Annotated in this window: 50 protein-coding genes and 1 other RNA gene (1 of these 51 running past the window's edge); 17 read left to right on the top strand and 34 right to left on the bottom strand. The window is 42.2% G+C overall.

Annotation, left to right across the window (positions count from 1 at the left end; genetic code table 11):
• Window positions 1-103 precede the first annotated feature (103 nt).
• The 3 genes from prpB (at window position 104) to H0913_RS13035 (ending at window position 3,692) form a co-directional block, all read left to right on the top strand.
• Window positions 104-994 carry a methylisocitrate lyase gene (gene prpB, locus H0913_RS13025; protein WP_154602576.1) on the top strand — a complete coding sequence of 297 codons (891 nt, stop codon included), beginning with the start codon at window positions 104-106 and terminating at the stop codon, window positions 992-994.
• A 74-nt stretch (window positions 995-1,068) separates the two neighbouring features.
• On the top strand, window positions 1,069-2,223 hold the full coding sequence (gene prpC, locus H0913_RS13030; protein ID WP_181478789.1) for a bifunctional 2-methylcitrate synthase/citrate synthase: 1,155 nt from the start codon (window positions 1,069-1,071) through the stop codon (window positions 2,221-2,223).
• A gap of 14 nt (window positions 2,224-2,237) precedes the next feature.
• Window positions 2,238-3,692: a bifunctional 2-methylcitrate dehydratase/aconitate hydratase gene (locus H0913_RS13035; protein ID WP_181477396.1), complete on the top strand. Its 1,455-nt coding sequence runs from the start codon at window positions 2,238-2,240 to the stop codon at window positions 3,690-3,692.
• A gap of 86 nt (window positions 3,693-3,778) precedes the next feature.
• Here the strand turns inward: H0913_RS13035 and H0913_RS13040 are convergent, their stop codons facing one another.
• From H0913_RS13040 to H0913_RS13060, 5 genes are all read right to left on the bottom strand, one after another.
• Window positions 3,779-3,946, bottom strand: coding sequence for a hypothetical protein (locus H0913_RS13040; protein WP_154602573.1), 168 nt, complete (start codon window positions 3,944-3,946; stop codon window positions 3,779-3,781).
• Window positions 3,934-4,215: a type II toxin-antitoxin system RelE/ParE family toxin gene (locus H0913_RS13045; protein ID WP_318626511.1), complete on the bottom strand. Its 282-nt coding sequence runs from the start codon at window positions 4,213-4,215 to the stop codon at window positions 3,934-3,936. Before H0913_RS13045 ends, H0913_RS13040 begins: the two co-directional genes overlap by 13 nt.
• 403 nt (window positions 4,216-4,618) lie before the next feature.
• Window positions 4,619-5,992 (bottom strand): ATP-dependent RNA helicase DbpA, encoded by a 1,374-nt coding sequence (gene dbpA, locus H0913_RS13050; protein ID WP_181478791.1) that lies wholly within the window; start codon window positions 5,990-5,992, stop codon window positions 4,619-4,621.
• A gap of 64 nt (window positions 5,993-6,056) precedes the next feature.
• Window positions 6,057-7,097 carry a galactose-1-epimerase gene (locus tag H0913_RS13055; protein ID WP_181477397.1) on the bottom strand — a complete coding sequence of 347 codons (1,041 nt, stop codon included), beginning with the start codon at window positions 7,095-7,097 and terminating at the stop codon, window positions 6,057-6,059.
• 147 nt (window positions 7,098-7,244) lie between these two features.
• Window positions 7,245-8,174 carry a cation diffusion facilitator family transporter gene (locus tag H0913_RS13060; protein WP_154602571.1) on the bottom strand — a complete coding sequence of 310 codons (930 nt, stop codon included), beginning with the start codon at window positions 8,172-8,174 and terminating at the stop codon, window positions 7,245-7,247.
• Between the two features lie 359 nt (window positions 8,175-8,533).
• On the opposite strand from H0913_RS13060, the gene H0913_RS13065 reads away from it, so the two are divergent.
• On the top strand, window positions 8,534-8,971 hold the full coding sequence (locus H0913_RS13065) for a universal stress protein (RefSeq protein ID WP_154602570.1): 438 nt from the start codon (window positions 8,534-8,536) through the stop codon (window positions 8,969-8,971).
• A 61-nt stretch (window positions 8,972-9,032) separates the two neighbouring features.
• Here H0913_RS13065 and eco read toward each other — a convergent pair whose 3' ends face one another.
• Window positions 9,033-9,509 (bottom strand): serine protease inhibitor ecotin, encoded by a 477-nt coding sequence (gene eco, locus H0913_RS13070; protein WP_154602704.1) that lies wholly within the window; start codon window positions 9,507-9,509, stop codon window positions 9,033-9,035.
• A gap of 265 nt (window positions 9,510-9,774) precedes the next feature.
• On the opposite strand from eco, the gene H0913_RS13075 reads away from it, so the two are divergent.
• The 3 genes from H0913_RS13075 to H0913_RS13085 all read left to right on the top strand — a co-directional run bounded on the left by H0913_RS13075 (window position 9,775) and on the right by H0913_RS13085 (window position 12,297).
• Complete coding sequence (locus H0913_RS13075) at window positions 9,775-9,987, top strand: DUF465 domain-containing protein (protein WP_036951125.1); 213 nt, start codon at window positions 9,775-9,777, stop codon at window positions 9,985-9,987.
• A gap of 249 nt (window positions 9,988-10,236) precedes the next feature.
• A complete protein-coding gene (locus H0913_RS13080; protein WP_154602703.1) occupies window positions 10,237-10,593 on the top strand; it encodes a nitrous oxide-stimulated promoter family protein in 357 nt (118 codons plus the stop codon).
• Between the two features lie 888 nt (window positions 10,594-11,481).
• Window positions 11,482-12,297, top strand: a complete 816-nt coding sequence (locus H0913_RS13085) for a helix-turn-helix transcriptional regulator (RefSeq protein ID WP_154602569.1) — start codon at window positions 11,482-11,484, stop codon at window positions 12,295-12,297.
• A gap of 144 nt (window positions 12,298-12,441) precedes the next feature.
• Here the strand turns inward: H0913_RS13085 and H0913_RS18680 are convergent, their stop codons facing one another.
• From H0913_RS18680 to xerD, 7 genes are all read right to left on the bottom strand, one after another.
• On the bottom strand, window positions 12,442-15,588 hold the full coding sequence (locus tag H0913_RS18680; RefSeq protein ID WP_232368790.1) for a hypothetical protein: 3,147 nt from the start codon (window positions 15,586-15,588) through the stop codon (window positions 12,442-12,444).
• A gap of 26 nt (window positions 15,589-15,614) precedes the next feature.
• Complete coding sequence (locus tag H0913_RS13095; RefSeq protein ID WP_154638136.1) at window positions 15,615-16,115, bottom strand: hypothetical protein; 501 nt, start codon at window positions 16,113-16,115, stop codon at window positions 15,615-15,617.
• Window positions 16,116-16,806: 691 nt separating this feature from the next.
• Entirely contained in the window at window positions 16,807-18,324 is a 1,518-nt protein-coding gene (gene lysS, locus H0913_RS13100) for a lysine--tRNA ligase (RefSeq protein WP_036951129.1), read from the bottom strand.
• 7 nt (window positions 18,325-18,331) lie between these two features.
• A protein-coding gene (gene prfB / locus H0913_RS13105; protein ID WP_132495760.1) for a peptide chain release factor 2 occupies window positions 18,332-19,433 on the bottom strand; the annotation gives its coding sequence in 2 pieces (ribosomal slippage) (window positions 18,332-19,354 and window positions 19,356-19,433; 1,101 coding nt in all).
• 127 nt (window positions 19,434-19,560) lie between these two features.
• Window positions 19,561-21,294, bottom strand: coding sequence for a single-stranded-DNA-specific exonuclease RecJ (gene recJ, locus H0913_RS13110; RefSeq protein WP_181477398.1), 1,734 nt, complete (start codon window positions 21,292-21,294; stop codon window positions 19,561-19,563).
• An 8-nt stretch (window positions 21,295-21,302) separates the two neighbouring features.
• The gene (gene dsbC / locus H0913_RS13115) at window positions 21,303-22,004 is read right to left on the bottom strand and encodes a bifunctional protein-disulfide isomerase/oxidoreductase DsbC (RefSeq protein ID WP_154602567.1); all 702 of its coding nucleotides are present in this window, start codon (window positions 22,002-22,004) and stop codon (window positions 21,303-21,305) included.
• Window positions 22,005-22,022: 18 nt separating this feature from the next.
• Window positions 22,023-22,925 (bottom strand): site-specific tyrosine recombinase XerD, encoded by a 903-nt coding sequence (gene xerD, locus H0913_RS13120; protein ID WP_181477399.1) that lies wholly within the window; start codon window positions 22,923-22,925, stop codon window positions 22,023-22,025.
• A 117-nt stretch (window positions 22,926-23,042) separates the two neighbouring features.
• On the opposite strand from xerD, the gene fldB reads away from it, so the two are divergent.
• Window positions 23,043-23,561 (top strand): flavodoxin FldB, encoded by a 519-nt coding sequence (gene fldB / locus H0913_RS13125; RefSeq protein ID WP_154638134.1) that lies wholly within the window; start codon window positions 23,043-23,045, stop codon window positions 23,559-23,561.
• A gap of 25 nt (window positions 23,562-23,586) precedes the next feature.
• Here the strand turns inward: fldB and H0913_RS13130 are convergent, their stop codons facing one another.
• Both H0913_RS13130 and sdhE read right to left on the bottom strand, forming a co-directional pair.
• Window positions 23,587-23,997, bottom strand: a complete 411-nt coding sequence (locus H0913_RS13130; RefSeq protein WP_181477400.1) for a protein YgfX — start codon at window positions 23,995-23,997, stop codon at window positions 23,587-23,589.
• Window positions 23,978-24,244 carry an FAD assembly factor SdhE gene (gene sdhE, locus H0913_RS13135; RefSeq protein WP_181478795.1) on the bottom strand — a complete coding sequence of 89 codons (267 nt, stop codon included), beginning with the start codon at window positions 24,242-24,244 and terminating at the stop codon, window positions 23,978-23,980. The genes H0913_RS13130 and sdhE overlap by 20 nt, the downstream gene beginning before the upstream one ends.
• A gap of 291 nt (window positions 24,245-24,535) precedes the next feature.
• Here sdhE and ygfZ point away from each other — a divergent pair, with 291 nt between their 5' ends.
• Both ygfZ and H0913_RS13145 read left to right on the top strand, forming a co-directional pair.
• Window positions 24,536-25,522, top strand: a complete 987-nt coding sequence (gene ygfZ / locus H0913_RS13140; protein ID WP_154638133.1) for a tRNA-modifying protein YgfZ — start codon at window positions 24,536-24,538, stop codon at window positions 25,520-25,522.
• Between the two features lie 11 nt (window positions 25,523-25,533).
• Entirely contained in the window at window positions 25,534-26,154 is a 621-nt protein-coding gene (locus tag H0913_RS13145; protein WP_154602562.1) for an HD domain-containing protein, read from the top strand.
• Between the two features lie 70 nt (window positions 26,155-26,224).
• On the opposite strand, the gene gcvP is transcribed toward H0913_RS13145, so the two are convergent.
• From gcvP to H0913_RS13180, 7 genes are all read right to left on the bottom strand, one after another.
• Entirely contained in the window at window positions 26,225-29,101 is a 2,877-nt protein-coding gene (gene gcvP / locus H0913_RS13150) for an aminomethyl-transferring glycine dehydrogenase (protein WP_181477401.1), read from the bottom strand.
• 191 nt (window positions 29,102-29,292) lie between these two features.
• Window positions 29,293-29,685, bottom strand: a complete 393-nt coding sequence (gcvH, locus tag H0913_RS13155; RefSeq protein WP_154602560.1) for a glycine cleavage system protein GcvH — start codon at window positions 29,683-29,685, stop codon at window positions 29,293-29,295.
• 92 nt (window positions 29,686-29,777) lie between these two features.
• Complete coding sequence (gene gcvT / locus H0913_RS13160; RefSeq protein WP_154602559.1) at window positions 29,778-30,872, bottom strand: glycine cleavage system aminomethyltransferase GcvT; 1,095 nt, start codon at window positions 30,870-30,872, stop codon at window positions 29,778-29,780.
• A 475-nt stretch (window positions 30,873-31,347) separates the two neighbouring features.
• Window positions 31,348-32,574, bottom strand: coding sequence for an FAD-dependent 2-octaprenylphenol hydroxylase (gene ubiI / locus H0913_RS13165; RefSeq protein ID WP_154602558.1), 1,227 nt, complete (start codon window positions 32,572-32,574; stop codon window positions 31,348-31,350).
• A 25-nt stretch (window positions 32,575-32,599) separates the two neighbouring features.
• Window positions 32,600-33,778: a 2-octaprenyl-6-methoxyphenyl hydroxylase gene (gene ubiH / locus H0913_RS13170; RefSeq protein ID WP_181477402.1), complete on the bottom strand. Its 1,179-nt coding sequence runs from the start codon at window positions 33,776-33,778 to the stop codon at window positions 32,600-32,602.
• A 37-nt stretch (window positions 33,779-33,815) separates the two neighbouring features.
• Window positions 33,816-35,138, bottom strand: coding sequence for a Xaa-Pro aminopeptidase (gene pepP / locus H0913_RS13175; protein WP_154602556.1), 1,323 nt, complete (start codon window positions 35,136-35,138; stop codon window positions 33,816-33,818).
• Between the two features lie 164 nt (window positions 35,139-35,302).
• On the bottom strand, window positions 35,303-35,881 hold the full coding sequence (locus tag H0913_RS13180) for a YecA family protein (protein WP_154602554.1): 579 nt from the start codon (window positions 35,879-35,881) through the stop codon (window positions 35,303-35,305).
• Window positions 35,882-36,102: 221 nt separating this feature from the next.
• Here H0913_RS13180 and zapA point away from each other — a divergent pair, with 221 nt between their 5' ends.
• The 3 genes from zapA (at window position 36,103) to H0913_RS13195 (ending at window position 37,463) form a co-directional block, all read left to right on the top strand.
• Window positions 36,103-36,432: a cell division protein ZapA gene (gene zapA, locus H0913_RS13185; protein ID WP_036951152.1), complete on the top strand. Its 330-nt coding sequence runs from the start codon at window positions 36,103-36,105 to the stop codon at window positions 36,430-36,432.
• Between the two features lie 110 nt (window positions 36,433-36,542).
• A non-coding RNA gene (gene ssrS, locus H0913_RS13190) (6S RNA) lies at window positions 36,543-36,725 on the top strand.
• Window positions 36,726-36,860: 135 nt separating this feature from the next.
• Window positions 36,861-37,463, top strand: coding sequence for a 5-formyltetrahydrofolate cyclo-ligase (locus tag H0913_RS13195; protein ID WP_230086611.1), 603 nt, complete (start codon window positions 36,861-36,863; stop codon window positions 37,461-37,463).
• A 36-nt stretch (window positions 37,464-37,499) separates the two neighbouring features.
• On the opposite strand, the gene serA is transcribed toward H0913_RS13195, so the two are convergent.
• On the bottom strand, window positions 37,500-38,750 hold the full coding sequence (gene serA, locus H0913_RS13200; protein ID WP_132495784.1) for a phosphoglycerate dehydrogenase: 1,251 nt from the start codon (window positions 38,748-38,750) through the stop codon (window positions 37,500-37,502).
• A 451-nt stretch (window positions 38,751-39,201) separates the two neighbouring features.
• Window positions 39,202-39,861, bottom strand: coding sequence for a ribose-5-phosphate isomerase RpiA (gene rpiA, locus H0913_RS13205; protein ID WP_154602553.1), 660 nt, complete (start codon window positions 39,859-39,861; stop codon window positions 39,202-39,204).
• 197 nt (window positions 39,862-40,058) lie between these two features.
• On the opposite strand from rpiA, the gene H0913_RS13210 reads away from it, so the two are divergent.
• Window positions 40,059-40,979: a LysR family transcriptional regulator ArgP gene (locus H0913_RS13210; RefSeq protein WP_036951157.1), complete on the top strand. Its 921-nt coding sequence runs from the start codon at window positions 40,059-40,061 to the stop codon at window positions 40,977-40,979.
• On the opposite strand, the gene H0913_RS13215 is transcribed toward H0913_RS13210, so the two are convergent.
• The 4 genes from H0913_RS13215 to H0913_RS13230 form a co-directional block, all read right to left on the bottom strand.
• A complete protein-coding gene (locus H0913_RS13215; RefSeq protein WP_181477403.1) occupies window positions 40,969-41,697 on the bottom strand; it encodes an oxidative stress defense protein in 729 nt (242 codons plus the stop codon). The two genes, H0913_RS13210 and H0913_RS13215, sit on opposite strands and share 11 nt — an antisense overlap.
• Before the next feature lie 115 nt (window positions 41,698-41,812).
• The gene (argO, locus tag H0913_RS13220; RefSeq protein ID WP_154638129.1) at window positions 41,813-42,430 is read right to left on the bottom strand and encodes an arginine exporter ArgO; all 618 of its coding nucleotides are present in this window, start codon (window positions 42,428-42,430) and stop codon (window positions 41,813-41,815) included.
• Window positions 42,431-42,647: 217 nt separating this feature from the next.
• The gene (gene mscS, locus H0913_RS13225) at window positions 42,648-43,520 is read right to left on the bottom strand and encodes a small-conductance mechanosensitive channel MscS (protein WP_154602550.1); all 873 of its coding nucleotides are present in this window, start codon (window positions 43,518-43,520) and stop codon (window positions 42,648-42,650) included.
• Window positions 43,521-43,672: 152 nt separating this feature from the next.
• On the bottom strand, window positions 43,673-44,038 hold the full coding sequence (locus H0913_RS13230; RefSeq protein ID WP_036951163.1) for a YacL family protein: 366 nt from the start codon (window positions 44,036-44,038) through the stop codon (window positions 43,673-43,675).
• 176 nt (window positions 44,039-44,214) lie between these two features.
• Here H0913_RS13230 and H0913_RS13235 point away from each other — a divergent pair, with 176 nt between their 5' ends.
• Window positions 44,215-44,592, top strand: coding sequence for a VOC family protein (locus tag H0913_RS13235; RefSeq protein WP_154638127.1), 378 nt, complete (start codon window positions 44,215-44,217; stop codon window positions 44,590-44,592).
• A gap of 110 nt (window positions 44,593-44,702) precedes the next feature.
• Here H0913_RS13235 and acnB read toward each other — a convergent pair whose 3' ends face one another.
• The 6 genes from acnB to nadC form a co-directional block, all read right to left on the bottom strand.
• The gene (gene acnB / locus H0913_RS13240) at window positions 44,703-47,300 is read right to left on the bottom strand and encodes a bifunctional aconitate hydratase 2/2-methylisocitrate dehydratase (protein WP_036951167.1); all 2,598 of its coding nucleotides are present in this window, start codon (window positions 47,298-47,300) and stop codon (window positions 44,703-44,705) included.
• Window positions 47,301-47,884: 584 nt separating this feature from the next.
• A complete protein-coding gene (gene lpdA / locus H0913_RS13245; RefSeq protein ID WP_036951171.1) occupies window positions 47,885-49,312 on the bottom strand; it encodes a dihydrolipoyl dehydrogenase in 1,428 nt (475 codons plus the stop codon).
• Window positions 49,313-49,517: 205 nt separating this feature from the next.
• Entirely contained in the window at window positions 49,518-51,425 is a 1,908-nt protein-coding gene (gene aceF / locus H0913_RS13250; protein WP_181477404.1) for a pyruvate dehydrogenase complex dihydrolipoyllysine-residue acetyltransferase, read from the bottom strand.
• Window positions 51,426-51,438: 13 nt separating this feature from the next.
• Complete coding sequence (gene aceE, locus H0913_RS13255) at window positions 51,439-54,105, bottom strand: pyruvate dehydrogenase (acetyl-transferring), homodimeric type (protein WP_154602547.1); 2,667 nt, start codon at window positions 54,103-54,105, stop codon at window positions 51,439-51,441.
• Window positions 54,106-54,283: 178 nt separating this feature from the next.
• A complete protein-coding gene (pdhR, locus tag H0913_RS13260; RefSeq protein WP_154602546.1) occupies window positions 54,284-55,060 on the bottom strand; it encodes a pyruvate dehydrogenase complex transcriptional repressor PdhR in 777 nt (258 codons plus the stop codon).
• A gap of 600 nt (window positions 55,061-55,660) precedes the next feature.
• On the bottom strand, window positions 55,661-56,563 hold the full coding sequence (gene nadC / locus H0913_RS13265) for a carboxylating nicotinate-nucleotide diphosphorylase (RefSeq protein WP_154638125.1): 903 nt from the start codon (window positions 56,561-56,563) through the stop codon (window positions 55,661-55,663).
• Between the two features lie 101 nt (window positions 56,564-56,664).
• Here nadC and ampD point away from each other — a divergent pair, with 101 nt between their 5' ends.
• Window positions 56,665-57,201 carry a 1,6-anhydro-N-acetylmuramyl-L-alanine amidase AmpD gene (gene ampD, locus H0913_RS13270; RefSeq protein ID WP_154602544.1) on the top strand — a complete coding sequence of 179 codons (537 nt, stop codon included), beginning with the start codon at window positions 56,665-56,667 and terminating at the stop codon, window positions 57,199-57,201.
• Between the two features lie 296 nt (window positions 57,202-57,497).
• A protein-coding gene (gene ppdD / locus H0913_RS13275; protein ID WP_181477405.1) for a prepilin peptidase-dependent pilin crosses the window boundary here: on the top strand, window positions 57,498-57,671 show its start. It continues 252 nt past the right edge of the window; the window shows 174 of its 426 coding nt (coding positions 1-174); its start codon is at window positions 57,498-57,500; the stop codon falls past the right edge of the window.

Below are 57,671 nucleotides of genomic sequence, written 5' to 3' on the forward strand. Positions count from 1 at the left end.
TTTCCTTCCGTACTGGCACGTCAATTGCTATCTAACTATAGTTAATAAAGTCACATAGTTAGTGAAAGTCATTTACAACTGATTAACCAACTCTGAGGTGTTTATGTCTAGCCGTTCCGCAGGTCAAAAGTTTCGAGATGCCGTTAACAGTGAATCCCCTCTTCAATTGGTCGGCACTATCAATGCAAACCATGCACTTCTAGCTCAACAAGCTGGCTATAAAGCCATTTACTTGTCTGGTGGCGGCGTTGCTGCTGGCTCATTAGGGATCCCCGATTTAGGCATTTCTACGCTGGATGATGTGTTGATTGATATTCGTCGAATTACTGATGTCTGTGATTTGCCGTTAATGGTGGATGCGGATATTGGCTTTGGCCCCTCCGCATTTAACGTAGCCCGTACCGTCAAATCGATGGCGAAAGCAGGTGCTGCTGGGCTGCACTTGGAAGATCAAGTTGGCGCAAAACGTTGTGGTCATCGTCCTAATAAAGAAATTGTGTCGACTCAAGAGATGGTTGACCGAATCAAAGCCGCTGTCGATGCCAGAACAGATGAAAATTTTGTCATTATGGCACGCACTGATGCGCTAGCCGTTGAAGGGCTTGAGGCCGCTTTAGAGCGAGCAAGTGCTTACATCGAGGCGGGTGCCGATATGCTGTTTCCCGAAGCGATTACTGAGTTAGGCATGTATCAGCAATTTACTCAACATACGCAAGTGCCTGTATTAGCTAACTTAACTGAATTTGGTCAAACGCCGCTATTTACTTTGGATGAGCTACGAAGTGTTGGCATCGCCATCGCCCTGTACCCACTTTCTGCTTTTCGCGCTATGAACAAAGCCGCTGAACAGGTGTACACCACCTTACGCCAGCAAGGCACTCAGAAAAATGTCGTGCCACTTATGCAGACTCGTGAAGAGCTCTATAAATCCATTAATTACTATCAATATGAAGAAAAACTGGATGCGTTATTTTCACAAAATAAAAAACGCTAATTTCTTTCCAATCACTCCATAAACCGTGAATAGAGCAAGTTGTAATCTCCTCTGTCCCCTACAAGGAATCAATGATGAATGAGCAACTTAAGAGTACAGGATTCAAACCTAAAAAATCAGTCGCCTTATCAGGTGTTACCGCAGGCAATACGGCACTTTGTACCGTAGGTCGAAACGGTAATGACCTCCACTATCGGGGCTATGATATCCACGATTTAGCCACTCAATGTGAGTATGAAGAAGTGGCCTATTTACTGATCCACGATAAGCTTCCTAACCGCACAGAGCTGGCGGCGTACAAAGAAAAACTTAAGCCTTTAAGAGGCTTGCCGACGAATGTGAAACAAACCTTAGAATCCATCCCTGCGAATACTCACCCGATGGATGTCATTCGTACTGGAGTTTCAATGATGGGTTGCGTGTTGCCAGAAAAAGATCTGCATACCGTCGCTGGCGCTAAAGATATTGCCGACCGATTACTCGCCTCTCTGGGTTCCATTTTGCTGTATTGGTACCACTTTAGTCACCATGGTCGCCGCATTGAAACCATGACTGACGATAACTCCATTGGCGCCCATTTTTTGCATCTGTTACACGGTAAAAAACCGCCAGCTCAGTGGGAAAAATTCATGCATATCGCCTCTATTTTATATGCAGAACATGAGTTTAACGCCTCAACATTTGCCGCTCGCGTGATTGCCGGAACAGGCACTGACTTCTACTCCGCAATTACCGGTGCCATTGCGGCATTAAGGGGACCAAAACATGGCGGTGCCAATGAAGTTTCATTAGAAATTCAGCAGCGTTATGCCTCTATCGAGGAAGCTGAACAAGATATCGTGGCTCGAGTTAAAAACTCAGAAGTCATTATCGGCTTTGGCCACCCTGTTTACACCTTGGCGGATCCTCGCCATCCCATCATTAAATCCGTTGCTCTACAGCTTTCAGAGCAAAGTATGAATCGGCATTTGTACACCATTGCCGATCATATTGAATCGGTCATGAAGCGTGAGAAAGGCATGTTTCCTAACCTCGATTGGTTCTCTGCTGTGGTTTATCACTTAATGGGCATTCCGACTGCAATGTACACCCCATTATTTGCTATCGCGCGGATTGCCGGCTGGTCAGCTCATGTGATTGAACAACGCCAAGATAATAAAATTATTCGCCCTTCAGCAAACTACACGGGCCCAGAAAATAAGCTTTTTGTTCCCATAGAACAGCGCTAATTAAGGTAAAAATAATGACCACGCAAACTCAAACGGCTCCACATGTTCAATTTGATAAAGTGATGACGGATATTGTCGATTATGTTATTGATTTTCCCATCACTTCAACGTTGACATACGATACTGCCTATTATTGTTTACTGGATACCCTAGGCTGTGGCATGGAATCCCTTGAATATCCAGCTTGCAAAAAGCTATTAGGCCCTATAGTCCCAGGTACACACGTCCCAAATGGTACCAAAGTTCCCGGAACACAGTTTCAATTAGACCCAGTCCAAGCGGCATTTAATATTGGAACCTTATGCCGCTGGTTAGATTTCAACGACACTTGGCTAGCCGCGGAATGGGGACATCCCTCTGATAACCTCGGTGGTATTTTAGCCACTGCCGATTGGCTTTCCCGTGAAAATCTCGCTAAGGGCAAAAAACCATTAGTGATCCGTGATGTCCTCACCGCCATGATCAAAGCTCATGAAATTCAAGGTTGTATCGCCCTCGAAAACGCATTTAATAAAGTTGGTCTTGACCATGTCATTCTGGTCAAAGTGGCCTCAACCGCCGTCGTTGCTCAAATGCTAGGACTCTCCCGTGAGCAAATTCTCAATGCGGTTTCTCTTGCATGGGTTGATGGTCATAGCTTGCGTACCTATCGACACACGCCAAACACTGGCTCCCGTAAATCATGGGCAGCAGGTGATGCCACCTCTCGTGCAGTTCGCTTGGCGCTTATGGCACAAAAAGGTGAAATGGGCTATCCAACCGCATTAACCGCAAAAACATGGGGTTTTTACGACTCCCTGTTCCGTGGTCAGCCATTTAAATTCCAGCGACCTTACGGCTCTTATGTGATGGAAAATGTGTTGTTCAAAATTTCTTTCCCAGCAGAGTTTCACGCTCAAACCGCGGTTGAAGCTGCTTTACAATTGCATGAACAACTTAGTTCAATGGGAAAAACCTCTGACGATATCGAGTCTATTTCAATTCGTACCCACGAAGCTTGCGTGCGCATTATTGATAAACAAGGCCCATTACAGAACCCGGCAGACCGCGATCATTGCATTCAATATATGGTAGCAATCCCGCTTATTTTTGGTCGCCTCACCGCCTCTGACTATGAGGACAGTGTCGCTCAAGATAGCCGAATTGATGCGCTGCGAGCCAAGATGCAGTGTCACGAAGACTCTACATTTACACAGGACTACCATGACCCTGAAAAACGCTCTATCACCAATGGGCTCACTATCACATTAAAAGATGGGCAAATTTTGGACGAAGTGGTTATTGAATATCCCGTTGGTCATAAACGTCGTCGCCAAGAAGGTATGCCGCTGTTGCTTAAGAAATTCAGAACCAACTTAGCGCGTCAGTTCCCTGAAACTCAGCAGTTGCGAATTTTAGCCGCTGCACTGGATAAACCATTATTTGAAAATATGCCTGTTAATGAGTTTCTCGATTTATGGGTGATTTAGTTTTGTTATTTTTTTGATTTACAGACAGTCAAAGGCTCCACGCTATCGAATACCGTTGACTGTCTGTTCATCACAAATAGCACGGTTTATGGCATTTGTGGCACAAGTGAAGAAATATCATCTTGTCCCGTGGCAATATTTTCCGCTGGTACTAATGACGCCATCACTTCTTCCCTTAACTTCGCCACCTCTTCATCAATTTCTTGACGCATTTCTGGTGAACATTTTTCTAATAACTCGCTTAACGTACCCATAATCCCTCCGGTTTCACTAAGTGGGATGCATATTCTGCATCTGCTGATTTAATCAACTTGATATAAAACTGATTTTCATCACAACCTTTTTTATTACCTGCACATAACACAATTCCACAACTTCTTGGATCAAACGCAAAACAGACTCGAATGGGTACCCCCGAAACTTGGATCCTGAGTTCTTTCATATGAATAAATTTAGAAAGTTTTAATCTATCTGCATAAGGGCGCCCTAAATGAGGCCCATATTCAGAAAGAATCAAAAGCATCGAAAGTACCTTCTTTTTTACTTGATAGTTTTGAATTTCTAACCAATCGTCAAACAAAATCCTCGTTCTTATCGTCCATGTCAACAAAACAAATCTCCTTACTTTAAGAAAAAAACTCAACCCTCTGGTTATTAAGAAAAACTCATTTTCTAAAAAAATAAAAATCAAATAACCGATTAAATGCGGTACATGGCTGTTATAACCAAAAAATTAAGTAGATTAAATAAAAAAAGAAACTCGATAAAATGAATGGAAGGCGCTTCGCAGAAATCGTAGCAAGAATAAAACAGACGAAATAATATCAAAGTAAATTATTAAGTTTTATTTTCTTATTTTGATTGTAATAGGGATAAAAAAGCCCCAGTTTGCTCAACTAGGGCTTCAAAAATGTCAGTCTAGGAATTTACTTTAGCAATCTCGCTCTCACTGATTTGCCTTTGATTTTACCTTGCTGTAATTGCTTCCACGCTTTGTTCGCCACTGATTTTTTAATAGCGACATAGGCATGCATGGGGTGAATCGCGATTTTACCAATATCATCCCCTTCTAGACCAACCTCTCCGGTTAATGCACCCAAAATATCCCCAGGACGAATTTTCGCTTTTTTACCACCATCTAGGCATAAGGTCGCCCATTGGGCTTCTAATGGTGTAATGCGCAATCCTGTTGGCTCTGGCAGCCAATTTAACTTCATGTTAAGCATCTCTTCGAGCACATTTGCGCGTTGAGCTTCTTCTGGTGAACATAGGCTTATCGCTAAACCGCTTTGTCCTGCACGAGCTGTACGACCAATTCGGTGCACATGCACTTCAGGATCCCAAGACAACTCAAAGTTAATCACCATTTCCAGTGCTTTAATATCTAAACCTCGAGACGCCACATCCGTCGCTACTAAGACTCGGCTACTACCATTCGCAAATTGAACTAAGGTTTGATCACGATCGCGCTGTTCCATATCACCATGCAATACTAGGACACTTTGATGGCTGTCCATTAAAGCATCATAGACAGCCTGACAATCCTTTTTCGTATTACAGAACACGACACAAGAAGCCGGTTGTTCACGGCTTAGCAGCTTTTGCAGTAAGTCAATTTTGTCATGTCGAGACACTTCATAAAACTGCTGTTCCACATCAGGTAATTCATTAACAGAATTGATTTCAATGGTTTGTGGATTATTTTGGATGCGTCGGCTAATTGCTGCAATGCTATCCGGCCATGTTGCTGAGAATAAAAGTGTTTGTCTATCTTCTGGCGCGAAAGAGATTACTGAGTCAATATCATCCGCAAAACCCATATCTAACATACGGTCGGCTTCATCAAGTACCAGTGTCTGTAAATGATCTAACCGCACCGTTTCTTTATGTAAATGGTCAAGCAAACGCCCTGGTGTTGCCACCAAAATATGCGCTGCATGCACTAACGAATCGCGCTGAACACTAAAAGGTACACCGCCACATAAAGTTAAAATTTTGAGATTAGGAATATAACGCGCTAAACGGCGTAATTCATTTGCGACTTGATCCGCTAATTCTCTTGTTGGACATAAAACGAGGGATTGGGTATTAAAGTTTTTTGCATCAATACGTTGTAATAGCCCTAGGCCAAAAGCAGCCGTTTTCCCACTCCCCGTCTTAGCTTGGGCTCGCACATCTTTGCCTGCAAGGATAGCGGGTAATGCCGCTTCTTGAATTGGGGTCATGGTTAAAAAGCCCAATTCATTGAGATTGGAGAGTTGCTCCGCAGGAAGCGCATTTAGTTCAGCAAATGAAGTCACAGTTAACATTCCGAATAAAATAAAAGAGATCATTACGAGGGATCATAGCCCCTCGTACATGATACTAAAAAATAAATTGATAGCGAGTTTGGCTGGTATAAATATGATTAGCTTTGGCAATAATAGGGTTTTTACCATCTGATTCTGTATGCCCTAAACCATCAAATGGGTATTGTGGAGCCAACACTATCCCAGAAAATGGCGTATAGGTTTTGCTTTTACCTAAAACAGAGATTAAATGGTTCCCCGTATACAAGTGGATAGCAGGTGACGTACTCACCATATTCATTTGCACATCACCATTGGGAGAGCCCAGTGTCGCCACAATTTGTCGCCCATCGACCACTGACTCATCAAACACAAAAGTATGGTCGTATCCACCTACCGCTTGCTGCTCTTCATCTTGTAAAAAATCATAGCCAACACGTTTCTTTTGCCTAAAGTCGAAATAACTGTCAGTGACTTCTCGCCATTCTCCCGTTGGGAGCCCTTCACTATCCTGTGGCAAGAAATATGCTGCCTGCATTTGGAGGTCATGCTCAAATGCAGTGCGATCCGACTGTTCACCCGCAAGATTAAAATAGGTGTAATTAGTCAAGTTAACAGGGCAATCTTGGTTACATTGATATCGGTAGTTAATGACCACTTGGTTATCGTCAGTGAGCTCATAATGCACTTCAACTTTTAACTCCCCCGGAAAACCTTGGTCACCATCAGAAGAGACAAGGGTAAAAATCGCTTGCTGCTGATCAGGCTGAGCGATTGACCACACTCGATAACTGAAGTTATCACGCCCACCATGCAAGCAATGTGCGCCTTGATTATGCGCAAGTTGATATTTACGACCTTCAAGGTCAAAAGTGGAGTTTGCAATGCGATTTGCGACTCGCCCTACCGTTGCACCAAAATAAACTCGCTGTTCCATTTGAGCGGCCATATTAGGTGAACCTAAAATGATATCGCGTTTACCACTCGCCAACGGCAATATACAGCTCACCCAGCTGGCGCCTAAACTACTCAAAATAATTTTCATTCCCTGTTTATTTGTGAGTGCAACGACCTTCGGTGTGCGTAGAGTATGACGTTGTTGCTTGGTAAACTGCATTTTTCCCTAATATTCCTTATATTTCCGCTTATCGTGGAACCAACATAATTTAACAATAATAAAACGAATTCTCGATTACGTAAAAAGAAAAAAGCTGAGCGCATAATACGTCAGCTTTTTCAAAAATGCTTAATACTTAAATAGGAATCAATGCAAACAATCTTTATCGTAAGGGTCTAAGTGGGTCATAACATCCAGTATTTGTGGATTTTTCATTAACTGTTTCCGTACGTTCACTGCAATATCATGCCCTTCTAGAATTGTCATTTGGCCATCTAATTCTAAGTGGACATCTACAAGGAAAAAGTCACCAGATTTGCGTGTTTTCAAATCATGGAATCCTTTAACTCCAGAAATACCTCGAAGAACATCGCTCATTTGTTCGAGCGTTTCTTCATCTGCTCCTTTATCCATTAAATCTTGCATAGACTGATAAGTGAATTTGAATCCCATACGGAAAACGAATGTCCCCACAATTAAAGCGGCAATGGGGTCAAGAATACGGATACCACATAAACTCCCAATAATCCCGATAGCGACCACTAATGAAGAAGCAGCATCAGAACGTGCATGCCAAGCATTCGCCACTAACATACTCGAATTCACTTTATTTGCCACATGCAGCATGTAGCGGAATAAGCCTTCTTTCGCAACCAGAGCCGTTAATGCAGCAACTAATGCAATCGTATGAACTTCGGGGATTAAATCTGGGTTAATCATTTTTTCGACCGCAGACCAGCCCATACCGACACCAACGATCAACAAAATAATCCCTAAAATAAGGGAAGCCCCGTTTTCATAACGAAAATGGCCATATGGGTGGTCAGCATCAGGTTTTTTATGACTTTTTTTATTCGCAATAAGGACAACAAAGTCTGCAATTAAATCCGAAAGTGTATGAATACCATCAGCAATTAAGCCTGATGAGTGGGAAAATATACCGACAATAATTTGCCAAATAGACAACAGCGTATTCACCGCCACACTGATCAATGTACTTTTTTTTGCGGCTTTAAATTTCTCTTGTTGTAGTTCGAATTCATTTTTCCCGGAAGTTGGGATTTCATGTTTATGCATAGTTTATTTTCTTAATGAAAAGCAAAACAATTATCATTTAAATATAGTGTATTTTCAATAACTTAATTAATCATGGTGATACTCTCATATTATTTGTTAAATGTCCCATAATAAATTGTAAATAATTGATTACATTGATTGAGAATGGTTATTCTTTATTTTTCTATCTCTAATCAGATAAAAGCCACAAATAGAAGGTATTCATGACTAACCTAGTCTCTATTATAGATAGAGTGTAGATTTATCTTTATTAGATAGCCATGCTCCTATGAATCCAATATCACAAAATCATAAGTGTAATATGACTTATAAAATGATAGGTATATAATCAAATTAAAATAACAAATGAAGAGGTGGCTATGTATAAGAAAATATTGGTTCCTATTGATCTGTTAGAAGATGATTTAAATTCAAACATCATCAAACATGTGGAATATTTGGCAACATTGGGTAAGCCTGAGATTCACTTTTTCTCGGTGATCCCGAGTGTAGAACTATTTTTTGGTATTGAAGTCGCTATTTTACCTGAAAGCCATAAAAATTCGGCTGAGCGTGCAACACTCGCGATGCGGGCATTAGAAGAAGTGATCAAAGAGACTAAAATTCCAAGTTCTCAAATTACATGTCAAGTAAGCATTGGTTCAGCAAAAGACGAAATTTTAGACTATGCTAAAACCATTAATGCCGACCTGATTGTCGTCGGTTCTCATCATCCAAGCACATCCACCTATTTATTAGGTTCGACAGCATCCGCTATTGTGCGTCATGCACAAACATCCGTGTTTGTCGTTCGTTAATCTAAAGCTTACAAAATAAAAAATGCCGCATCATAGAAAACTGACGCGGCATTTTAATGCATTATTTCATAGTAGAGTTCATTAATTTATCGTCTGTCGACCAGATACGATATTTCACTTCCATATCTTTTGGTGCATAAACAACAATTGGGAGTTTGCTGTTATAACGAACAAATGCTTCATCACCTAACTGAGTGGTAATAAACCGATCTTTTGCAGGCTCGCTACAAGCCATCATTGTTGAGGCAGGTCCTTTGACTTCGTCTAATTTGTAGTAGTTATATCCCCAACCCTCTAAGGTTTTTTCTTCTAAGTCACCCATAAACCATTGGCGGTTACAATCCGCTTTGATTGTTTTACCGATAACCAGCTCAACCATGTAGTCATATTCATTTTGCTGAGTATCAAGCTGGATCACATGACGAGTCATACCTGATTCTGCTTTCGGGTATGGCGCGATCTTTCCTAAATCTTCAGTCGCCATTGCACAAGAAGACACTGCCACCGCAGCCATTACAGACAAAATCGCTTTTTTCATCATAAAATTCCTATTGGTAAAAAAATAACAACATTAAAAACTAGGGTTTAATACATAGTAGGTCAATTCAACCACTTTAATCACTATAGATGATTCTTAATTACAAAAATATAGATAACTCATTAATCCTTTAGTGATAATACTTAATATTAGTATAAGGATCATAAAATTAATAAAAATTATGTAAATCCCCCCCTTCAATATGTACATAAAACAATCAATGGTTATACTGATAGTGAGGCTTAATTCATTCTGAGGAGGTAGTATGTTATCTGCTGATCAAGATTTAGTTTCACAATTAATCTCCACACATCCCCGCTTTCAATCTCTCTATGAGAAGCATCACCAGTTAGATAAAGAAATTAGCAAGCTTGAAGGTCCTTCCGGTGCCGGCTATAACGAACAGGTTGCCAAACTTAAAAAAGAAAAACTGCATCTAAAAGATGAAATGCAGAGAATAATGCAAACCAGTCGATAAGGTGCCTTTAAACTACAGCTAATCTTACTTTATCAAGTACATTGGAGCCTTAGCTTCAGTGTATTAAGCTCCAATAAAGATAGCGGTTATACAACTGGCGATAATACAGTGTTAATGGCATAAGAAATTTATCTTATGCCATTTTTGCTATTACTGGAGGTAAAAATGCTTTTATATTGATTTAATCGCCTATGAATAGTTACCTTAAAGATATATATTAAATGTATCTTTAATTGTGAGGAAACGATGATGGTGGGTAAAAGAATATCTCGGGAAATCGTAACGATAGAGAAAATGATAAAAATCTATGAAAAGGCACACCCTGCTCCTGAAGACGCCCCTGAACATTACCAAACACTTTTTTCCTATGCGATTAAACGCCTAAAAAAATGCCGCTATGGTGAAGAAAAACCAGCTTGCAAACAGTGTCCTATACACTGCTACCAACCGAAGCAACGAGAGCAAATGAAAGTGATTATGCGTTGGGCCGGCCCCAAAATGCTCTATTGCCATCCCATCTTAGCAATTCGTCATCTCATCGATGATAAAAAGCCAGTCCCTGAATTACCACCAAGGCAACGCATAACATCTAATAGAGGTAAATAACTCTAAGTGCAAAATATTTTACCAAGCCAATAGAAGAGTGATCCTGTAGAAACTAAATCCCCCCATGTAAATGTTAAATATATTTAACCACTACTTATTCGTCTAAATCTTCGGTTTATTTTTACTATTCTATTGGTTTTTTATCACTTTTTAAAACATCACAGATCCGATATTCAGTTTCTGACAAATAAAGTCTATTTACTTAAACACATCATCAATATTCCCCTCTCTAAAAATGACGTTCTTATAAAAATTAGTAACCAATAAAAATTAATAACCAAAAACCATATTTATAAAAAAGCCAAAATCAATAACTCAAACCTATACATGTTAAAAATGAGATTTAAATCTCAATATTTGACTTAAATTGAGCTTTTAATGAAAATATTAAATCTTATTAATTTAAATTATTAATTGATAATGAGACTAACGATAAAAATCATTAGAAAAATTCATTATTGATACTTTTAACGAATGTATCCCAAATAATTTACATCGCTATTATTTATGATAAAACACAAATAATGACTACTTACCTTTAAAAGTCAAAAAAACATCAAAAAAGCGTAAAAAAACATAAAATATTTAAATCCATAGAATTGAATAAAGTTAGAATTTAAAACTATAGTTACCCGTAACCATCAGAATAAACGAATAGAACACTAAATGAGTTACTCGAAATAACCGATGAATATATGCGAATAAATCGTAAAAACCATATTTCGAAACATTTATTAATACTTTAATTTACGATATGACATATAAAAAAACAGCTCATATAATTTTAATCATCAAAGTTATAGTGATTTTTTATATCAATAGAAGTTAAAAAGTTGACATTTAATTTCGACTATTACTTAAAGAGCTAATTTTAATAAAGGTGCTACCATGAACAGCAAATTAAGTCATCAGGTGATAAAAAAAGTTCGCATAGATAAAAATAACCCACATGCGATACTCGATTTAACCTCTAAAGGTCTTATCATCATAGAAAAAGGGGCGATTTTATTAGAAACCCCTGCGGCAAATCAAAGCCTGCATGAAGGTGATATTCTCTATCACAAACAGGGATCATACTCGTTTAAAACAGAGAGTAATGCATTAGACGGCGAATTCTTATGGATCTCATTGGATGATAAGTTTTTACGCGAGTACTTATCTCACTATGGTTCTCAATTAAGTGAGATCGAGCGCACTGAAAGCGCTGCAAAAGACATCATTAAATTTACAACAAACCCATTAATTAATGAGTTAAAAAATAGTTTAGAGTCATTTATTCAAACTCAGTACCCGGAAATGATTCTTAAATTAAGGATTAATGAGCTACTCTTGTTATTATCCTACAGTGAGCAAGGTGCAACCCTATTGTCCAATTTACGACAACTCAGTAATCGCCAAGCTGAGCGTTTGCAGACCTTCATGGAAAATAATTATTTAAAAGAGTGGAAGTTAAATGAGTTTGCCAGAACGTTTGGCATGGGCTTAACAACATTCAAAGAGCTATTTCATACTGTTTATGCGACATCACCACGTTCTTGGATCAGTGAGAAGCGCATCATGTATGCACATCAATTATTGATAAATACGTCGATGAGTATCGTGGAAGTTTCTATGGAAGCAGGCTTTTCAAGTCAGTCTTACTTTACTCAAAGCTATCATAGACGCTTTGGTTATACCCCCAGTAGGTCGCGCAAAGCCGCCTAATACCTTCCTCACGTTATATGCCCTGTCAGTATAGGATTGATGTCTTAGCTACACTGACAGAAAGGCAACCCCACATACCGTTGGAAATAAAAAAAGAGCCTACTATTTAAGTAAGCCCTTCTTTCTATTTAGCATCTTTATTGATCAGTTCGCTTGAATCACTTTCAAATCAATAATTGACATCGAATTTGGCGGCACTTCACCGGGAATACCGTCTGGGCCATAACCACCTTCAGGCTCAATATAAATTTTGACCATTCCGCCTACCCCCACTTTTTCTACGAACGAGTTCATCGGTGGTGGAAGTTGATCATAAGGTAACACCATTGGATTTTTCTCTGTATGCATAACGGTCACCTTACCATCGGTGAGTTGTTCACGCATAATTAATGTGATTTTCTTATCTTTCACATTTGTAATTGGCGTACCTTTTTGTAAAACCTTATAGTAAGTATAGTTATCTAACTTACTGTATTTCTGCTGTTTTATATCCTGCAGGATCTTTTGATTCCGCTTTTCATTCTCTTTAGCAATAGTCGCATTATCCGTAGATGGGATTTGGATAATGGTCGGCGTCTTACCTGTAGATGTTTTTTTACTCGCTCTTAATGCTTCATTCTCTTCACGCAACTGAGTCACGCGCTGATTGAGATCCCTAATTTGCGTTTTCAATCCCTCATCCGTTGAAAATGCTTTCAAAGATGCCAGCTCATCTTTTGCTTTCTTCAAACTATCTTGAACACTAGCAAGCTCCAGCTTAGATTTGTTATCCGCCGCTGTTTTTTCATCGAGCTGTTTCTTAAGTTGAAGCAATTCCTGATCTTTTTTCGAGAGATTCTCTGCATTAAATTTTTCAGCATCTAACTTCAACGCATTCAGTTGGTTGTTTGCTTCTAGCAACTTTTGCTCGATTTCAGCTTGCTGTTTGTTACGATTGGCAATGTCACTTTCAAGCTTAGCAATCAATGCTTCTTTTTCTTTGGCTTGTGACAACAACTGAGAATTTTGAGACTCTAGCTGCTGTTTATCAGACAGTTGCGCTTTTAACGAATCTTGAATGCCTTTATTCTCTTGATCTAACTTGGTTAAAGCTTCTTCTCGGCCTTTGAGTAAGCTAATTTGCTTATTCAATTCCGCCGTTAATTCTTTGACTTGTAGGTCAGTATCTTTGCCTGCAAGCTCAGTCTGTTTTTCTAATTCAGCACGCAGTTTTTGCACTTCAGTATTTGCTTGCGCTAACTGTTTTTTCGCATCCGCATAACTTTGTTCATTCGATGCTAGCTGCGCTTGTAGTTGTGCGTACTGATTTTGGCTATCTGCCAGTTGCTTAGCTATTTTTTCATGAGCATTTTGCTGAGTCGCCTGTTGTTTCTTCGCTTCTGCTAACTCAACATCCAGTGCATTTTTTTGTACTAACTTGGCAGTTTGCTCAACCAATGTCGCTTGAGCTTTGTCGTTCTGCTGCGATTTTTCAGCGAGTTGAGTCAAGAGCTTCTGATTTTGCTCAGATAAAGCTTTAACTTGTTTGTCGCTAGCTTGAGCCATCAACACTGCTTTATTTTCCAGCTCTTGCTTCACGTTTTGCAAGTCTATATTAGCCTTAGCTAGCTGCTGCTTAGAGGTGGCTAATTCAGCTTCTACCGCAGATTTTTGTTTTACTTTATCTATCAGTTGCTGATTCTGTTGTTCAAGCTGCTTAACCGCATCTTGCTGTTGCTTCAGTGCTAATTGGACATCACTTTTTTGCGTTTGAGCCAGCTTAAGCTCATCCTCACGCTGCTTCAATAAGGCTTCTTGCTGTAATAAGTTGGCATTCACAGACTTCAACTGCTCATCCGTATTGCCGGATGACTGCAATTGCTGTTTCGCATCAGATTGTAGTTTGGCAATCTCAGTGGTTAATTGCTCGATACGCTGATGAGCATCCGTGACTTGCTTGTCTTTGTCGGCCAACTGCAGCTTCATTTGCTCAGCCAGTTGCTGATTCTGTTGTTCAAGCTGCTTAACCGCATCTTGCTGTTGCTTCAGTGCGGATTGGACATCACTTTTTTGCGATTGAGCCAGCTTTAACTCATCTTCACGCTGCTTCAGTAAGGCTTCTTGCTGTACTAAGTTGGCACTCACCGATTTCAACTGCTCATCCGTATTGCCGGATGACTGCAATTGCTGCTTCGCATCAGATTGTAGTTTGGCAATCTCGGAGGTTAATTGCTCAATGCGCTGATGAGCATCCGTGACTTGCTTGTCTTTGTCGGCAAGTTGTTTTTTCGCATTTGTCGCTTCAATCACGCCATCACTCAGCTGTTTTTCCAACTGTTTGATAGTGTCTAATGACTGGCTATTTTGTTTGGTAAGGTTATCCAGATTAGCTTGCTTTTCAGCAATCACTTTCTGCGATTTGGTTAATTCATTGTTCAACCCATCGATAACAGCTTTATTATCAACAGATTTTACAACATTTTGTAATTGCTCAATTTGCAACTTACTTGCTGCAATGTCATCACTGAGTTTAGCTATCGTCGTTTGCTTTTCAGTAATGATGCGATTTAATTCAGCAATGTCTTTATTGTAGTTAGTCAGCTTAGTGACTAACTGACTATCAGTTAACAGCCTATTGTACGAAATAAGCTCACCAACGCCTTGAGCAACACCAAAGCGATACAGATTTTTTAATTGCTGCTGCTCAATGAGTTTTGCCAACTGAGCCAGATTGACTGAGTTATCAGTCCCTGCTTTCTTCGTGAAACTCGAAGAATATAAGCCAAGAGGATCAATAATGACTTGGTATTTGGCAAAATCTTTCGCCAAATACTTAGGATTCCATTGACTACCTTGTAGCAAATAGGAAGATGCAGGCTGGTAAGATTGAGACTCAGAAGGCAACGAACAGACGTCGATAACAGGTTTTTCTGTGCCTGCTACTTGAGCTGGTTCTGTTACTTGAACTGGTGTTGTAGGCTCAACAGGCGTTGATACCGATGCTTTTGTACTTTGAGATTGGGATGACGTCACCGCATTCGATGATCGCTGAGCCACCTTTTTCTCTTTAGTGTTCTTTGCTTTACCCGTCGTAACTTGACGGCTTTCTTTCGGCACAGGAACTGGCGAAAGAGAGGATAAGACATCATAACCTTGGGCTTGTGATTTAACACTCAGTGGTACTTCGACAGGTCGTGGCTTTGGTTTTTGACCTTCATTTTCAGATTGAAGGTAAGTATCAAAGTCATCTATGACATTATTAAAACGCTCCGCATAGGAAGCGGTTGAAAAACATGTCGAAAAAAGTGCCAAAGAGACACAAAGCCTTAGGTTAAGTCTCATAATCCATTAATTTTCTGCAAAGTTGATTCCGTTGATAGCACTGCGTTGTAACGCACCTTAGCACAAAGAACTTTTGTTTTAGATTCTATAGCCATTTGCAATAGCTCAATGGTATCTGGGCTAGCAGTTGCTTCGATTTGTTTGTACAGCTGATTAATTTCACTCACTTCTTTAAATGATCCTACCAGGCGATTATAACTTTCTGGTGATAGCGTTTTCAGTGAACTGAGTTCTTTAATACAAGTATTTAGCGGCGCAACACCTTGCTGCTCAACAGCATTTGGTGAACGATCTAAAGCATTATTTAAAACATTCTGAGATTCAGGATAAGAATCATCAGCCTTACTATTTTGCTGTGAATTATTCGTTGCTGCTGTGGTGGCTTGAGAATCAGCTAATGCCGTCTTTTGCGCATTTGGACCAGTGACACAGCCAGAAAGTAAAACCGTGCTTACCGCAAGCAAAGACGCGACATAAAATTTATTTTTTAAAAACATATATTTACCTTACCAGTACTTTTCTTCGCTATTATTATGATGTCCTAGAAACCTAGTGTAAGCTAAAAACTCGCTATTTTCTATATAGCCGAATAGAGAAATAGAGACTTCTCATAAATCTTATGCATTTTTATTTTGTGCCAATTTAGTTTTACAACCACGGAATTGTTATTTCAGTACATTAATACTCATATGTCTTTAAATAAGATATCGCATACTTGTGTTTATTGGTGGCTCTTGCACATTAATTAACATCAAAAACACATTTTATTAGTAATAAATCAAAATAAACTCTGCTTAATCATCCTATCTTTCAGGTTTTTATAAACTTAGTCTAATTAATCAACTTAGAATCATGGTATTACAAACAGGTACATTTACTCACTCAAAAATTGAAAATACTCACATTTTGGAATATCCCAATGAAATGATAAAGGCTACTCCGATGATAAAGATAGGTATTGAGTAAAATAAAATTCTACACTTATTAAAGTAGTCAATGAATAGCAGTTATCTTAAAAAGATATTGAGCTTAAATTAACGCATAACGTGATGTAACGCAGATTTTTATTTTTATACTGGAAAGGTACAACAAATTAATTATGGGTTTGAATGAGGGAATTAAATAAAAATATCATGATTAATTGCTAATATTCATGCCCAGTTATTAACTGGGCATGAAAAGCAAAGATTAAGCTTTGCTAGGACGTAATGCAGGGAATAGAATTACATCACGAATAGTATGGCTATTGGTAAATAGCATGACCATGCGGTCAATACCAATGCCTAAACCTGCTGTTGGTGGTAAACCGTGTTCTAATGCGGTCACGTAATCTTCGTCGTAGAACATCGCTTCGTCGTCACCTTCGTCTTTCTGACGAACTTGCTCAGCAAAACGTTCTGCTTGGTCTTCTGCGTCATTTAACTCAGAGAAACCGTTACCGATTTCACGACCACCGATGAAGAATTCGAAGCGGTCTGTAATGAATGGGTTGTCATCATTACGGCGTGCTAAAGGAGAAACTTCAGCTGGATATTCAGTGATAAAGGTCGGCTGAATTAAGTGGCTTTCAGCAACTTCTTCAAAGATTTCGCACTGAACACGACCTAAGCCCCAGCTCTTCTCAATCTTGATACCGATGGACTGAGCAATCGCAACCGCTTTATCCATATCATCCAGATCAGCAACGTTAGTTTCTGGACGGTATTTGCAGATAGCTTCTTTCATGGTCATTTTGGTAAATGGCTTACCAAAATCGAACTCTTGCTCACCGTATTTAACAACGGTATTGCCTAATACTTTCTGCGTTAAGATACGGAACAAGTCTTCAGTCAGCACAATCAGGTCACGGTAATCGGCATACGCCATATACAGTTCCATCATCGTGAATTCTGGGTTATGGCGTGGAGATAAACCTTCGTTACGGAAGTTACGGTTGATTTCGAATACACGCTCAAAACCACCTACAACTAAGCGCTTCAGATACAGTTCTGGCGCAATACGCAGATACATATCGATATCTAATGCATTATGATGCGTAACAAATGGACGCGCAGAAGCACCACCAGGAATAACTTGCATCATTGGGGTTTCTACTTCCATGAATCCATGCTCAACCATGAAGTTACGAACTTCAGCTAAGATCTTAGAACGGATGATGAAAGTGTTACGAGACTCGTCGTTAGCAATCAGGTCAAGGTAACGTTGACGATAACGTGTCTCTTGGTCTGATAAACCGTGGAATTTGTCTGGTAATGGACGCAGAGCTTTAGTCAACAAACGAACTTCATGACAGTGAACGGTCAATTCGCCTGTTTTAGTTTTAAATAAACGACCTTTAGCGCCTAAAATGTCACCTAAGTCCCATTTTTTAAACTGCTCGTTGTAGATGCCTTCTGGCAGATCATCACGTGAAACGTAAATCTGAATACGGCCACCAACATCTTGCAATGTTGCAAATGACGCTTTACCCATGATACGACGAGTCATCATACGACCCGCGATAGTCACTTCAATGTTCAGGTCTTCCAGCTCTTCAGCTGATTTTTCACCAAATTCAGCGTGAAGCTTATCGGAGACATTTTCACGACGAAAATCATTTGGGAATGGAATACCCTGTTCGCGCAACGCAACCAGTTTTTCTTTACGGGCTTTGAGTTCGTTATTTAAATCGGGAGCTTGTTCTGCACCCTGTTGCTCTTGAGACATTTTTTCCTCACAGGCCAGCTTTTAAACTAGCTTCAATGAATTTATCCAAATCACCATCCAGCACGGCTTGCGTGTTACGCGTTTCCACACCAGTACGTAAGTCTTTAATACGTGCATCATCAAGGACGTAAGAACGAATTTGGCTTCCCCAGCCAATGTCCGATTTATTCTCTTCCATCGCTTGCTTATCTGCGTTCTTCTTCTGCATTTCCAGTTCGTATAATTTCGCTTTTAACTGGCGCATGGCTTGATCTTTGTTTTTATGCTGTGAACGGTCGTTCTGGCACTGAGTCACAATGTTGGTCGGTATATGGGTGATACGTACCGCAGACTCAGTTTTGTTAACGTGCTGACCACCGGCACCCGAGGCACGGTATACGTCGATACGTAAATCAGCAGGGTTAATTTCGATATCAATATCATCATCAACTTCAGGATAGATAAACGCTGAACTAAATGAGGTATGACGACGACCGCCGGAGTCAAATGGGCTTTTACGCACTAAACGGTGAACACCCGTTTCAGTTCTTAACCAGCCATAGGCATAATCACCGATGATTTTAATTGTTGCAGATTTTAACCCCGCCACATCACCATCTGACTCTTCGATAATTTCTGTTTTGAAGCCTTTTGACTCAGCCCAACGCAGATACATACGCATGAGCATACTCGCCCAATCTTGCGCTTCTGTACCGCCAGAACCTGCTTGTAAGTCGATGTAGCAATCAGCACTGTCATATTCACCGGAGAACATACGGCGGAATTCAAGTTGTTCTAACTTGCCTTGCAGTACTTCTAACTCAGCGCCCGCTTCGTTGAACGTTTCTTCGTCATCAGCTTCTACCGCTAATTCCAATAAACCTTCTACATCTTCAATACCTTGGGTCAGTTGGTCAATTGTCTCAACAATCGCCTCAAGGGAAGAGCGTTCTTTGCCAAGTGCTTGAGCGCGTTCTGGTTCATTCCAGACATCCGGCTGCTCAAGTTCTGCATTCACTTCTTCTAAGCGTTCTTTCTTGGCATCATAGTCAAAGATACCCCCTCAGAACCGTTGTCCGTTCAGACAGGTCCTGAATTTTGCTTTTTACTGGGTTTATTTCAAACGTCATTTTCACTATCTTATAGTTGATCAATAAAGATAAATATTTTCATTCACGAACCGTTTAGTATAACGGAATTCCTGTCAGGTTTATAGGGCATCAATCCTCTATTTCTGAACGAACTTTTACCGTGGTTTTAATCTGGCCAAATATGTTCAATCATCAATTGCACATTTTTATTACCACGGAACTCGTTCACATCTAACTTAAACGCAATTTTTGCTTTTTTGACGCTATTATCTGGCCATCTGCGAACATCAATATTGAACATAATGCCATCCAACATCGGCCCGCCATTGACGGGTTCTAACATCAATTTTAAATGTTTCTCGCCCACCAGTTTTTGTTGCAATAACTGGAAATGCCCATCAAATACTGGTTCAGGAAAAGACTGCCCCCACGGACCGCTTTCGCGAAGTAATTCAGCCGTCTCTAATGACAGTTGATTACGCAATAATTCACCGTCACTCCAAATAACGCCCGATAATTGCTCAGGTTGAATAAGTTCTCCCATCAGCATTTCAAAATGGTATTTGAATGCGTCAAATTTGCTCTCTTCGAGCGACAGACCCGCAGCCATGGCGTGCCCACCAAACTTTTGCATTAAACCCGGTTGCAACGTATTTAATCGCTCTAATGCATCGCGCATATGCACGCCTTGCACAGAACGACCTGAACCTTTTAATAATCCATCTCCGGCTGGTGCGAACGCAATAACGGGACGGTGAAACTGCTCTTTAATTCGTGAAGCCAAGATCCCAACCACCCCTTGATGCCATTCGGGATGATATAACGCTAAACCATTCGGTAACTGATTTTCGCTGTATTCTATTTTGTTAAATAACACCAATGCTTCTTGCTGCATACCCGCTTCAATTTCACGGCGGGTCTGATTTAAACCATCTAACTCATTGGCTAGCTGGCGTGCATGCGCCATATCATCCGTCAGTAGTAATTCAATACTGACAGACATATCATCCAGCCGACCTGCCGCGTTAAGCCTAGGCCCCAGTGCAAAGCCAAAATCATTCGCGACCAGACGAGAGGAATCTCGTTTGGACACCTCAATTAACGCTTTGATCCCAGCGCAGCAGCGCCCTGCTCTCACTCTGTTCAACCCTTGGTGCACCAAAATGCGGTTGTTCGTATCTAATGGCACCACGTCTGCTACGGTACCCAGCGCAACTAAATCAAGGTATTCCGCTAAATTAGGCTCGCTGATCCCTTGTTTTTCAAACCACTGCTGCTGGCGTAAATGGGCTCTTAACGCTGACATTAAATAAAACGTCACCCCAACACCAGCCAGTGATTTCGAGGCAAATTGGCAATCATTAAGATTCGGGTTGATGATAGCATCCGCCGTCGGTAGCGTTTCTCCCGGTAAATGGTGGTCGGTAATAATCACCTTCATCCCATACTCGTGAGCAGTGACCACGCCATCATGAGAAGAAATACCGTTATCTACCGTAATAATCAGGTCAGTTCCCTGCTTATAGGCTTCATCCACCACTAATGGCGTTAAACCATAGCCGTTTTCAAAACGGTTCGGGACGATATAGTTTAAATTCCTATACCCCATCGCTTTAAGCGCACGTATAGCTAATGCGGTGCTCGTTGCACCATCAGCATCAAAATCCCCAACGATAGTGATTTTTTGGTGTTCCACCAGCGCCAAATAGAGCAGCGTTAGTGCATTTTCAACCCCTGATAGCGAACGATAATCAAGCAAATTAGATGCTTTACGCTCCAATTGAGCGAGAGAGGTTATCCCTCTGGAGGCATAAATGCGCTGTAAAAGTTCAGGAACATTAGGTAATGCTGCAGCATCGCCCGTTAATTCTCTTTGACGTAAAAAAGTTTCGACATTCACAATGATGATTATTTCTGTTCAAGTATTTGGAGTAATTCGTCAGGTTTTAAAAAGCCAGGGAGTACTTGTCCGCTTGGTAGAACAATGGCCGGTGTTCCCGTAACTTTAAATAATTGACCTAATTTCAAATGATTACCTAAATCGATTTTACAGTCATCAATCATGGCAACTTCGTCACCTTTGAACGCTTTAGTCAACGCATCTTTTGGTAACGCATTACACCAGATGGATGCCATCTGTTTTGCCGTGTCGCTCTTCATCCCTTGACGCGGGAAGGCTAAGTAGCGCACAGTCACCCCTTTACTGTTTAGCTCACCCACTGTTTCGTGCAATTTCTTACAGTAACCACAGCTAATATCAGTAAAGACAGTTACCGCATATTTTTCATTGGGTGCTTTGAAGATGATCATCTCGTTTTTCAACGCTTCCATCTTCTTCAACAAAGGCTGGTTACTGATGTTCACCGGAACTTTTCCGCTGAGGTCATAAATTGGACCTTGTAACAGGTATTTACCGTCATCAGTCACATAAATTACGCCGTTATCCGTTTCCACCGTATTTAATCCCACAATTGGGGAAGGCTTAATGGATTCCACTTGCATATTATAATGTGCCAGTTTTTCGATAATCAGTTTTTCTTCCGTTGCGCCATAAACCGATGCCGTTAATGACGCGATGCAGGCGGCTAAAACAAGTAGTTTGCGTTTCATATTTATCCTTTTCACCCATCACCCTCTTGGATGATGCTGCTCATGTAAAGCACGTAGCCGCTCAGTAGCGACATGTGTGTAAATTTGGGTTGTGGATAGGTCACTGTGACCTAACAACATTTGTACAACGCGCAAGTCCGCGCCGTGATTCAATAAATGGGTTGCAAATGCATGCCTTAATACGTGAGGAGATAACGCATCCCCATCAATATTCGCAAGAACGGCATAATATTTTATTCGGTGCCAAAATGTCTGGCGGGTCATCTTTGTACCACGTTTGCTTGGAAATAAAACATCGCTAGTTTTCCCATTCAGTAAATCTGGGCGCCCCTGCGCGATATATTTTTCTAACCAGTAAATCGCCTCTTCTCCCAGAGGGATCAAACGCTCTTTATCACCTTTACCAACGACCCGAACGACGCCTTGACGCAAACTGATATCCGAAAATGTTAGCCCTGTCAGCTCAGAGACTCGTAAGCCACAAGCATACAGTACTTCCAACATAGCTTTGTCTCGTAACTCAAGCGAGTCTTCAGTCGCAGGTGCATTCAACAAATCTTCAACTTGTTGTTCACTGAGATCTTTGGGTAATCGCTGCGGAATTTTTGGTGCTGCGATTACCGCAGAAGGATCATCCGCTCTTATCTTTTCGCGGTAAAAATATTGAAATAACCGGCGAATCGAACTTAATAAACGCGCAGAACTTGCGGCTTTGTATCCGCTATCAATGCGTTCTGCGAGAAAAGATTGCAAATCAATCGACTGAACACTTTCCAAATGCAATTGCTGTGCATCCAGCCATCTATCTAACGATTGCAGATCATTACGATAAGATGCCAAGGTGTTTTCAGCAAGATCTTGCTCCAACCAAATTGTATCAAGAAACTGTTCAATTAAAGGATTTAGTTGTTTACGTTCCACGCCAGATCCTATGCCTCTTTATTATTACAGTGCAATCTATTATGCCTGATTGTAGCACCATCTGTTACAATACGTCCCTCGTGATAAAAACCAGCGCTGGATATAGTAATAATATATATGAAAATAGGTCTTTTTTACGGTTCAAGTACCTGCTATACCGAAATGGTCGCAGAAAAAATACGTGACATTCTTGGTGATGATTTCATTACCCTCCATAACGTCAACGATACACCGCCAGAATTAATGGAACAGTACGATGTTCTTATTTTGGGGATCCCTACGTGGGATTTTGGTGAAATTCAGGAAGATTGGCTAGAAATTTGGGAAGCGCTTCCCAAACTTAACCTTGCGGATAAAATGGTCGCAATGTATGGCATGGGTGACCAAGTTGACTATAGCGAATGGTTTTTAGATGCGCTCGGCATGCTCTATCACCAGCTTAAACCAACAGGCGCACAGTTTATTGGCTTTTGGCCGACTGAAGGCTATGAGTTTGAAAGCCCGAAACCGCTCACTGAAGATGGTAAGATGTTTGTGGGTCTTGCATTAGATGATGTGAACCAGTTTGAACAAACTGATGAGCGAGTCGCACAATGGTGCGAGCAGATCCTACAAGAAGTTGAAGCTGCTCTTTAAACACCAAGTACAACTAACTGCAATATCAAATATCAGGATATTGCAGTAGTAATTGATTGAGATTGCGCCAGTTCTCTTCGGAAACAGAATCTTTTGCAATCCACAAGCGAAGCTTCTGAGGCTTACCCTGCAACGCATTAAGTGTTAATAAAATACCAAAGCGACTACACCATGGCGCTTTGATAATTTCCCACTCATTCTTTTTCCATTGCAGCTTGTTGCCATTCACCAATACAGCCACACCTTTGACTTTACTGATATTTTTTTGGCTTTTCGCCCAACTTGCTACCAACACAACTAACAATGGCAGCCAAATCATTGAATTACCTGGGGCCCATGGTGCAACCAGCAAAATAATGCCCATTACCCCATGAAGACAGGTGGAAAAAAGCTGAGTTTTCCATGAAATGGAAAGATTAGATTTCCACAGGACCACGATTTTTATTTCTTTCTTGAATGAGTTTAATCATAGAGAACAGTTCTTCGTCCTCTGGACGCCCGTGATTCATTAGCCAATTGAACAAATCTGGGTCTGGGTACTCGAGCAGGCGCACAAAAACACGTTTGTCGTGATCTGTTAGCTCGTCATATTCATATTCAAAAAATGGCATGATAGAAATATCAAGCTCACGCATGCCTCTTCTGCACGCCCAATGAATTCGCGCCTTGTTATTGATATCGATTTGACTTTGCCCGCTAGGCATTCCATTATCCATTTCACTACGACCTTTTGTTGCAGTTGACTGATAAGATTGATTATTTTAGATACTCTATCAGATAATCTGTCAATAAAACATGTCACACTCTACATAGTTCACATTTTAGGTTGTAAAATACCGTTTTTCTACAAACTATTTACCCTCTTATGCTGAATAATAAGATAACGGAACTTTAATGCGGGTTTAGGCTTGCAATGTGACCTAGCTATTTTACCATTAAGCACCATTATCAGATAAAGAACAACAGGTGAAATCATGACTTCCCATGTAGACAACACACAACAGTTTCCCCTCGATTCTCAGTCTTTACCCCTTGTTTTGATTTCACTGGAAAACTGGGAACTTATTCATCTCCACGGCGCCGATGCAGAAAAATATCTGCAAGGGCAAGTCACCGCCGATATCAGCACACTTGAACATGCGCACACATTAACCGCCCATTGCGATCCCAAAGGGAAAATGTGGAGTGACCTACGCTTATTCCATCACTTAGACGGTTTTTCTTATATTGAAAGACGCAGTGTTGCCGATGCCCAGCTCACTGAATTAAAAAAATACGCGGTTTTCTCAAAAGTCACTTTTGAAAAGAAACCGGAACTGAAATTACTTGGCGTTGCAGGACAAGGGGCGCGAGAAGCACTTTCGTCCGTGTTCGCCACACTACCGGATACCCAAAACCAAGTTGTTGCCGATGGCAACAGCACCCTTCTGCATTTTGATCTTCCCGCAGAACGTTTTTTAATTATTACGGATGAAGCGACTGCGCAAAATCTCGCAGAGACCTTAAATGCAACACAGGTTTCTGACCAACAATGGTTAGCATTAGAAATTGCCGCAGGCTTTGCCGTTATCGACCAAGAAAATAGTGCCCAACATTTGCCACAAGCGGCAAATTTACAAGCTATTCCTCACGGTATTAGCTTTAAAAAAGGCTGCTATACCGGCCAAGAAATGGTCGCACGCGCCAAATTCCGTGGTGCCAATAAACGCGCTATGTACTGGCTAACGGGCACAGGTTCCTCACTCCCTACTATTGGTGATGGTGTTGAGTGGCAACTGGGTGAAAACTGGCGCCGTACAGGAACAGTACTTGCCGCCGTGCGTTTAGGAAATGAAGAATTGAGCATCCAGATTATCATGAACAACGATATGGAAGCCGATAGCGTGTTTCGTGTTATGGGTGACGAACAAAGCCGCCTGACCATTGCACCACTACCTTATTCATTAGAAGAAGATAAATAACTGAGGTTTTTATGTCATCTGCAACAAGTAATAAGCCACTCGATGTTTTGAATTTTGGGGCTTTTACTGAAGTCGTCCAATTTTTGATGGAGCTCGATAAACTGAAAAGCGTTTATCGCAAGAATAAGTTATTAAACCGCGAAAGACACGAAAACACCGCCGAACACAGTTGGCAGTTTGCTGTTGCTGCGATGGCGTTTGCCCCTTATGTGCCGGGTGTTAACCTCGAACGTGCCATGAAACTTGCGCTCGTTCATGATATCGTCGAAATCGATGCGGGTGACGTTTTGGTGTTTGATAATGCCGCTCGTGAAGCTATTCATGATGAAGAAGTCAAAGCAGCTAACCGCCTGTTTAACTTACTGCCTAGTCCTCAAAATGCTGAGTTCTTAGCATTATGGAATGAATATGATGCCGTCGAGACATTGGAATCTAAGTATGCCAATGCCATTGATAGAGCGATGCCAATGTTAATGAACCTGCATAACCAAGGCCAAAGCTGGATTGACAATCATATTCGCCATGAGCAAGTTGTCAGTAAGTGTGACTATATTCAGGAGATCCTCCCTGAATTTTGGTTGCAACTTAAACAGCAATTAGAGCAAGCCCACCAAAAAGGCTGGCTGCTGTAGTTAAAAAAATAAAACAAAAAACGCCAGATAAAATATCTGGCGTTTTCATATTAAGAAACTCGAAAATTAATTACATATACTCATCGATAGGCACGCAAGAGCAATGTAAATGACGGTCGCCATAAACATCATCAAGGCGTTTTACCGCTGGCCAATATTTGTTCACTCGTGTTGCGTGAGATGGGAATACCGCCAATTCACGGCTATAGCCATGTGCCCACTCTTCCGCTAACTCAGTTTGAACGTGTGGCGCATTGACTAACGGGTTATCTTCCAGCGTCCATTTACCTTGAACCACTTGCTCAATCTCATCACGGATAGCCAGCATGGCATCGATAAAGCGGTCGATTTCCACAATACTTTCTGATTCAGTTGGCTCAATCATCAACGTGCCCGCCACTGGGAATGACATCGTTGGCGCATGGAAACCATAGTCAATCAGGCGCTTAGCAATATCTAGCTCACTGATGCCCGTGTCTTTCTTGATTGGACGCAGATCCACGATACATTCGTGAGCCACATAACCTTCTTGTCCGGTATAGAGGATCTCATAACGGCTCGCTAAACGTTTGGCAATATAGTTAGCATTTAAGATTGCCACTTGGCTGGCTTTTCTCAGCCCGTGGGAGCCCATCATGCGGATATACATCCAGCTAATTGGCAGAATAGAAGCACTACCAAATGGCGCCGCAGAAACCGCACCTTGTTCGGTCAGCATTTCTTGAGTGACGACAGAGTGACCCGGTACAAACGGTGCTAAATGTTTTTTCACACCGATAGGTCCCATACCAGGACCACCACCGCCATGAGGAATACAGAAGGTTTTATGTAAGTTCAAGTGAGACACATCCGCACCGATAAAGCCCGGAGTTGTCAATCCCACTTGTGCGTTCATATTCGCGCCATCTAAGTAAACTTGCCCGCCATATTGGTGGATAATTTCACACACTTCGCGAATGCTCTCTTCATATACACCATGAGTTGACGGGTAAGTAACCATTACGCAAGAAAGCGCCGCGCTGTGTTCCTGCGCTTTTTCTCGCAGGTCAACAAGGTCAATGTTACCTTCATCATCACAGCGAACTACCACCACTTCCATACCCGCCATGTGAGCAGATGCTGGGTTAGTTCCGTGAGCAGAGGCTGGGATCAAACAGATATTACGAGCGCCTTCATTGCGACTTTCATGGTAACGACGGATAGCTAACAGACCCGCATATTCCCCTTGCGCCCCGGAGTTAGGTTGCATACAGACAGCATCATAGCCCGTTAATTGAACTAACCAGTGGGAAAGCTGCTCAATCATTTGGTGATAACCTTGCGCCTGCTCCGGTGGGCAGAATGGGTGTAATTCACCAAATTCAGGCCACGTAATTGGTAGCATTTCAGCCGCAGCATTCAGTTTCATGGTGCATGAACCTAATGGGATCATAGCTTGGTTCAGCGCTAAATCCTTACGTTCTAAGCTGTGCATGTAGCGCATCATTTCCGTTTCGCTATGATAACGATGGAAATTTGGATGAGATAAAATCACGTCATCACGCAACATGGCGGCTGGGATTGCATTTTCACTTTCTGAAACTTGCTTATCTAATTTTTCGAAATCCAGTTTTTGGTCAATTCCCGTGATCACAAAGAACAGTTCGTTGAGATCTTGGCGCGTGGTGATTTCACTGAATGTGACACCCACTGCACCGTGAATATCTGTGCGCAAGTTTATTTGCGCTTTTTCGGCACGCGCTAAAACAGCCGCTTTGTCTGCCACTTCGATAGCCAGAGTATCGAACCACGTTTTATGGCGCAGAGCGATGCCAGACTCTGTAAGCGCTTTAGCAAAAATCGAGCTAAAGCGATGAATGCGCTGAGCGATCATTTTCAAGCCTTCAGGCCCATGATACACCGCGTACATCGCAGCAATATTGGCCAATAAAACTTGCGAGGTACAAATATTGGAGTTCGCTTTTTCGCGGCGGATATGCTGTTCACGAGTTTGCATCGCCATACGTAGTGCAGTATGGCCTGCCGCATCACGAGAAACCCCGATAATGCGTCCCGGCATCGCACGTTTGAACTCATCTTTACAGGCAAAGAACGCAGCATGAGGACCACCGTAACCCATTGGCACACCAAAACGCTGCGCCGAACCGAAAACGATATCAGCCCCTTGCTTTGCAGGTGCTGTTAATAGCACTAATGCCATCATATCGGCAGCCACACAGCTAACAATATTCTTCGCTTTTAGTTTGGCAAATAGCTCGCTGTAATCGTGGATATTCCCCGTGGTGCCCACCTGTTGCAGTAATGCACCGAATACCCCCTCGTGTTCCAGTACTTTCTCTGCGCTGTCCACAATCACTTCAAAACCAAATGTACCCGCACGAGTCCGCACAACATCAAGAGTTTGAGGATGGACATCATCCGCAACAAAAAAGCGCTCTGCATTTTTCAATTTACTGATGCGTTTTGCCATCGCCATGGCTTCCGCAGCAGCTGTTGCTTCATCCAATAACGATGCTGAAGCTAAATCTAAGCCCGTTAAATCAATCGTTAATTGCTGGAAGTTCAGCAGTGACTCAAGACGACCTTGAGAAACTTCGGGCTGGTAAGGAGTATAAGCCGTATACCAACCTGGGTTTTCAAGTAAATTACGTAAGATAACAGGAGGAAGGATCACTGGGGCATAACCCATGCCGATGTAACTTTTATAACGTTTATTCAGGGAGGCAATCCCTTTTAATTCTGCGAGGGCTTCTTGCTCAGTAGCACCACCGCCGACTCTTGGTGGCTCAGGCAGTAAAATGGCTTTCGGGACAATTTTGTCCATTAAATTATCGAGGGAAGTCGCGCCAACAGTACCTAACATGGTTTTTATTTGTTGTTCTGATGACCCTATGTGGCGCGAGATAAATTCTGAACGGTTTTCTAGTTGACTCAGTGACATCGACATATCTGTGTTCCCATCCTTTTTGCTATGCGTAGCGTAGGTTATAAGACTCTAGCGATGATAAAACCTATTGATAAACTGCGAGATAAGTAGACTAGCTCAAACTAACCTTGGTTAAAAAATATTCATTATGTTCTTGATATTTCGCACTGTAGCAAGCGATTACACTACAGTGCGAAACATGATGATGTGGATTACTCTTCCGCAGCGATCATGCTCAGATAACCTTGAGCATCAATAAGATCAGCTAACTGAGAGTCATCGCTCATCTTAATACGGAAAATCCAGCCTTCTTGATATGGCGATTCGTTCACCAGCTCTGGAGAGTCGCTGAGTGCATCGTTAACCGCGATAATTTCACCACTAATCGGTGCGTAAATATCGGATGCTGCTTTCACAGATTCAACGACAGCACAGTCGTCCCCTGCGCTCACTACATCACCCACGTCCGGTAAATCAACAAACACCATGTCGCCTAAAGTTTCTTGCGCATGTTCAGTGATACCCACCGTGAATTCACCATTACCTTCATCACGCAGCCATTCGTGTTCGCGGGTATATCTTAATTCTTTAGGTGCATTGCTCATTTCTAGCCTCTCTTTTGATTCTGACTATATGTTCTTGAGAAAAAGTTTTTGAGAAAACGTTTTAAAATCAATTTGTATTAGAAAATATCTAATTACACTAATGCCTTACCTTCGCGGACAAATCCGGGTTTTACTACTTCAACCGGCATTTCCCGCTGACGGATTTCAACGATGGCGTGATTTTTAATGTCACTCGGTACACGCGCTAACGCGATACTGAAACCCAATGTAGGAGAGAATGAACCACTGGTGATCACCCCCTCATGCAATTTACCTGATTCATCCGTAAAGCGCACAACCTGTTCGGCACGCAGAATGCCTTTTTCGCGCATCACTATGCCCACCAGCTTATCGGTACCCTTGGCCCGCTGTTTTTCCAGCGCTTCACGACCGATAAAGTTTCTGTCTTGCGGCTCCCAAGCAATTGTCCACCCCATATTGGCCGCTAATGGAGAAATAGACTCATCCATATCTTGCCCATAGAGATTCATACCTGCTTCAAGGCGCAGAGTATCGCGAGCACCTAAACCTGCTGGATGAACGCCTGCCTTCAGTAATTTGTGCCAGAAATCCACGATCTGCTGTTTCGGCATCGCAATTTCATACCCTTTTTCACCCGTGTAACCTGTGGTTGCAATAAACAGATCACCTGTTTGCACACCATAGAAAGGCTTCATATCTTTGATGGCAGCACGCTGTTCATCGGTCAGTAAAGTGTGAACTTTCTCTTGAGATTTCGGGCCTTGAACAGCAACTAACGCCAAATCATCACGTACAGTAATCGCAACCGCATAATCTTTTGCGTGCTGCTCAATCCATGCAATATCTTTGTCTCGCGTCGCAGAGTTAACCACAAGGCGGTAGAAGTCATCTTCAAGGTAATAAACAATCAGGTCATCAATCACACCACCTGATGCATTCAGCATGCCGGTATACAGTGCGCGACCTTTGATGGTGAGCTTAGCGATATCATTGGCGAGAAGATAACGAAGAAAATCACGGCAACCTTCACCATGTAAGTCAACAATCGTCATGTGGGAAACATCAAACATTCCTGCATCGGTTCGAACAATATTATGCTCGTTGATTTGCGAACCATAGTGCAGTGGCATCATCCAGCCGTGGAAATCCACCATTTTTGCACCGCAGGCTATATGCTCATCATATAGAGTCGTTTGCTTTACCATGAATACCCTCTTTACATTACTGTGTCTGATGGGGTGATCGCGCGATGAACGGCATAAATTTGTGTCTGTAAACCCCGTTTCATCAAAACGCAAATCATCGGATTTGATTCAAAACCGCTAACATTCGAAATTGGATGCTATAAAAAAAAATAGGGTGACGTACTCTCTGTATTACTCATTGCATCATTACATTTCCAGTGGTTTTTGTTAAATAATTGAGAACGATCACTCAATCCCTTCATATTTGGCTTATTGCTGCGCAAAATATCATCAAAATTGAGACTTACTCCAAAAATGTGGATAAATTCAGAAAAACACATGAATTAGAAAAACTAATCCGAAATAATGAATAAATTAGTTTTTCTCAGCTATTGGTAGACTAGGCTGACGACTAACTAGGTGGAATAAGAAATAAAAAACCTGAGTATTTAAAATTAAACACTCAGGTTATCTGGAAGAGAGAATTAAGGCGGAATTAAGCGTTATTAGCCGGTAGTTGCTTTAACCATTTAGGCATATCCGACAAGCCCATAGCGTGGTTCAATAATTGCGGTTTAACTCCCGGCAAACTGTCTGCTAAAACAAGGCCAATATCTCGCAGCAGTTTCTTCGCAGGGTTGTTGCCATCAAACAGTTCACGGAAACCTTGCATCCCCGCTAACATCACCGCAGCGCTGTGTTTACGGCTACGCTCATAGTCACGCAAATAGAAATATTGACCAAAGTCTTTGCCTTCACGGTGTAGCCTTCTGATTTCTCCAATCAGCATAGCAACGTCCATAAAACCAAGATTCACACCTTGACCGGCTAAAGGATGAATGGTGTGAGCCGCATCCCCAAGTAGCGCTAAACGCTGCGCCGCGAACTGGCGTGCATAGCGCCCAGTTAACGGAATTGTTAAACGGTCGCTTTCTAATTGGCAAAAACCTAAATTAACATCAAATGCGACGGTCAATTCTTTCTCAAACTCTAACTTATCCAAATCTTGACGACGAGCCGCCGCTAAGTTTGGTTGAGACCAAACAATCGAGCATAAATGCGGGTCACTTAACGGTAAGAACGCGAGGATGCCTTCACCATTAAAGGCTTGGCGGGCAATACCTTCATGCGGACGTTCAGTTCGAATAGTTGCCACCAGTGCGGTATGTTCATAATCCCAGAAAGTGAGCGGAATATCCGCGTGGCTACGCAACCATGAATTTGCGCCGTCTGCCCCGACTATCAAGCGAGCCGTTAACATATTTTCATCGTCTAAAGTGATGAAAACGTCATTTTCCCCCCACACTACCTTTTTGATAGTTGCAGGTGCCAGTAAAGTCACATCGCGCAATTGGCTGGCTTTTTGCCATAAGGCGTCGCGCACCACATTGTTCTCAACAATATGACCTAAATGGGAGAGATTTTGGTCTTGCGCAGAAAAAGCAATACGGCCGAAACTGTGGTTGTCCCACACTTCCATCCCGTTATAGGCGGCAGCACGCATCCCTTTGATTACTGACCACACATCTAAATGAGCCAATAATTTTTCACTGGCGGCATTGATTGCCGACACGCGTAGCGCATGGGGATCGTTAGCAGAGAATGGAATTTTAGGTGGATGGTTCTCAACGACCGCCACACGTAAACCACTGCCTTCGAGTCCACATGCCAGTGCGAGCCCAACCATACCACCACCGGCGATAACCACATCAAACGATTGCATATTTTTATTCCTCTTAGTTTTGTGGTTATTTATGTGCGACCCAGCCAAGGGTTTGGCGGGCTAAAACATCACGAACAGGCGGCAACATCTCCATCGCCATCAGACCTAAATTACGCCCCACAATTAATGGGAAGCAACGATTAGCAAATAAACGCACCAGACCATCAGTCATGGTGACCGTTTTTTCTCGGTCGGCTAATCGGGTTTGTTGGTACTGACTGAGCAATGAATAACTACCAATATCTTGCTGATTATCATGAGCATTGACGACTAATTCAGCTAATTGCATGACATCGCGGATCCCAAGATTGAAACCTTGCCCTGCAATTGGGTGTAATGTCTGCGCCGCATTTCCCACCAGTGCAACACGGTGACTGACAGGATTCACCGCTTTTCTTAACACTAATGGGTAACAATTACGTTTACCCGCTTGGGTAATTTCCCCTAAGCGCCAGCCAAAGGCTTGCTGTAATTTGCGAATAAAGGTTTCATCATCCCACGCATTAATATCGTCAGCATGTTCTTGGTGATGACACCAAACTAACGAGCTACGCCCTTCAGACATAGGTAATAATGCCAAAGGACCAAATTCAGTAAAACGCTCGAAGGCTCGACCTGCGGGGTCAATCGAGGTTTTCACATTGGCAATAATCGCCACTTGTCCATAATCATCTTGCTGCCATTGCATGTTGCAAGCTTGACCAATCGCGGAACGACTACCATCCGCCGCCACTAATAGACTGCCCGTGATTTGCTCACCGCTGTCTAACGTGACAGTCACATTCTCCACGGTACGCTCAACATGCTCCACTTTAGCGGGACAATAAAGTGTAACGCCGGGCGCTTTACGTAACAGTGAAAATAAACGGGTGCCCGCTTCATGCAATTCAATCACATTACCCAATTCGGTGATTTGATGATCTTCCGCATGAATATTAACGAACCCTGCGTGCCCTCTATCGGACACATGAACGTGATTAATGGGGGTGACGCAATCAGCAAATGCAGACCAAACACCTATCGACGATAAGTACTGGCAAGTGCCGTGAGCTAACGCAATCGCTCGTGCATCAAAGCCCGGATGTTGGTTATCCGGTTGAGATGCTTCGATAATTGATACCGAAACACGTCCTTGACTGAGTGATGAAATTGCCAGTGCCAATGTCGCGCCAGCCATTCCTCCCCCAACAATAATCACATTCATAGGTTGTTAATTACCTTCTATTATTACTTTTTACTGCTTAACCTAAGCGTTTTTTAGCCGCCGCCATTAACGCTTCAATTTCATCAGGATCTTTAACGACCATCGCCGTTAAGTTTTCATTCCCATCTTCAGTGATAAGAATATCGTCTTCTATGCGAACACCAATACCACGGTATTGAGGCGGTACATCAGCGTCTGGCGCAATATATAATCCCGGTTCAATAGTCAGCACCATGCCTGGCTCTAAAATGCGGTCTCTTTCTACACCGTAGAAACCGACATCATGAACATCTAAGCCCAGCCAATGGCTTAAACCATGCATAAAAAATGGATGATACGCTTTGTTTTCGATCAATTGTTCGACATCACCCTGCAAAATGCCTAATTTCACTAAGCCTTCCGTTTTAATACGAACAATTTGGCGAGTCACTTCGTGGATGCTGGTACCAGGGCGATACAGTTCTAATGCGGTATTGATAGATTGAAGAACGATATCGTAGATTTCACGCTGCTCTTTGCTGAATTTGCCATTTACTGGGAAAGTTCGAGTGATATCTCCTGCGTAACCTTCTAACTCTGCACCAGCATCAATCAGGACTAAGTCCCCGTCTTTCATCGCACATTCATTTTCTGTGTAGTGCAAAATGCAGGCGTTTTCGCCACTACCTACGATGGTGTTATAGGATGGGAAACGCGCACCATGGCGAGTAAATTCATACTCAATCTCACCACAGAGTTGATATTCATACATATTCGGGCGGCAAGTTTCCATCGCACGAATATGCGCTAATGCCGAGATTTCACCCGCTTTACGCATGACCGCCATTTCTGCATCTGACTTAAATAGGCGCATTTCGTGCACCATTGGACGCCAGTCAATGACAGTGCGAGGGGCTTTTAAATTGCGACGGCTTCCTCGGCGCAGGACATCCAACGCACCGAAAACCAGTTTATCCGCGTAATCAAATTCACCTTGAGCGTGATAAATCACATCGAGGCCATTGAGTAATTGATAGAGCTGATCAACGATTTCATCAAATGGCAGCGCTTTATCAACACCGAGTTTTTCCGGTGCCGCATCTTGCCCTAAACGACGCCCAAACCAAATTTCTGCGGTGAGATCGCGAACACGGTTGAACAGCACGGTGTGGCTATGTTTCTCGTCACTTTTTATTAAAACTAAAACCGCTTCTGGCTCACTAAATCCAGTCAGATACAGAAAATCACTGTGCTGGCGATACGGATATTCGCAATCCGCATTACGTTGTGCTTCCGGTGCTGAGAAGATAATAGCAGCACTTGCTGGCGCCATTTGAGCCAATAATGCATTACGACGAGAAATAAATTCCTGCTTATTCATACCGTTATTGCCTTATTATTTGGGTTTTAGGTTGGTTGCTTGTTTGATAATTAGCTAAAAATCAAACGGCAATCAGTTTAAATTAGGTAAATCCGTTCCTTAACCGTAGGTGACTGACAATGCAGAAAGCCTACAGTTAGTGGGTCGCTACCTAGTATTATAGATTAGTGAAGAACGGGCTTGATATTCTCGACAGCGGTTGGGCCTTTTTTCGGCTCAGCCAGTGCGATGTAACACAGTTGAACGGCAACTCTCACATATTCAACAACTTCTTCTAATGCTTGCTCTAACTCTTCTTGGTCTTCTTCTTCATCATAACCAAGCATACCGATGTTACGTAGATCAGTAATTACTTCACTAATCTCTTTTTTATCAGTCAATTTAGGTTGAGCAACGCCAATGCCAAGTAAGAAGTGGTTAACCCAGCCAGCCAGTGCGTCTGCATGGTCAAACACAGAAGCGTCTTCATCCGGAAATAGCATATTAAATGCAAATTCGGTGTCATCTAATGCTTCAAATGTGAGGTCATATAGCTCGCGCAATGGTTGTGAAACGGTTTGCGGAAACGCAAGTCCGTCATTCGCCAGATCATGAACAAGCGTTTGCCAACCGTGGTCACGGCTCCCTCCACAAATCAGTCCGGTTATTAAACCATGGATCTCGGCGGCCGTGAGTGCGATTGAGTGCTGTTGGAGTAAGTTATCCAACGATTCATAGTTAGGTAAAGATTTTTGTATAGACATCTGAATTCGTCATGTTAGCTTGGGATTCGTGATATGCTACCACCAAGGATAGCCGCTAGACCAGCCTGCTTTTTTTGTCTGAGTTATTATTAGCTTATTTTTATTCTAAACTAGTAATATATCGCCAATGCCTATCTCAGCATAAGCTATGCAAAAATTAACAACATTTACGCCAAATGTCCTACTTTTATTGGCGAAAACGATTTTAGTATGGAGGTACCATGTCCGCACAACCCGTTGATATTCAGATTTTTGGGCGCTCTATGCGCGTTAATTGCCCAATAGAACAAAAAGAAGCGCTCTTAGAGTCAGCAAAAGAATTAGAAGAACGCTTAAAAACGTTAAAAGACCGAAGCGGTGTCACTAACACTGAACAGCTTATTTTCATTGTCGCATTGAACGTCTGTCACGAATTAGCACAAGAAAAGACAAAAACGCGCGATTATGCTTATAATATGGAAGAGAAAATAAAAGTATTGCAGCAGACGATTGAACAAGCGTTGCACGATCAGGTGAAAATCACTGAGAGGCAGGTATTGCCCCTAGAGTAAATATGCTTATTAATCAATCACTAGTAAAAAAATAAAACGAAAAATTAGGTTGCATTTATACTCTAATTTCGTACAATGAAATCACTGAGTAACGAAAGTTCTCAAAACAAATTTCTCTGAGATGCGCGTCAGTGGGTAAGTCCCCTGAGCCGATATTTCATACCAAACAGAATGTGGTTATTGCGCTGGTGAGCATGCCTGATTCGCTCAGGAAGCCTAAAGGTTGCTAAACTGCGTTCACCTTGAACCAAGGGTTCAAGGGTTACAGCCTACAACGGCATCTTGGAGACCTCCCTTCTATTTAGTCTGCTCTTATTCTTTGCACAAAATCCCAAACCCACGCTAAAAATTACTTATTCCTATTCCTTGCGATATACTGTTTCGTAGGTTTTTCCACGAGTTATCAACTTGCTATTAGGAAATGATTTATGGGAATGGTTATGTCAGATACGCTCTCTTCACTACGTCAACAAATCCGTAAATCCATTCGAGCAACTAGACGGGAACTGACACCAGAAGCCCAAGATGACGCGGCTCAACACATTATCGCTCACATACTTAATCACCCCAAAATAGCGTCAGCTAAAACGATTGCCCTATTTCTTTCGTTCGATGGTGAAATTAATACACGTCCATTAATCCAAGCCCTTTGGGATCACGGAAAACAGGTTTATCTCCCCGTTATTCATCCTTTTAATCCTCATCACTTATTATTTTTGCACTACACGCCGAAGACTATCTTAGTAAAAAATAAATTTAATATTGAAGAACCACAATTGAATGTGTTGGATGTATTACCTATCGAGCAACTGGATATTATGATGGTCCCGCTGGTGGCCTTTGATAGCCAAGGACAACGGTTAGGAATGGGGGGCGGATTTTATGATAGAACATTGGCAAACTGGCAACAAACTGGCTTTTATCCTATTGGGCTCGCCCATGATTGTCAGTTAGTTGAAGATTTACCCGTTGCGCATTGGGATATTCCGTTGCCAGAAATTATTACCCCGAAAAAAATATGGCGCTGGTAAATACCAACGCCACGGTGTTTTTAATATATCGACTGATTAGAACAACAGACGAGCGCGGATAGTGCCTGGTAGAGATTTTAATTTCAGTAATACTTCATCCGCTTGGCTTGGCGACTGCGTTAGCACATCAATAACCACGTAGCCCACATTACCGGAAGTTCTCAGGTATTGCCCGACCACGTTAATGTTATTTTCAGTAAACACTTGGTTGATACTGTTCATGATACCAGGGCGGTTTTCATGAATGTGCAGTAAACGGTTAGTATCATCCATATGCACTGGCAGAGAAACTTCAGGGAAGTTAACCGCAGATAATGTTGAACCATTATCTGAGTATTTTGCCAGCTTGCTTGCCACTTCTAAGCCGATATTTTCTTGTGCTTCCTCTGTTGAACCACCGATATGTGGAGTCAGGATCACGTTATCGAATTTAATCAACTCAGAGATGAATGGGTCATTAGGATCGTTGTTTGCTGCTGGTTCCGTTGGGAATACGTCAACCGCTGCACCTGATAATTTCTTGCTTTCTAACGCTGAACTTAATGCAGGAATATCAACGACGGTACCGCGTGATGCGTTGATGAAAATCGCACCTTGCTTCATTTGCTCAAACTGTGCTTCGCCAAACATATTCTTTGTGCTTGCAGTTTCAGGCACATGTAGGCTTACCACGTCGCTCATTTTTAATAATTCTGGTAATGAACGAACTTGAGTTGCGTTACCTAATGGTAATTTGTTTTCGATGTCGTAGAAGTAAACATCCATACCGATGCCTTCAGCTAAGATCCCTAACTGTGTACCGATATGACCATAACCGACAATACCTAAGCGCTTACCACGAGCTTCAAAACAACCCTTCGCTTGTTTTTCCCAGATCCCGCGGTGAGCTTGCATATTCGCTTCAGGAATACGACGTAACAATAGTAATAACTGACCTAATACCATTTCCGCCACGGAACGGGTGTTGGAGAATGGTGCGTTAAAGACAGGAATACCGCGCTTCGCTGCTGCATCGAGATCAACTTGGTTGGTTCCAATACAGAAACATCCCACAGCCACCAGTTTTTCTGCTGCAGCAAAGATCTCTTCCGTCAAATGAGTACGGGAGCGGATCCCCACAAAACGCGCGTCTTTAATCGCTTCTTTTAGTTCTTCGTCCGACAGCGCGCTTTTGTGATATTCGATATTGGTGTAACCCGCTGCTTTGAGGTTATCCACAGCACTTTGGTGAACACCTTCGAGCAGTAAAAATTTAATTTTGTCTTTCTGCAAAGATACCTTGACCATTTACCCTACCCTATCGTACTTAATTTTTGACCGATGAATTTCGTATGAACTCAAAATAATTCGAGATGCATGCCATGAAATTAAGGCACTCCAGCCCCTTCACATGCACCTTGAAATAAAACGAGAATACCAACATAGCAAAATCCAGCGCAGTAGCAATACAAACGATTGCTTAGACTCTGCTAAAATGTGTGATGAAAAAGAAGTTATATGGTGGAAAATCTAGAGCGGTAACACAAAATAAGCATTTTGCCCACCTAATGGGCATTTGTGTGAGATATATCACCAAAATAACGGAAGGTAAAAAAAATTTAAATAATTTTCATGTTGATGATATTTACAAAAGTCATTAACCATCAAACTATCTACTCAAAAATAAAATAAGCTCGCCAAAAACAAAATAAGCCAGTGAACTCGAAAATTCACCGGCTTATTATTGAATACTGATTAATTATAACTTAATGGTTTTTACGCCTTCCGCCGTTCCCATCAGCACGACATCAGCGCCACGGTTAGCAAATAATCCGACTGTTACGACGCCTGCAATCCCGTTGATTTTATTTTCTAAAGCCACTGGGTCGAGGATTTCTAAGTTGTGAACATCTAAAATAACGTTACCGTTATCCGTCACCACATTTTCACGGTAAACTGGCTGACCACCCAGCTTGACTAGCTCACGAGCCACATAGCTACGCGCCATTGGGATCACTTCCACTGGCAGAGGGAATTTACCCAGTACGCCTACCAACTTAGATTGGTCTACGATACACACGAATGTTTTAGCAATAGCAGACACGATTTTTTCACGCGTTAACGCTGCACCGCCGCCTTTGATCATGTTCATGTTACCGTCAACTTCGTCAGCGCCATCAACATAGACATCTAATAAATCCACGCTATTGCAGTCAAAAACGGGAATACCCAAGGATTTTAATTTTTGAGTTGACGCTTCAGAGCTAGAGACTGCGCCTTCGATTTGCCCCTTCATTGTTGCTAATGCATCAATGAAGTGAGATGCGGTAGAACCTGTACCGACGCCAACAATGGTGCCCGGTTTAACATATTCTAATGCCGCCCAACCTACTGCTTTTTTTAATTCATCCTGAGTCATGCGAGAGCCTTATACTGAAATAATGAGTCATTAAGTAGATGCCCAATAGTATATACCGGACACCCAGCAAGTTGCAGTATTGTTATTAGGGATTGTGCACTACTTCTTATGAAAAATACCCTTTAGGAATATTTGCAAGTGTTATCCCTAAAAATATGACATAGTGATTAGCAGAATAACAAGAAGGAGAGTTTTTGATGAAGCGCCCTGATTATCGCGCCTTGCAAGCACTGGATGCCGTCATTCGTGAACGCGGATTTGAACGAGCAGCACAAAAATTGTGTATCACCCAATCTGCGGTTTCTCAACGAATCAAACAGTTAGAAAACCTTTTTGGTCAACCTTTACTCGTGCGTACTGTTCCGCCACATCCGACTGAACAAGGTCAAAAACTGCTAGCACTGCTTCATCAAGTAGAATTACTCGAAGAACAATGGCTTGGAGATGAAAACAGCGGCTCTACCCCATTATTGCTCTCCTTAGCGGTCAACGCCGATAGCTTGGCAACTTGGTTCTTACCTGCATTGAATCCCGTACTGGGCAACACCCCTATTCGCTTGAATATTCAAGTGGAAGATGAAACTCGTACCCAAGAACGTTTAAGACGCGGTGAAGTGGTCGGTGCTATCAGTATTCAGCCACAAGCGCTACCGGGCTGTTTAGTCGATAAACTGGGTGCTCTGGACTATATTTTCGTGGCGTCCCCTGGCTTTGCGGCTAAATATTTCCCTGAAGGTGTGACTCGCGCATCGTTATTAAAAGCGCCAGCTGTGGCCTTTGACCACTTAGATGATATGCACCAAGCCTTTGTACAACAAAACTTTGGTCTCTCGCCAGGTAGCGTCCCTTGCCATATTGTTAACTCATCAGAAGCGTTTGTGCAGCTAGCAAAACAGGGGTCAACATGCTGTATGATCCCGCATTTGCAAATTGCCAGTGAATTAGAAAATGGTGAGCTGATCGATTTAACACCGGGGTTATGCCAGCGCCGTATGCTTTATTGGCATCGCTTTGCGCCAGAAAGCCGCACAATGAAGAAAGTGACTGACGCCCTGCTAAAAACAGGACGCCAGATGCTAAAACAAGATGATGAAATTGCTGCCGAAATTAACGCTTAATTTCAAAAACCACATCGACTTGGTCATTAAAATCAATACTTTGTTGCTCATAGGTCTCATCAACATTGAGATCTTGAGCTGTAGCTTTCAACGCGCCACCACGACTACGCATCGCCATTGGGTATGGTACATCTGATGGAGCATTATAATTAATGCTGTAAATCGGCCCTAGCTGTGCATTAAACCCTTTCGCCAGCGCTTCAGCCTGCTGTTGAGCATTCTTCATCGCTTGGTCACGCGCTGCATTACGATATTTCTGCGGATCATTCACGCCAAATTGTACTGAATTAATTTCATTCAATCCTGCAGCTAATGCGCCATCGAGCAGAACATTCAGTTGATCCAGTTTTTTCACTTTGACTTCAACGGTTCTTGTCGCGGTATAGCCTTTTAAAGACGCCTTAGCAGTCGAACTATAATCATAGTTTGGTTGCGTACGTACATTGGCAGCTTCAATATCTTGCTTTTCAATGCCATTTTTCTTTAGGAATTCATAATATTCAGCAACTCGCTTATCAACGGCGGCTTTCGCAGCAGCGGCATCTTTATTGGTCACTTGCACATTAATGCTCAGCGTCGCCATATCTGGCGCTACTTTCACAGCACCACTTGCTGATGTTGAAATATGTGGACCTTCTGGTACGGCACTTGCCAATGACATGGTTGGTACCGCAAGACCTGCCAGCAGGGCAGCAACAACGATAGATTTCAATTTCACAGAACCTCCCAATGGTGTTTTTCTCTACAATAAAAAGGAAGCTCATCATAAACTTCCTTTGATTAAGGTTCACATTATCATATTCAGCTCAAACTGCGATTCAGAATAATGCTAATTAATAACCCAAACCATGCATCGCGAGTTTAAATGCAATAAACCACATGACACAACCGACAAACAAGTTAATCAAACGCTGAGAACGAGGTTTACTCAGTATAGGAGAAAACCAAGCGGCTAACATGGCTAATAAGAAAAACCACACAAATGAAGCCGTCAAAGCCCCTGCTGTAAACCATGGACGTAATTGACTTTCTAATTGCCCACCGACACTGCCTAGCACCACAAATGTATCTAAGTACACATGCGGATTCAGCCAAGTGACGGCAAATAAAGTCACAATCACTTTCCAGCGCGTCATGGTTGTGCTTTCTAGCTGTAAGACTTCATCATCTGGGGTCATTGCGGTACGAAACGCACCATAGCCATACCACGCTAAGAATGCGACTCCAGCCCATGTAATTAAGGCCATCAACAACTCAGACTGGCTTAATAAGGCACTACCGCCAAATACACCGGCAATGATTAAAATCGTGTCACTTAGAGCGCATAATAATGCACTCATTAAATGAAATTGTTTGCGGCTACCTTGTTGCAATACAAACGCATTTTGCGGTCCCAAAGGTAATATCATTGCAGCCCCAAGCAGAGCCCCCTGAAAATAAATCGTAAACATGCAATTTTTCCCAATAATTATTCAAATAATCTGCAAAGAATAATATCCAGAAAAAATCATTAGTGAAAACGATTAACTCTAATGGTCCATAAGCAAGGCTAATCAAGATTAGCGATCAAGAAATGATAGAAATAAGGATGAGATTACGGAAAAAGTGCAAATAAAAATGGCGTAACTTTTTAGGTCACGCCATTTTTAAGGATAAATACGTTAAGACTTATTCAGCAGAAATATTTTTTGCGCTGGTATTAACTTGGTGAAGATGAACATCCATTTGTGGGAATGGGATACCAATATTGTGCTTATCAAGCGCACGCTTAAAGTTTTCCATTAAATCCCAATAAACTGGCCAAGTATCACCATTCGTTGTCCAGAAACGCACTAAATAGTTTAGTGAAGATGGTGCCATTTCATTTAAACGGATAGTTACACCTTTGTCATGAAGAATGCGTTTATCCGCAGCAACGATATCACCCAAGACTTTTTTAACCATATCAATATCAGAATTGTAAGCAACACCGACCATGATATCTTGACGACGAAGTGGCTCACGAGTCACGTTAATAATGCTGTCACCAATAATTTTACCGTTTGGGATCACCACGATACGGTCATCTGCCGTTCTCAATGTGGTTGAGAAAATTTGCACGCTTTGTACTGTACCGTCAATCGCGCCAATCTTAACAAACTCACCCGCTTTTAATGGTCTGAATACCACCAGCAGAACGCCTGCAGCAAAGTTACCTAATGAGTTTTGTAATGCTAAACCAACCGCTAAACCGGCGGCACCCATTACCGCGATGACAGAGGCAGTTTGTACGCCAATTTTGCCCAGCACCGCAATTAAGGTAAATGCCACAATGGTATAGCGAGCAATAGCGGATAAGAATTCGCTAACAGTGGAGTCAATTCCTCTCATTGTCATCACGCGATTCAAACCACGGCTAACCCATTTAGCAATCATCAACCCCACAATTAAAATAACAAGTGCGGAAACGATATTGACGACATACTGGACTAGCAGATCCTGATTTGCCACAAACCAATTTGTTGCATCATTCAATGCGCCTGTAACATCATCAGTATTCATATGTATATCCTTTTCGATCAAATTTAGACTAGGAAAACTCGCTCAATTCAATTAATAACCTTGGAAACTATTAGTAAATAATTGAATAACACGCTTAAAATAATAGCTATAAATTATCAAAATATAAAATTAATCGATAAATAAAATGCTATTTATCGATTTTCGATAACAAATTCACGGTAGTCATCCAACATATCAAAAAAGTCATTTACACCACAAAAAGCAATACTTTCATTATCATAGTAACTCATGCCTTCTTCTAACCCATCCGTCTCAAAAGCTAATTGGTTCGCACGGATCATCACTTCTTCATCATCAAGAATGAGCGTGTATTCGTGACCAATAAACTCCCATTGCTTTTCACTGCCTTTAATCAATTCATAATTTTCTGCGATGGTATCCAGTAAACTGAGGTCATTTTTGATTTCCTCATTTAACCAATAACCGATAGCTTCATGGTCCATTGAAAATTTAGCGGTAATACTTCCTGTAATATCCTTTAAGAATTGGTAGTCCATATGCAATACCTCACACTTTGCGTCTTTGAATTAAGTATAACGCGAGTCAAGCGGGTTTGCTTAGCGCTATTACAGACTGTCAGAAGAAAATTAATGGTCGTGACTATTACGCTGCATAAATAGGTTTATTCAATTAAAATTGATGCACACTATTCAACTCGGTAATAGGAACGTCAATGATTAATCGATTAGACCATATAGTCTTAACCACCACAGATCTTGATGCCTGTCTTGATTTTTACCAACGTATTTTAAAGATGTCTGTGATCACCTTCGGCGAACAACGTTTTGCCCTGCAATTTGGTCAGCAAAAAATAAATATTCACCAATATGGGAAAGAGTTTGAACCTAAGGCACACTTGCCTGTTCCGGGATCGTTAGATCTCTGCTTTATCAGTGATATTCCACTGATAGAAGTTCAACAACATATTGAACAGCAAGGTGTGGAAATTATAGAGGGGCCAGTGCAACGAACGGGTGCTATCGGTAAGATTACTTCTTTGTATATCAGAGATCCTGATTTGAATTTAATTGAAATTTCACAATATCTTTAACGCTAGCCTATTTATATTCGTGTTCATTACTAAAAGAAAGACAGAAAAAACCCCAAAAATTGAATTCTCAATTCTTGGGGTTAAATGAGTATGATTCTATCTATCGCTGATTAAACAGCGGTTTGGAAAATCACACCATCAGCTTTTTCAGTGTACTGATCCAGTCGATCAAAGTTCAGATAGCGGTATGTATCTTCCGCAGTTTCGTCGACTTTATTCATAAACTGTTGGTACTCAGCTGGCGTTGGTAAACGACCTAACAGAGAAGCTACTGCGGCTAACTCTGCGGATGCCAGATACACATTCGCCCCTGTACCTAAACGGTTAGGGAAGTTACGAGTCGATGTCGAAACGACAGTCGCACCATCTGCCACGCGTGCTTGGTTCCCCATACACAGTGAACAGCCAGGGACTTCAATACGGGCTCCGCTCTTACCAAACACGCTGTAATAACCTTCTTCAGTTAATTGCGCTGCATCCATCTTGGTTGGTGGCGCAACCCACAGGCGAGTTGGTAATTGACCTTTATGGGAATCCAGCAATTTACCTGCTGCACGGAAGTGACCAATGTTAGTCATGCATGAACCAATGAATACTTCATCGATTTTTTCATTCTGAACATCAGACAGTAAGCGCGCATCATCTGGGTCATTTGGCGCACACAGAATTGGTTCCTTGATCTCATTAAGATCAATTTCAATCACTGCTGCATATTCTGCATCGGCGTCGCCTTCAAGTAACTCAGGGTTCGCTAACCAGTTTTCCATACCTTTGATACGACGCTCAATAGTACGACGGTCGCCGTAACCTTCTGCGATCATCCATTTCAATAGAACGATGTTAGATTGCAGGTATTCGATGATTGGCGCTTTATCCAGTTTGATAGTACAGCCCGCCGCAGAACGTTCAGCCGACGCATCCGCTAATTCAAATGCTTGCTCAACTTTCAGCTCAGGAAGACCTTCAATTTCCAGAATACGACCAGAGAAAATGTTTTTCTTACCTTTTTTCTCAACAGTCAGTAAGCCATCTTTAATCGCATACAGAGGAATAGCATGAACAAGGTCACGTAATGTGATACCCGGCTGCATTTGTCCTTTGAAGCGAACTAATACGGATTCTGGCATATCCAGAGGCATAACACCGGTTGCAGCGGCAAAAGCCACTAAACCAGAACCTGCTGGGAATGAGATACCAATTGGGAAACGGGTATGCGAGTCACCACCAGTCCCAACAGTATCTGGCAATAGCATACGGTTTAACCAAGAGTGAATAATACCGTCGCCCGGACGCAGAGAAACCCCACCGCGGTTCATAATAAAATCAGGCAGCGTATGGTGCGTGGTAACATCGACAGGTTTTGGATAAGCTGCCGTGTGACAGAATGACTGCATGACTAAATCTGCAGAGAATCCTAAACATGCTAAGTCTTTCAGCTCATCACGTGTCATTGGACCCGTGGTATCTTGAGAACCAACAGACGTCATTTTAGGTTCACAGTATTCACCAGGGCGAATACCTTGACGACCGCATGCACGACCCACCATTTTTTGTGCTAATGAGTAACCACGATTGCTTTGTGCAACAGGTTTCGCAAGACGGAACATATCCGTTGCACCTAAACCTAATGCTTCGCGCGCTTTAGTGGTTAAGCCACGACCGATGATCAGTGGAATACGACCACCAGCACGAACTTCGTCAATTAACACATCCGTTTTTAATTCGAATGTTTCTAACAATTCGTTAGTTTCGTGATTACGAACTTCACCTTTATATGGATAGATATCAATCACATCACCCATATTCAGTTTAGACACATCCACTTCAATCGGCAGTGCACCCGCATCTTCCATTGTGTTAAAGAAGATAGGTGCGATTTTGCCACCCAGCACCACACCGCCACCGCGTTTATTAGGCACGAATGGAATATCATCACCCATAAACCATAAAACAGAGTTCGTTGCTGATTTACGCGAAGAACCTGTACCGACAACGTCACCCACATAAGCTAGTGGGAAGCCTTTTTTGTTCAGTTCTTCGATCTGTTTAATTGGACCTACGCTACCCGCTTCATCAGGAACGATACCATCGCGTGCGTTTTTCAGCATTGCTAAAGCATGCAGAGGGATATCAGGGCGCGACCATGCATCTGGTGCAGGAGATAAATCATCAGTGTTTGTTTCGCCAGTGACTTTAAATACAGTCACTGTCATTTTTTCGGCTAATTCAGGACGCTCGTTGAACCAATCGGCATTCGCCCATGACTCAATTACTTGCTTAGCATGTGCATTTCCCGCTTTCGCTTTTTCTTCTACGTCGTAGAAGTTATCGAACATGAGTAGAGTATGGGAAAGTGCTTTTGCTGCGATGGCTGCCAGTTTGGCATCATCAAGAGCTTCGATTAACGCATGAATATTGTATCCACCCTGCATGGTACCAAGCAGTTCGATGGCTTTTTCAGGGGAGATCAGAGGGGAGGATGTTTCGCCTTTTGCGATCGCGGCTAAAAATCCAGCTTTAACGTACGCTGCTTCATCAACGCCCGGTGGAACACGGTTGGTCAGCAGGTCTAACAAGAAATCTTCTTCACCTTTGGGTGGGTTTTTCAGTAACTCTACTAGTGCAGCTACTTGTGACGCATCTAATGGCTTAGGGACAATCCCTTGAGCGGCACGCTCGGCTACGTGCTTACGGTATTCTTCTAGCACGACGTTCTCCTCGCTTCTTTGTTATTTATATACCCGGCTGTCTGCACCATCCTGAAAAAGTCATCATCCGGTGCCAGGTCAGAGGAATTTGCTCACATAATCTCAATGGCGACAAAATTATGTCCAGCTTCGGGCAATCAGCATAGCAGAATTTAAACGTAATGTTAATTCATTCACAAGAAAGTAACATTCTTCTGCTAACTTAACCCATTAACAAACTTTATAGGGTAATTTTTAAGCTTGAAACATCATAATCCATTATAAACATCCATTAAGACCTTACTTTTTATAATCCATTTCGTGACTGAAAGCACTCTAATTAGTGCCTTTTTTCATCCCTTATCACAAATTATATTTAATAACTCATTTTTACTTATCTGACTAATTGATAAGGCAAATCATTGCGATTGGTTTAAAGTTTTTTAACGAATTTAATGGGGTTTATTGGCGTTGGAACAATATAGGTTTGAGATAAGATAATTAAGAAAAATATAAATTAACATCGATTTTTTCATTCAAATAAAAAAGACCAAAACATTTCTGCTTTGGTCTTCAATTCGCTTAATTCTTGCTAAAAAAGAAAATTATTTTTTCTTTTTCGCTTTAGCGTTTGGTAAGTCAGTGATGCTACCTTCGTAGATCTCTGCAGCCATACCAATTGATTCGTACAGTGTAGGGTGAGCATGAATAGTTAATGCTAAGTCTTCAGCATCACAACCCATTTCGATTGCCAGGCCGATTTCGCCCAGTAATTCACCACCGTTAACACCAACAACCGCACCACCGATAATACGGTTAGATTGCTTATCGAAAATCAGCTTAGTCATACCTTCAGAGCAGTCAGATGCGATTGCGCGACCTGATGCAGCCCATGGGAATGTTGCTGTTTCGTAGCTGATGTTTTTCTCTTTCGCTTCTTTCTCAGTTAAACCAACCCATGCAACTTCTGGCTCAGTATAAGCAATTGATGGAATCACTTTAGGATCGAAGTAGTGTTTCAGACCAGAGATAACTTCTGCTGCAACGTGACCTTCGTGAACACCTTTGTGAGCCAGCATTGGTTGACCAACAATGTCACCGATAGCAAAGATGTGTGGTACGTTAGTACGCATTTGTTTATCAACATGGATGAAACCACGATCATCAACTTCAACGCCAGCTTTACCTGCGTCTAAGTTCTTACCGTTAGGTACGCGACCGATAGCCACTAACACAGCGTCATAACGTTGTGGTTCAGCTGGCGCTTTTTTACCTTCCATTGAAACGTAGATACCATCTTCTTTCGCTTCAACAGCAGTCACTTTAGTTTCTAACAGTAAGTTGAATTTCTTGCTGATTTGCTTAGTGAATACTTTAACCACGTCTTTATCCGCAGCAGGGATAACTTGGTCAAACATTTCAACCACATCAATTTGTGAACCCAGTGCATGGTATACAGTACCCATCTCAAGACCGATGATACCGCCACCCATTACCAGCAGACGCTCTGGAACTTCTTGCAGTTCTAATGCATCTGTTGAATCCCAAATACGTGGATCTTCATGAGGAATAAATGGTAACTGAATTGGACGTGAACCCGCAGCAATGATCGCATTATCAAAGTTGATAGTGGTGCTGCCGTTTTCGCCTTCAACAACCAGTGTATTCGCGCCAGTAAATTTACCCAGACCGTTAACTACGTTAACTTTACGGCCTTTCGCCATACCCGCTAAGCCGCCAGTCAGTTGGGTGATAACTTTCTCTTTCCACAGACGCACTTTGGAAATGTCAGTTTTTGGCTCGCCAAATACGATACCGTGTTCAGCTAATGCTTTAGCTTCTTCGATAACTTTAGCAACGTGCAGTAGTGCTTTAGAAGGGATACAACCAACGTTTAAACAAACTCCACCAAGAGTTGAGTAACGTTCTACCAAAACAGTTTCTAAACCTAAGTCAGCGCAACGGAATGCCGCAGAATAACCTGCTGGGCCTGCACCAAGCACAACGACTTGGGCTTTAATTTCAGTACTCATCATGACCTCTTTTTGTTTTGTCCAGCGGGGCCGCCGAATAAACGAATTTTCCACTGGTAAAGTACACACCGCAAGCAGTTTACAGAATTGTTAACATCCTGAAAAGGCTGAATACGTGACGTAACTCCCAACCTTTCGTTGCAACAGCGAAAAACTCTGCCCCAGCCTAAATAAAACAGACCGGTCAATTGACCGGTCTTATTAGTTACATTACCAGACGGCGAATATCGCTCATCAGTTGTCCAACTAAAGTGATGAAGCGCGCGCCATCAGCGCCATCAATCACACGGTGGTCAAATGACAGAGACATTGGCAGGATCAAGCGTGGAACGAACTCACTACCATTCCAAACTGGTTTGATAGAAGAGCGAGACAGACCCATAATTGCCACTTCTGGCGCATTCACAATTGGTGCAAAACCGGTAGTCCCGATACCACCTAAGCTAGAGATAGTGAAGCAACCACCTTGCATGTCAGCGGCGGTCAGTTTACCTGCACGCGCTTTCTTAGACACTTCACCCAGCTCACGAGATAACTCCATAATGCCTTTTTTGTTCACGTCTTTGAAAACAGGAACAACTAAACCATTTGGCGTATCTACAGCGATACCGATGTTGATATATTTTTTCAGGAACAGACGCTGTGCATCTTCTGAAATAGAGCTGTTGAAGCGTGGCATTTCTTCCAGAGCACGAGCAACCGCTTTCATCACGAAGACCAGTGGAGTGATTTTCACATCCAGCTTTTTCTTCTCGGCTTCTTTGTTCTGCTGCTTACGGAACTCTTCAACTTCAGTGGTATCCACTTCTTCCATAAGAGTTACGTGCGGGATCATGACCCAGTTACGGCTCAGGTTAGCGCCAGAAATTTTCTGGATACGACCCAGCTCAACTTCTTCAACTTCACCAAATTTGCTGTAATCAACTTTCGGCCATGGAAGCATACCCGGTAAACCACCGCCAGCTGCTGCTGGTGCTTCTGCACGTTTGATTGCATCTTTAACGTAAGCTTGAACGTCTTCACGTAAGATACGGCCTTTACGACCTGTACCTTTCACTTTCGCTAAGTTCACACCAAATTCGCGAGCTAAACGGCGAATAACTGGTGTTGCGTGAATATACGCATCGTTCTCAACAAATTCATTTTTGCTATCAGCAGTTTTAGCTGGAGCAGAAGCTACTGGCGCAGCTGCTGGAGCTGCAACTGGTGCTGAAGCCGGAGCTGCAGTAGGAGCTGGCGCTGCAACTGGTGCTGAAGCCGGAGCTGCAGTAGGAGCTGGCGCTGCACCCGCAACTTCGAAAGTCATAATCAGGGAACCAGTTTTGACTTTATCGCCAGTCGCAATCTTGATCTCTTTAACTGTACCTGCGAATGGTGCTGGTACTTCCATTGATGCTTTGTCGCCTTCAACGGTAATCAGAGATTGTTCAGCTGTTACGGTGTCGCCAACTTTGACCATGACTTCGGTAACTTCAACTTCATCACCACCGATATCTGGTACGTTAACGTCTTTGATTGCCGCTGCTGCTGGTGCCGCTGCTGGTGCTGCTGGAGCAGAAACCGCTGCTGCAGGCGCTGCGCCCGCAACTTCGAATACCATGATCAGCGAGCCAGTTTTCACTTTATCGCCAGTCGCAATTTTGATCTCTTTAACTGTACCTGCAAATGGTGCTGGCACTTCCATTGACGCTTTATCGCCTTCAACGGTAATCAGAGATTGCTCAGCCGTGATTGCATCACCCACTTTAACCATGATCTCAGTGACTTCAACTTCATCACCACCGATGTCTGGTACAGCAACTTCTTTCAGTGCTGCAGCCGCAGGAGCAGCTGGTGCCGCCACTGGAGCAGCTGGTGCTGCTGCTGGCGCAGATGCGCCTTCTGCTGACTCAAAAATCATGATTAATTTACCGGTAGTAACTTTGTCACCAACTGCAATTTTAATCTCTTTAACCACACCCGCTTGTGGAGATGGGACTTCCATAGACGCTTTATCACCTTCAACAGTGATGAGCGATTGCTCAGCTTCTACTTTATCACCAACTTTTACCATGACTTCGGTGACTTCAACTTCATCAGCACCGATATCTGGCACTTGGATTTCAATAGACATTGATTATTACCTCTTATGCCAAACGTGGGTTAACTTTATCTGGGTTGATGTTGTATTTTTTAATCGCTTCTTCAACGACTTTAACATCAATCTCACCACGTTTAGCCAATTCACCTAACGCTGCAACGATGACATACGTTGTATCCACTTCGAAGTGGTGACGCAGGTTCTCACGGCTGTCAGAACGACCGAAACCGTCAGTACCTAATACACGGTACTCACTGGCTGGAACATAAGTACGGATTTGTTCAGCGAACAGTTTCATGTAATCAGTCGATGCAACAGCTGGCGCATCATTCATAACTTGCGCGACATAAGGTACACGTGGCGTTGCTGATGGGTGCAGCATGTTCCAACGCTCACAGTCTTGACCATCACGAGCCAATTCAGTGAATGAGGTTACGCTGTATACGTCAGAACCAATTCCATATTCCGCAGCCAAGATATCGGCAGCTTCACGAACGTGGCGCATCATAGAACCTGAACCTAATAACTGCACTTTGCCTTTCTTGCCTTCGACTGAAGCCAGTTTATAGATACCTTTACGGATACCGTCTTCAACGCCTTCTGGCATTGCGTGCATGTGATAGTTCTCGTTCAGAGTCGTGATGTAGTAGTACACGTTCTCTTGTTTCTCACCATACATACGCTCTAAACCGTCTTGCATGATAACCGCAACTTCGTAAGCGTAAGCTGGGTCATAAGAAATACAGTTAGGGATAGTCAGTGATTGAATATGGCTATGACCATCTTCGTGCTGTAAGCCTTCACCGTTCAGTGTTGTACGGCCAGAAGTACCACCTATCAGGAAGCCACGAGCTTGTTGGTCACCTGCTGCCCACATTAAGTCACCAATACGTTGGAAACCAAACATAGAGTAGTAGATATAGAATGGGATCATCGGCAGGTTGTTGGTGCTGTATGATGTTGCAGCCGCTAACCATGAAGAGCCCGCACCCAGTTCGTTGATACCTTCTTGCAGGATCTGACCTTTAGAGTCTTCTTTATAGTAAGCAACTTGCTCACGATCTTGCGGAGTATATTGTTGACCTTTCGGGCTATAGATACCAATTTGACGGAACAGACCTTCCATACCGAAAGTACGTGCTTCGTCAGCGATGATTGGAACTAAACGCTCTTTGATCGAGTTGTTTTTCAACATGACATTCAGTGCGCGGACGAATGCGATTGTTGTTGAAATCTCTTTAGATTGTTCTTCCAGTAATTGACTGAAATCTGACAGAGCTGGAATTTCCAGTTTTTCATCAAATTTAGCGCGACGAGCTGGTAAGTAACCACCCAGAGCTTGGCGACGTTCGTGCAGATATTTGTATTCTTCAGAATCTTTATCGAAAGTAATTAATGGCAGTTTTTCGATTTGATCATCAGCAACTGGTACATTGAACTGATCACGGAAGTGGCGAACGCCGTCCATGTTCATTTTCTTAACTTGGTGAGCAATGTTTTTACCTTCTGCTGTTTCACCCATACCATAGCCTTTGATGGTTTGAGCTAAAATAACAGTTGGCTTGCCTTTGGTTTCTTGTGCTTTTTTGAATGCTGCATACACTTTCTTCGGATCGTGACCACCACGGTTCAGCGCCCAAATTTCGTCATCAGTCATATCTTTCACTAATGCAGCCGTTTCTGGGTAACGGTTGAAGAAGTGTTCACGCACATATGCACCATCGCGTGATTTAAATGTTTGATAGTCACCGTCAAGGGTTTCGTTCATCAATTGAACCAGTTTACCGGTTGTATCTTTACGCAGCAGTTCGTCCCAACGGTCACCCCACATAACTTTGATAACTTGCCAGCCAGCACCACTGAAGATACCTTCTAATTCGTTAACGATTTTACCGTTACCTGTTACTGGGCCATCAAGACGTTGCAGGTTACAGTTAATAACGAAGACTAAGTTATCTAACTTATCGCGAGTTGCGATAGTAATTGCACCTTTAGATTCTGGCTCATCCATCTCACCATCACCTAAGAACGCATAAACACGCTGTGCTGAAGTATCTTTCAGACCGCGGTTATCCAAATATTTTAAGAACTTAGCTTGGTAGATAGCATTGATTGGACCCAGACCCATCGATACAGTTGGGAACTGCCAGAAATCAGGCATTAATTTAGGATGCGGATAAGAAGACAGACCGTTCCCACCAATTTCTTGACGGAAGTTATTCATCTGCTCTTCAGTTAAGCGACCTTCTAAGAATGCACGCGCATAGATACCAGGGGAGATATGGCCTTGGAAGAAGACTAAATCACCACCGTCATTATTGTTATGAGCACGGAAGAAGTGGTTGAAGCAAACTTCATATAAAGTTGCGGAAGACTGGAATGATGCCATATGACCACCCAGTTCTAAATCCTTTTTAGATGCACGCAGAACGGTCATTACAGCGTTCCAGCGAATTGCAGAACGGATACGGCGTTCTAAATCCATGTTACCAGGGTATGCAGGTTCATCTTCAACAGCAATTGTGTTGATATAATCAGAACTACCAGATGCACCAGCGGCAATGTTAACACCGCCTTTACGTGCTTCGCTTAATACCTGTTCGATAATAAACTGTGCACGATCAACACCTTCTTCACGGATGACCGATTCAATCGCCTGTAGCCAGTCGCGAGTTTCAATCGGATCCACGTCATTTTTTAACATATCTGACATGGTGTATTCCTTATCTGTTATCTATTTTATATGGTTATGTGGAGCCTATCTTCCTGCCATTTTCTTCATGTTAATGAAAACAGCGGGAAGATAGGCCCTGATGTAGTTGCCGCTTTATCTCTAACTAAGAGTACTCACAGTAATGTAGACGCAGCAGTCAGGATCTACACTACCAATTTTAAATCTGGTCTAGATCTGGATGTTGCTGTAAGCGACGTAATGAACGCTCTCGGCGAGTCTGCTCACGCCCAATGTCCAGCAGCAAATCTTCAATAAAAGCAAGATGTCGATGAGACGCCTCTCTCGCTTTTTCAGGTTCCCTTGCGACAATAGCGGAAAAAATCTGTTCTCTATGCTCGCTTACTGCGTTGTACATCTCTTTACGGGTATATAGGAACTCAAAATTCTGGCGGATATTTTGCTCTAACATAGGGATCATGCAACGTAGCAAATGTAACAGCACTACATTATGAGCAGCTTCCGTTACAATCAGTTGATACTGTAATACCGCATCTGATTCCGCGTTAAGATCACCACTTTTCTGAGCTGATTTAATCAACTCATAGCTTTGGCGAATACGCTCTAAATCTTCTTCCGTACCACGTAATGCCGCATAGTAAGCAGCGATGCCTTCTAATGCATGACGCGTTTCAAGAAGATCTAATTGAGATTCTGGGTTACCAGCAAGTAATTCGGTCAATGGGTCACTAAAACTTTGCCACATCTGTTTTTGTACAAATGTGCCACCACCTTGACGACGAGATAGAAGACCTTTAGCTTCTAAGGTTTGAATAGCTTCACGCACTGATGGTCTTGAGACATCAAATTGCTTAGCAAGTTCACGTTCAGGAGGCAGCTTTTCGCCGGGGCGTAAAGTCCCCTCGAATATGAGATGCTCAAGCCGTTGCTCGATTACATCTGATAACTTTGGTTGGCGAATTTTACCGTAAGTCATAATCTGCCATTTTCATAGTGAGTAATTATTGATTATCTAGTACCCAGTGTTAATTGGTCATACCAATTATTTTATGGCTTAATAAAGTAACAAAGTATTCACTATCTGTCCATAAAGACCTTGAGCTAAATCATAAAATCCTGCAAGTTTTAACGGTTTATTTTAAAAAAAGCATTAATTAATAACCAAGCCTTGATTAAACAACACACAAATTTAACAAAAAATATGACTTTTTATGCCACTGAAATTAAAACTGAACCGTTACAGCTTACCAATTATTGCATGCAAAATCACAAAATATGAATAAAAACTCAAAGAGTAAACATTGCGCATATTTTTACAAAAAAACGCCATAACCATAGTTAATGATTTGTTAAATTCATGGTTAGCAAAAATATACTTACGTAATTAATCATATGAAAACTGCATACCAATGGTAAAAAGTATCCCGTAAATATTCAGTACAATTCAATAATCATGAATGTGTGTTCAAAAGACTATGATATCTATGTAGTCATTCCTTTTTAGGGGGAAGACTTAAAATCTATCGACCTCCCCCTTATCTTTGTAACCTCACGGTATAGCTTAAATCAGCTTAGATTAGCTTTTAGGTTCAATAAATCGCATTGAGAGGTCTAAAGCCTGAATATGTTTCGTCAATGCGCCTACTGAAATGAAATCAATGCCTGTCAGAGCAAATTCTCTGATTGTTTTATCTGTCACATTCCCTGATACTTCTAAAGCGGCTTTACCATCCGTGAGAACAACGGCATCTTTCATCATGTCAGTCGTAAAGTTATCAAGCATAATAATATCCGCTTGAGCTTTAAGAGCCTGTAATAGCTCATCTAGATTTTCGACTTCTACTTCAATAGGAACATCCGAATGAGCTTGGCGAGCAAGCGATACCGCTTGGGAAACAGAGCCCGCTGAAATAATATGATTTTCCTTGATTAAATAAGCATCAGACAAACCTAATCGGTGGTTATACCCGCCGCCCATGAGCACCGCATACTTTAATGCGCTCCGCAAACCAGGGATAGTTTTACGGGTGTCTAATAATTTAGTTCGAGTACCCTCAAGAAAGGCAACATACTTTGCTGTCACTGTAGAAACTGAAGATAGTGTTTGCACAAAATTCAACGCCGTTCTTTCCCCAGTGAGTAGAATCTGAGAAGGCCCTTGCATCTCACATAATACTTGGTCTGGTGAAACCTTATCGCCGTCTTGAACCTTCCAATCCACTTTAACTTTATTACCTAGCTGGTAAAAAACCTCCTCTAGCCATTTTTGCCCACAAAACACGCCTTCTTCACGGGTAATAATTCGAGCTGTGGCTTGGGCCTCTTCATTTAATAACTGCCCTGTAATATCCCTTTTATAATCAATGACCTGTCCGAGATCTTCTTTTAAAGCAACACTGACCATAAAAGGAATGTCGGTAATCAATCTTGCCATTAACAATTTACGTCTTTCTTGTTCATCATAGCGTCGTGTAGTCATTATTTACTCCAAAATATGCACCCGTACGGATCTCAATTATGCTAATCTTTCTTAATTACGGGTACTTACAAAAAAGAAAAGAGCATACTATGGATACTGATATGAAAATACATGATGGTTGGTTAAATAATGTGACTCATATCCCTTCCCCACATCATGATGACCGCCCTGAGGGCGAAGAACCTTCACTTCTTGTCATTCACAATATCAGCCTTCCACCAGGACAGTTTGGTGGTTCTTATATTAACCAACTATTTACTGGCACTTTAAATCCCGAAGAACACCCTTTTTTCGATGAAATTAAACATCTACGTGTTTCAGCTCATTGCCTCATCCGTCGGGATGGCGAAATTATTCAATATGTTCCTTTCAACAAACGTGCATGGCATGCAGGGCAATCCAATTATCAAGGGCGAGAAAAATGTAACGACTTCTCTATTGGCATCGAGTTAGAAGGTACGGATTATGAAGCCTTCACTGAAGCTCAATATATAGCTTTAGCCAAGCTCACTAAGTTACTGATAACTGAATTTCCGCAGATCGAGCAGAATATTACAGGTCATAGCGATATTGCTCCCCATCGAAAAACTGATCCAGGCCCTTACTTTGATTGGCAGCACTATAAAAACGCACTCTAAGCTTTCCCAATTAATAATTTTTACGAATTATCCGCCTATTATCTTAGCTAATGAGGGCAACCGCCCCATTAGCCCCTATTCCTGATGTGCCTCTATTTATATCAGTCTGACAAACTCATTTTTATTAGAAAAAATATTCTTGGTATATTTTTGCGAGAACGCTCGAAATAAAATGAGACAACTCACCGTTTGCAAGAACATTTTACAAAGCCACTCGTAACCTGAATTTTCAATTCGTATTTTCACTAAAAAACTCTTTTATGATGCAGCCTCACACTATCAAGGAGGTTTTATTTATGGATCAGAAGGGATTTTCTTTAATCGAAATCATGGTTGTTATTGCAATTATCTCAATACTCAGCGCTGTCGCCATACCGGGCTATCAAAGCTATATGCAAAGAGCCGCAATGACTGATGTACTACAAACGATCTTGCCTTATAAAAACAGTGTGGAACTGTGCAGCTTTAAC

Source organism: Providencia rettgeri, from assembly GCF_013702265.1.
GTDB lineage: Bacteria > Pseudomonadota > Gammaproteobacteria > Enterobacterales > Enterobacteriaceae > Providencia > Providencia zhijiangensis.

Excerpts from the sequence above, each read along its gene's own strand:
- prpB (WP_154602576.1), top strand. The coding sequence starts at position 104 with ATGTCTAGCCGTTCCGCAGGTCAAAAGTTTCGAGATGCCGTTAACAGT.
- prpC (WP_181478789.1), top strand. The coding sequence starts at position 1,069 with ATGAATGAGCAACTTAAGAGTACAGGATTCAAACCTAAAAAATCAGTC.
- H0913_RS13035 (WP_181477396.1), top strand. The coding sequence starts at position 2,238 with ATGACCACGCAAACTCAAACGGCTCCACATGTTCAATTTGATAAAGTG.
- H0913_RS13040 (WP_154602573.1), bottom strand. The coding sequence starts at position 3,946 with ATGGGTACGTTAAGCGAGTTATTAGAAAAATGTTCACCAGAAATGCGT.
- H0913_RS13045 (WP_318626511.1), bottom strand. The coding sequence starts at position 4,215 with ATGCTTTTGATTCTTTCTGAATATGGGCCTCATTTAGGGCGCCCTTAT.
- H0913_RS13055 (WP_181477397.1), bottom strand. The coding sequence starts at position 7,097 with ATGCAGTTTACCAAGCAACAACGTCATACTCTACGCACACCGAAGGTC.
- H0913_RS13060 (WP_154602571.1), bottom strand. The coding sequence starts at position 8,174 with ATGCATAAACATGAAATCCCAACTTCCGGGAAAAATGAATTCGAACTA.
- H0913_RS13065 (WP_154602570.1), top strand. The coding sequence starts at position 8,534 with ATGTATAAGAAAATATTGGTTCCTATTGATCTGTTAGAAGATGATTTA.
- eco (WP_154602704.1), bottom strand. The coding sequence starts at position 9,509 with ATGAAAAAAGCGATTTTGTCTGTAATGGCTGCGGTGGCAGTGTCTTCT.
- H0913_RS13075 (WP_036951125.1), top strand. The coding sequence starts at position 9,775 with ATGTTATCTGCTGATCAAGATTTAGTTTCACAATTAATCTCCACACAT.
- H0913_RS13080 (WP_154602703.1), top strand. The coding sequence starts at position 10,237 with ATGGTGGGTAAAAGAATATCTCGGGAAATCGTAACGATAGAGAAAATG.
- H0913_RS13085 (WP_154602569.1), top strand. The coding sequence starts at position 11,482 with ATGAACAGCAAATTAAGTCATCAGGTGATAAAAAAAGTTCGCATAGAT.
- H0913_RS13095 (WP_154638136.1), bottom strand. The coding sequence starts at position 16,115 with ATGTTTTTAAAAAATAAATTTTATGTCGCGTCTTTGCTTGCGGTAAGC.
- lysS (WP_036951129.1), bottom strand. The coding sequence starts at position 18,324 with ATGTCTCAAGAGCAACAGGGTGCAGAACAAGCTCCCGATTTAAATAAC.
- dsbC (WP_154602567.1), bottom strand. The coding sequence starts at position 22,004 with ATGAAACGCAAACTACTTGTTTTAGCCGCCTGCATCGCGTCATTAACG.
- fldB (WP_154638134.1), top strand. The coding sequence starts at position 23,043 with ATGAAAATAGGTCTTTTTTACGGTTCAAGTACCTGCTATACCGAAATG.
- ygfZ (WP_154638133.1), top strand. The coding sequence starts at position 24,536 with ATGACTTCCCATGTAGACAACACACAACAGTTTCCCCTCGATTCTCAG.
- H0913_RS13145 (WP_154602562.1), top strand. The coding sequence starts at position 25,534 with ATGTCATCTGCAACAAGTAATAAGCCACTCGATGTTTTGAATTTTGGG.
- gcvP (WP_181477401.1), bottom strand. The coding sequence starts at position 29,101 with ATGTCGATGTCACTGAGTCAACTAGAAAACCGTTCAGAATTTATCTCG.
- gcvH (WP_154602560.1), bottom strand. The coding sequence starts at position 29,685 with ATGAGCAATGCACCTAAAGAATTAAGATATACCCGCGAACACGAATGG.
- gcvT (WP_154602559.1), bottom strand. The coding sequence starts at position 30,872 with ATGGTAAAGCAAACGACTCTATATGATGAGCATATAGCCTGCGGTGCA.
- ubiI (WP_154602558.1), bottom strand. The coding sequence starts at position 32,574 with ATGCAATCGTTTGATGTGGTTATCGCCGGTGGTGGTATGGTTGGGCTC.
- ubiH (WP_181477402.1), bottom strand. The coding sequence starts at position 33,778 with ATGAATGTGATTATTGTTGGGGGAGGAATGGCTGGCGCGACATTGGCA.
- pepP (WP_154602556.1), bottom strand. The coding sequence starts at position 35,138 with ATGAATAAGCAGGAATTTATTTCTCGTCGTAATGCATTATTGGCTCAA.
- H0913_RS13180 (WP_154602554.1), bottom strand. The coding sequence starts at position 35,881 with ATGTCTATACAAAAATCTTTACCTAACTATGAATCGTTGGATAACTTA.
- zapA (WP_036951152.1), top strand. The coding sequence starts at position 36,103 with ATGTCCGCACAACCCGTTGATATTCAGATTTTTGGGCGCTCTATGCGC.
- H0913_RS13195 (WP_230086611.1), top strand. The coding sequence starts at position 36,861 with ATGGGAATGGTTATGTCAGATACGCTCTCTTCACTACGTCAACAAATC.
- serA (WP_132495784.1), bottom strand. The coding sequence starts at position 38,750 with ATGGTCAAGGTATCTTTGCAGAAAGACAAAATTAAATTTTTACTGCTC.
- rpiA (WP_154602553.1), bottom strand. The coding sequence starts at position 39,861 with ATGACTCAGGATGAATTAAAAAAAGCAGTAGGTTGGGCGGCATTAGAA.
- H0913_RS13210 (WP_036951157.1), top strand. The coding sequence starts at position 40,059 with ATGAAGCGCCCTGATTATCGCGCCTTGCAAGCACTGGATGCCGTCATT.
- argO (WP_154638129.1), bottom strand. The coding sequence starts at position 42,430 with ATGTTTACGATTTATTTTCAGGGGGCTCTGCTTGGGGCTGCAATGATA.
- mscS (WP_154602550.1), bottom strand. The coding sequence starts at position 43,520 with ATGAATACTGATGATGTTACAGGCGCATTGAATGATGCAACAAATTGG.
- H0913_RS13230 (WP_036951163.1), bottom strand. The coding sequence starts at position 44,038 with ATGGACTACCAATTCTTAAAGGATATTACAGGAAGTATTACCGCTAAA.
- H0913_RS13235 (WP_154638127.1), top strand. The coding sequence starts at position 44,215 with ATGATTAATCGATTAGACCATATAGTCTTAACCACCACAGATCTTGAT.
- lpdA (WP_036951171.1), bottom strand. The coding sequence starts at position 49,312 with ATGAGTACTGAAATTAAAGCCCAAGTCGTTGTGCTTGGTGCAGGCCCA.
- aceF (WP_181477404.1), bottom strand. The coding sequence starts at position 51,425 with ATGTCTATTGAAATCCAAGTGCCAGATATCGGTGCTGATGAAGTTGAA.
- aceE (WP_154602547.1), bottom strand. The coding sequence starts at position 54,105 with ATGTCAGATATGTTAAAAAATGACGTGGATCCGATTGAAACTCGCGAC.
- pdhR (WP_154602546.1), bottom strand. The coding sequence starts at position 55,060 with ATGACTTACGGTAAAATTCGCCAACCAAAGTTATCAGATGTAATCGAG.
- nadC (WP_154638125.1), bottom strand. The coding sequence starts at position 56,563 with ATGACTACACGACGCTATGATGAACAAGAAAGACGTAAATTGTTAATG.
- ampD (WP_154602544.1), top strand. The coding sequence starts at position 56,665 with ATGAAAATACATGATGGTTGGTTAAATAATGTGACTCATATCCCTTCC.